At 73.4% G+C, this 57,671-nt stretch carries 29 protein-coding genes (2 of these 29 only partly in view); 5 read left to right on the top strand and 24 right to left on the bottom strand.

The window, feature by feature from the left end:
* The 8 genes from ACGFRB_RS14520 to sbnA form a co-directional block, all read right to left on the bottom strand.
* Positions 1-6,002, bottom strand: partial view of an amino acid adenylation domain-containing protein gene (locus ACGFRB_RS14520; RefSeq protein ID WP_393243032.1) — the 5' portion only. Its footprint begins 4,732 nt before the window's first position; 6,002 of the gene's 10,734 nt are visible here — the first part of the coding sequence; the start codon lies at positions 6,000-6,002; its stop codon lies off the left edge, out of view.
* Positions 5,999-11,155 (bottom strand): amino acid adenylation domain-containing protein, encoded by a 5,157-nt coding sequence (locus tag ACGFRB_RS14515; protein WP_393243030.1) that lies wholly within the window; start codon positions 11,153-11,155, stop codon positions 5,999-6,001. The genes ACGFRB_RS14520 and ACGFRB_RS14515 overlap by 4 nt, the downstream gene beginning before the upstream one ends.
* 162 nt (positions 11,156-11,317) lie before the next feature.
* Positions 11,318-11,545, bottom strand: coding sequence for an MbtH family protein (locus tag ACGFRB_RS14510; RefSeq protein ID WP_393243028.1), 228 nt, complete (start codon positions 11,543-11,545; stop codon positions 11,318-11,320).
* Positions 11,546-11,839: 294 nt separating this feature from the next.
* A complete protein-coding gene (locus tag ACGFRB_RS14505) occupies positions 11,840-12,787 on the bottom strand; it encodes a TauD/TfdA family dioxygenase (RefSeq protein ID WP_393243026.1) in 948 nt (315 codons plus the stop codon).
* A gap of 47 nt (positions 12,788-12,834) precedes the next feature.
* Complete coding sequence (locus tag ACGFRB_RS14500; RefSeq protein ID WP_393243024.1) at positions 12,835-14,139, bottom strand: MFS transporter; 1,305 nt, start codon at positions 14,137-14,139, stop codon at positions 12,835-12,837.
* Positions 14,136-15,068: an ornithine carbamoyltransferase gene (locus tag ACGFRB_RS14495; protein ID WP_393243022.1), complete on the bottom strand. Its 933-nt coding sequence runs from the start codon at positions 15,066-15,068 to the stop codon at positions 14,136-14,138. Before ACGFRB_RS14495 ends, ACGFRB_RS14500 begins: the two co-directional genes overlap by 4 nt.
* Entirely contained in the window at positions 15,032-15,868 is an 837-nt protein-coding gene (locus tag ACGFRB_RS14490; RefSeq protein ID WP_393243020.1) for a 4'-phosphopantetheinyl transferase family protein, read from the bottom strand. The genes ACGFRB_RS14495 and ACGFRB_RS14490 overlap by 37 nt, the downstream gene beginning before the upstream one ends.
* Before the next feature lie 40 nt (positions 15,869-15,908).
* Positions 15,909-16,943: a 2,3-diaminopropionate biosynthesis protein SbnA gene (gene sbnA, locus ACGFRB_RS14485; protein WP_363007454.1), complete on the bottom strand. Its 1,035-nt coding sequence runs from the start codon at positions 16,941-16,943 to the stop codon at positions 15,909-15,911.
* 133 nt (positions 16,944-17,076) lie between these two features.
* Between sbnA and sbnB the strand changes: the two genes are divergently transcribed.
* On the top strand, positions 17,077-18,075 hold the full coding sequence (sbnB, locus tag ACGFRB_RS14480; protein WP_393243018.1) for a 2,3-diaminopropionate biosynthesis protein SbnB: 999 nt from the start codon (positions 17,077-17,079) through the stop codon (positions 18,073-18,075).
* 73 nt (positions 18,076-18,148) lie between these two features.
* On the opposite strand, the gene ACGFRB_RS14475 is transcribed toward sbnB, so the two are convergent.
* Positions 18,149-19,759 (bottom strand): tryptophan halogenase family protein, encoded by a 1,611-nt coding sequence (locus ACGFRB_RS14475; RefSeq protein WP_393243016.1) that lies wholly within the window; start codon positions 19,757-19,759, stop codon positions 18,149-18,151.
* 225 nt (positions 19,760-19,984) lie between these two features.
* Here ACGFRB_RS14475 and ACGFRB_RS14470 point away from each other — a divergent pair, with 225 nt between their 5' ends.
* Positions 19,985-20,638, top strand: coding sequence for a hypothetical protein (locus ACGFRB_RS14470; RefSeq protein ID WP_363007460.1), 654 nt, complete (start codon positions 19,985-19,987; stop codon positions 20,636-20,638).
* A gap of 68 nt (positions 20,639-20,706) precedes the next feature.
* Here ACGFRB_RS14470 and ACGFRB_RS14465 read toward each other — a convergent pair whose 3' ends face one another.
* The 13 genes from ACGFRB_RS14465 to ACGFRB_RS14405 form a co-directional block, all read right to left on the bottom strand.
* Positions 20,707-27,447: an amino acid adenylation domain-containing protein gene (locus tag ACGFRB_RS14465; protein ID WP_393243014.1), complete on the bottom strand. Its 6,741-nt coding sequence runs from the start codon at positions 27,445-27,447 to the stop codon at positions 20,707-20,709.
* A 1-nt stretch (position 27,448) separates the two neighbouring features.
* A complete protein-coding gene (locus ACGFRB_RS14460) occupies positions 27,449-28,558 on the bottom strand; it encodes a GntG family PLP-dependent aldolase (protein ID WP_393243012.1) in 1,110 nt (369 codons plus the stop codon).
* 123 nt (positions 28,559-28,681) lie between these two features.
* Complete coding sequence (locus tag ACGFRB_RS14455; protein WP_393243010.1) at positions 28,682-36,082, bottom strand: amino acid adenylation domain-containing protein; 7,401 nt, start codon at positions 36,080-36,082, stop codon at positions 28,682-28,684.
* Positions 36,083-36,158: 76 nt separating this feature from the next.
* Positions 36,159-36,377: an MbtH family protein gene (locus ACGFRB_RS14450; protein ID WP_393243008.1), complete on the bottom strand. Its 219-nt coding sequence runs from the start codon at positions 36,375-36,377 to the stop codon at positions 36,159-36,161.
* A 149-nt stretch (positions 36,378-36,526) separates the two neighbouring features.
* Positions 36,527-40,027 (bottom strand): amino acid adenylation domain-containing protein, encoded by a 3,501-nt coding sequence (locus ACGFRB_RS14445; RefSeq protein ID WP_393243006.1) that lies wholly within the window; start codon positions 40,025-40,027, stop codon positions 36,527-36,529.
* A gap of 103 nt (positions 40,028-40,130) precedes the next feature.
* A complete protein-coding gene (locus tag ACGFRB_RS14440; protein ID WP_393243004.1) occupies positions 40,131-40,529 on the bottom strand; it encodes a hypothetical protein in 399 nt (132 codons plus the stop codon).
* Complete coding sequence (locus ACGFRB_RS14435) at positions 40,526-42,871, bottom strand: amino acid adenylation domain-containing protein (protein WP_393243002.1); 2,346 nt, start codon at positions 42,869-42,871, stop codon at positions 40,526-40,528. The genes ACGFRB_RS14440 and ACGFRB_RS14435 overlap by 4 nt, the downstream gene beginning before the upstream one ends.
* Positions 42,855-44,051, bottom strand: coding sequence for a beta-methylarginine biosynthesis bifunctional aminotransferase (locus ACGFRB_RS14430; RefSeq protein ID WP_393243000.1), 1,197 nt, complete (start codon positions 44,049-44,051; stop codon positions 42,855-42,857). The genes ACGFRB_RS14435 and ACGFRB_RS14430 overlap by 17 nt, the downstream gene beginning before the upstream one ends.
* Positions 44,052-44,208: 157 nt before the next feature.
* Entirely contained in the window at positions 44,209-46,473 is a 2,265-nt protein-coding gene (locus ACGFRB_RS14425) for a pyridoxal-phosphate dependent enzyme (RefSeq protein ID WP_393242998.1), read from the bottom strand.
* Positions 46,463-47,428, bottom strand: a complete 966-nt coding sequence (locus tag ACGFRB_RS14420; RefSeq protein WP_393242996.1) for a kinase — start codon at positions 47,426-47,428, stop codon at positions 46,463-46,465. Before ACGFRB_RS14420 ends, ACGFRB_RS14425 begins: the two co-directional genes overlap by 11 nt.
* A 31-nt stretch (positions 47,429-47,459) precedes the next feature.
* Positions 47,460-48,956, bottom strand: coding sequence for an argininosuccinate lyase (locus tag ACGFRB_RS14415; RefSeq protein WP_393242994.1), 1,497 nt, complete (start codon positions 48,954-48,956; stop codon positions 47,460-47,462).
* Positions 48,953-50,356: an MFS transporter gene (locus ACGFRB_RS14410; RefSeq protein ID WP_393242992.1), complete on the bottom strand. Its 1,404-nt coding sequence runs from the start codon at positions 50,354-50,356 to the stop codon at positions 48,953-48,955. The genes ACGFRB_RS14415 and ACGFRB_RS14410 overlap by 4 nt, the downstream gene beginning before the upstream one ends.
* A gap of 25 nt (positions 50,357-50,381) precedes the next feature.
* Positions 50,382-51,407 carry a 2-ketoarginine methyltransferase gene (locus ACGFRB_RS14405; RefSeq protein WP_393242990.1) on the bottom strand — a complete coding sequence of 342 codons (1,026 nt, stop codon included), beginning with the start codon at positions 51,405-51,407 and terminating at the stop codon, positions 50,382-50,384.
* Between the two features lie 424 nt (positions 51,408-51,831).
* On the opposite strand from ACGFRB_RS14405, the gene ACGFRB_RS14400 reads away from it, so the two are divergent.
* On the top strand, positions 51,832-52,281 hold the full coding sequence (locus ACGFRB_RS14400) for a VOC family protein (protein ID WP_393242988.1): 450 nt from the start codon (positions 51,832-51,834) through the stop codon (positions 52,279-52,281).
* On the opposite strand, the gene ACGFRB_RS14395 is transcribed toward ACGFRB_RS14400, so the two are convergent.
* Entirely contained in the window at positions 52,266-53,066 is an 801-nt protein-coding gene (locus ACGFRB_RS14395) for a helix-turn-helix domain-containing protein (RefSeq protein ID WP_393242986.1), read from the bottom strand. The genes ACGFRB_RS14400 and ACGFRB_RS14395 overlap by 16 nt on opposite strands.
* 139 nt (positions 53,067-53,205) lie before the next feature.
* The gene (locus ACGFRB_RS14390) at positions 53,206-54,348 is read right to left on the bottom strand and encodes a YihY/virulence factor BrkB family protein (protein WP_393242984.1); all 1,143 of its coding nucleotides are present in this window, start codon (positions 54,346-54,348) and stop codon (positions 53,206-53,208) included.
* Positions 54,349-54,365: 17 nt separating this feature from the next.
* Here ACGFRB_RS14390 and ACGFRB_RS14385 point away from each other — a divergent pair, with 17 nt between their 5' ends.
* Both ACGFRB_RS14385 and ACGFRB_RS14380 read left to right on the top strand, forming a co-directional pair.
* Positions 54,366-56,075 carry an acyl-CoA dehydrogenase family protein gene (locus ACGFRB_RS14385; protein ID WP_393242982.1) on the top strand — a complete coding sequence of 570 codons (1,710 nt, stop codon included), beginning with the start codon at positions 54,366-54,368 and terminating at the stop codon, positions 56,073-56,075.
* A gap of 522 nt (positions 56,076-56,597) precedes the next feature.
* A protein-coding gene (locus tag ACGFRB_RS14380; protein ID WP_393242980.1) for a GAF domain-containing protein crosses the window boundary here: on the top strand, positions 56,598-57,671 show its 5' portion. 237 nt of this gene lie beyond the right edge of the window; only the first 1,074 of its 1,311 coding nucleotides appear in the window; it begins with the start codon at positions 56,598-56,600; its stop codon lies off the right edge, out of view.

Genomic DNA, 57,671 nt, shown 5'->3' with positions numbered 1-57,671 from the left:
TCGCCGGGCTCGATGCGCACACCGCGGATCTTCACCTGGTTGTCGGCACGGCCGATGTACAGCAGGGTGCCGTCGGCGCGCATCCGGACGATGTCGCCGGTGCGGTACATCCGGGCGCCGGGCGCGGCCGAGAACGGGTCGGGGCCGAAGAACTCGGCGGTCCGCGCGGGCAGATTACGGTAGCCGCGGGCCAGTCCGTCGCCGCCGATGTACAGCTCGCCCGGGACACCGGCGGGCACCGGGCGCAGCCGCGCGTCCAGGACGTACACGGTGTTGTTGGCGATCGGGCGGCCGATGGAGATCCGGCTCGCGCCCTCGGGCACCTCCCAGCTCGTCGACCAGATGGTGGTCTCGGTGGGCCCGTAGACGTTGACCAGGCGGTCCACCCGGGAGCGCAGCTCGCCGGCGAGTTCGGCGGGCAGCGCCTCGCCGCCGGTGAGGGCGGTGACGGCGGACCGCTCGAAGCCCGAGCGCAGCAGCAGGTTCCAGCCCGAGGGCGTGGCCTGGACGTGGGTGATGCCGTGCCGCTCGACCAGGCGGGCGAGGGCGGAGCCGTCCTTGGTGTCCAGGCTGTCGGCGAGCACCAGGCGTCCGCCGGTGACCAGCGGCAGGAACAGCTCCAGACCCGAGATGTCGAAGGAGACGGAGGTCAGCGAGAGCCAGGTGTCGGCGCCGGTGGAGCCGAGCTGTTCGGCCATCGCGAGGAGCAGGTTGGCGAGGGCGGCGTGGGCGATGCCGACGCCCTTGGGGCGGCCGGTGGAACCCGAGGTGTAGAGGGTGTACGCCAGGTGGCCGGAATCGGCGCGGACGGGCTCCGTGGCGGGAGCGCCATCCACCGCGGCGTCGTTGGCGTTCGCCCCGGTCAGCAGGCGCGGACCGGCGTGTACGCCGTCGAGGACCGCGGCGAGCGCCGGTTCGGTGACGACCGGGCCCGCGCCCGCGTCGGACAGCACGTAGCCGATCCGGTCGGCGGGGAACGCCGGGTCGAGCGGCACGTACGAGGCGCCGGTGCGCCAGGTGCCGAGCATCGCGGCGACCAGCTCCGGGGTGCGGTCGAGCAGCAGCCCGACCACCGACTCGGGGCCGGCGCCCAGGGCGCGCAGCCGCCGCGCGTAGCGCTCGGCGTGGCCGAGCAGCCAGCCGTACGAGTACTCCCGGCCGCCCCACAGCAGGGCGACGGCGTCCGGGGCCCGCTCGGCCCGCTCGGCGAACAGGTCGTAGGCGGTGGCCGGGCCGCGGGCCACGGTGGTGTCGTTGACGCCGGTCAGCAGGTGTCCGCGCTCCTCCTCGGAGAGCAGGTCGATCGTGGCGTCGCCGTCCGGGTCGGCGGCCATCGCCTCCAGCACCTTGCGGTACATGGCCACCAGACGCTCGGCGTTCGCCTGGTTCACCGAGTGCGACTCGCAGGTGACGATGATGTGGCCGACGCGGGAGGAGACGGTCAGCGGGAACTCGGACGGGCTGTCGTCGATGCCGCCCTCATGGTCCACAAGGCCGGCGTCGACCTGCCGGAAGTCCTGGTAGTTGAAGTAGACGTCGAGCAGCCGGCGCGAGCCGCCCCACTCGCGCTGGATGGCGGCCATCGGGTAGCGGCGGTGGCCCCACAGGCCGACCTCGCGGGCGAAGACCTGCCGGACGAGCTCCTTCCAGGTGCGGGCGGAGCCGTCGTGGGCGAACGGCAGGGTGTTGAGGTACATGCCCAGCACCCGGTCGGCGCCCAGGAGTTCGGGCCGGGCGTCGCAGACGAGACCGGTGTGGAAGGCCTCCTCAGGGGTGAGCCGGCTCATCACGGCCAGGTGGGCCGCGACCATCACGCTCTTGAGGGAGGTCCCGGCGCGGGCGGCGAGCGAGCGCAGCCCCTGCTCAAGGTCGGTCCAGACGATGGCCGCCTGCACGGTCTCGCGAGGCGTCTCGGGGCTGTCGCCCCAGCCCTCGGGCAGCCGCAGCGGGGCGTGCTCGGTGACGACCGACTGCCAGTACGCGCGGTCCTCCGCCGAGTCCACGGCGCGCAGTTCACCGGCAATGAAGTCGGCGAAGCGCACGCTGGGGGCGTCGAAGGGCTCCGGCTCCACGCCGTCGCGGACCGCCTGGTAGACCTCGATCAGCTCCATGAGCAGCGAGTGGTGGCCCCAGCCCTCCAGGATCGGGTGGCATTCGGTGACCGAGATCCACCAGCCGGTGCCGTCGCCCGTGAGGTGCGCGTAGAAGCGCATCAGGCCGGGCACGGCGAGGTCGAAGACCCGGGTCCGCTCCTCGGCGGTGAAGGCGCGCAGCGCGCGGTCGACTTCGGCGGCGTCCAGCCCGCCGAGGTCCTGCCGGCCGAGCGGCATCTCGGCCTCGGCGTGCACGAGTTGCATGGGCCGGGAGTAGCCGGTCAGGGCGATCGAGGTGCGCAGCACCTCATGGCGGGCCGTCACGATCCGGCCGGCCTCGTGGAAGGCCGCCGGGTCGAAGGGCCGTTCATCGCGGATCTTGAAGGTGGAGACGTTGTGGTAGAGGTTGCGGCTGGTGTCGGCGAGCATCTCGACGACCATGCCGAGCTGCATCTGGGACAGCGGGTAGGCGTCGATGACCCCGGCGGGGACGGCCGCCCGGTCCGCCGCGTCGATCAGCGCGAACGGCTCGACGGTCTCCGGGCCGGCGGCGAGCGCGGGCTTCCCGGTGATCGACTCGCACAGCTGGGCGACCGTACGGAAGTCGAAGACGTCGCGCACCGACACGTCGTACCCGGCCTCACGCAGGGCGCCGACCAGGGCGATCGCCCGGATGGAGTCGCCGCCGAGGTCGAAGAAGGAGTCCTCGACGCCGACCCGGTCCACACCGAGCACCTCGGCCCACACCGCGGCGACCCGCTCCTCGACGGGGGTACGGGGCGCGGCATAGGCGCCCGTGCCGCGCAGCGACGTGGTGTCGGGGGCCGGCAGCGCCCGGTGGTCGAGCTTGCCGTTGACGGTGAGCGGGATACGGTCGAGGGCGACGAACGCTGCGGGCAGCATGTACTCGGGCAGCGTCCGCCGCAGCAGGGTGCGCAGGTCGCCCGGTTCCGGGAGGCTGCCGGGGGCCTGCTCGACGAGGTAGCCGACGAGTTGCTTCTCGCCCGAGTCGGCGCGGACCTGGACGACGGCCTCGCCGACGCCGGGGTGCTCCAGGAGCGCGTGGGCGATCTCGCCCAGCTCCACGCGGTAGCCTCGGATCTTGACCTGGTTGTCGATGCGGCCGATGAACTCCAGGCTCCCGTCGGGGAGTCGGCGCGCGGCGTCGCCGCTGCGGTACAGCCGGGCGCCGGGCGGGCCGAACGGGTCGGGGACGAACCGCTCGGCCGTCAGCTCCGGTCGGCCCAGATAGCCTCGGGCGACTCCGGGGCCGCCGACGTGGATCTCGCCGGGGACGCCGATCGGCGCCGGGTTGCCCGAGTCGTCCAGCAGATACACCGAAAGGTCGCTGAGCGGATGGCCCACCCGGTTGCCCGCGAGCGGTTCAAAGTCGGCCTCCCCGATCAGGTAGTAGGTGGTGTGCACGGTGGTCTCGGTGATGCCGTACATGTTGACCAGGGCGGGACCGTCGGGGCCGACCCGGTCCAGCCACGGCCGCAGCTCCGGGACTTCCAGCTTCTCGCCGGCGAACACCACGGCGCGCAGCGACAGTTCCCCGATCCTCGGGTCGCCGGAGCCGGCCGCCGCGATCAGCGAGCGGAACGCGGTCGGCGTCTGGGACAGCACCGTCACCCGCTCCGTGACCAGCAGGTCGAGGAAGTCGGAGGGTGAGCGGGTGACGTCCTGCCCGACGACGACGAGCCGGCCGCCGTGGAGCAGGGCGCCCCACATCTCGAACACGGAGACGTCGAAGGCGTAGCTGTGGAACATCGTCCACACGTCGTCGGCGGTGAAGTCGTAGTGCTCGTGGGCGGTGGTGAGCAGGCGCAGGACGTTGCCGTGCTCCAGGACGACGCCCTTGGGGCGGCCGGTGGAGCCCGAGGTGTAGATGACGTAGATGGTGGCGTCGGGTCCGGCCAGGGGCTCGGGGTTGATGGCGGGGCGGGCCGCGATGAGGTGGGCGTCGCGGTCCACGAACAGGGTCTCGACGTCCCTGGCGTCGGCGAGCGCCGGGGCGGTCCACTCCTGGCCGATGACGATCCGGGCGCCGGCGTCGGCCATGACGTAGGCGAGCCGGTCGGCCGGGTTGGCCGGGTCGAGCGGCAGATAGCCGGCGCCGGACTTGAGGATGCCGAGGAGGGCGGGCATCAGCTCGGGGCCGCGCTCCAGGCAGAGGCCGACGAGCTGTTCGGGGCCGGCGCCCATGGCGCGCAGCTGGTGGGCGATGCGGTTGGCGCGCTCGTTGAGTTCGCGGTAGGTGAGGTGGGCGGAGCCCGCCGTCACGGCGATCGCGTCGGGAGTGGCGGCGGCCCGCTCCTCGAAGACCTGGTGGACACAGCGGTCGACCGGGGCGCCGGGCCTGTGGCCGCTCAACGAGCCGGTGGCGACGGCGAGTTCGGCGTCGCCGAGCAGGCGCAGCCGGGAGACCGGAAGCGCCGGGTCGGCGGTGGCGGCGTCCAGCAGGTTCACCAGGTGTCCGGCCATCCGCTCCACGGTGGGCCGGTCGAACAGGGCGATGGCGTAGTTGAGGGCGCCGCCCAGCGATCCGTCGGCGCCCTCCTCGATCTGGAGGGTCAGCTCGTACTTGGCGACGCGGTCCTGGCGGGCGTACCGCTCGACGGTCAGGCCCGGCAGGGTGAGCGCGTCGAGACGCTGCTCGTGCATCGTGAAGGCGACCTGGTGCAGCGGGGTGCGCGACATGTCGCGCTCCGGCTGGAGTTCGTCCACGAGCCGGGCGAAGGGCACGGCCTGGTGGTCGAAGGCGTCGAGCACGGCGGTGCGGGTCCGGGCGAGCAGCTCACCGAAGCCCGGGTCGTCGGCCCAAATTCCGCGCATGACAAGGGTGTTGATGCCGTAGCCGATGAGCTGCTGGAGTTCGGGGCGGACGCGGCCGGAGACCACGGTGCCGACGGAGACGTCGGTCTGCCCGGTGTAGCGGGCCATCAGCACCTGGAAGGCGGTGAGCAGCACGGCGAAGGGGGTGGTGCCGCGGGCCGCCGCCAGCTCGCGGACCTTGCCGGCCAGACCTTCGGGGAAGGTGACGGGCACGTCCGCGCCGGTGGTGTCGCGTACGGCGGGCCGGGGCCGGTCGGTGGGCACCTCCACGGGCAGGGCGCCGGTCAGCCGCTCCCGCCAGTGCGCGAGGTGGCGCTCCAGGAGGGGACCGGACAGCTGCTCGCGCTGCCAGGCCGCGTAGTCGGCGTACTGCGCGTCGAGCGGGGCGAGCGGGGTCGCGTCCCCGGTGGTGTGCCGCGTGTAGAGGGTCCCGATCTCGCCGGCGAAGACCCGGGTCGACCAGGCGTCGCAGGCGATGTGGTGGAAGACGACCGCGAACAGGTGCTCGTCGTCGGCGATCCGGATCAGCCGGGCCCGGGCGGGCCACTGGGCGGCCAGGTCGAAGGGGGTGGTCAGCTCGCGCTCGACGAGCGCGGCGGCCAGCGTCTCGCGCTCGGCGGCCGGCTCGCCGGTCAGATCGTCGAGCGGCAGCGGGACGGGGGCCGGCGGGTCGACGAGCTGGACCGGGTCGATGCCCGCGAGGGCGTAGCGGGTGCGCAGGATCTCGTGCCGGTCGGTGACCGTCTGCCAGGCGGCGGCCAAGGCCGCGGGGTCGAGGGTGCCGCGCAGCCGCAGCACCATCGGGACCAGGTACTCGGCGCTGTCCGGCGCCAGCCGGCTGAGGAACCACATCTGCTGCTGCCCGGCGGACAGCGGGAGCGGCGCGGAGCGGTCGGCGCGCGGGATGCCGGCGGCCGGGGCGGTCCCCTCGGGGCGCGGGGCCCCGCCTCGCGGGCCGCGGCGGCCCGCGAGACGGCGGCGCAGCAGCTCGGCGCGCAGCTCGTCGGAGGACGGGGACCGGTCGGCGCGCGGGGCTCCGGCCGTTTGCGTGGGAGTCGTTTCCTGAATGCTCATGCTCGCTGCTCCTCCAACAGCTCGGCGTCCGACAGCTGCTCGATCTCGGCGCGGATACGGGACTCGACGGCGTTCGCCAGGCCGGCGACGGTCGGGTGCTCGAAGATCTCGCGGACCGGCAGCGCGATCTCGAACTCGGACTGGATGGCCGCGATCAGACGGATCGCGAGGATCGAGTTGCCGCCGGCCTGGAAGAAGTTCTCGCGTACGCCGATCCGGCGGCCGAGCAGCTCGGCCCAGATCTCCGCGATGCGCTCCTCCAGCGGGCCGGCCGGCTCGTCCTCGGCGGCCTGGGCCGCCGAGGGGACCGGGTCGGGCAGCGCCGCCCGGTCGAGCTTGCCGTTGGCGTTCAGCGGTACGGCGGCGAGCGCCGTGAACGAGGACGGGACCAGGTAGTCCGGCAGCGACCCGGCGCAGTAGGCAGCCAGTTCGCCGCCGTCCACCGGGTTGCCGGCCGGGACGAAGTAGCCGGCCAGCCGGACCGTTCCGGCGTCGTCGGTACGGGCGATCACCACGGCCTCGCGGATGCCCGGGTGGTCGGCGAGGACGGCCTGTGCCTCGCCCGGCTCGACCCGGTAGCCGCGGATCTTGACCTGGTGGTCGGTGCGGCCCAGGAACTCGACCTGTCCGCCGGGCAGCCAGCGGGCCAGGTCGCCGGTGCGGTAGAGCCGTGCCCCGGCCGCCCCGAAGGGGTCCGGCACGAACTTCTCGGCGGTGAGCGCGGGGGCCTCGGCGTAGCCTCGGGCCACGCCCGTGCCGCCGACGTACAACTCGCCGGTCGAGCCGGTCGGCACCGGCCGCATCGCCTCGTCCAGGACGTACATCGCCATCCCGGGCAGCGGTGCGCCGATCGGGACCACCGGCGGCAGGTCGCCCTCGGGCACCGGATGGACACAGGTGCCGACGGAGGCCTCGGTCGGGCCGTACTCGTTGATCAGCCGCCCCGCGCCGAGCCGCTCGGCCCACTCCCGGGCCAGCGGCCCCGGCAGCGCCTCGCCGGCGACGACGATCACTGCGGCCAGAGCGGCCGACTGCCCGGGCGTCAGCTGTCCGGTCAGGATGTCCAGATGTCCGGGGGTCAGCTTCAGGAAGCTGTACGGGCCCGAGGCCAGCAGCCGCTCCCCCAGCTCGGTGAGGTCGGTGTCCTGCGGGAGCATGACCACGCGCTGCCCGGCGAGCAGCGGCGCCCAGACGTTGGGCACGGCCAGGTCGAAGGCGGTGGAGGAGAAGACGGCGCTGCCTCCGGTGCCCCGCGCGACCAGCTCGCCCACGGCCCAGCGCAGGTGATTGGCCAGTCCCCGGTGGGGCACGGCGACGCCCTTGGGGCGGCCGGTGGAGCCCGAGGTGTAGATCAGATACGCGAGACGGTCGAGGTCGGCGGGGACCCCCGGCGCGGTGGCCGGCAGCGCGGCGAGGGCCGTCTCGGCGCCGTCCGCGTCGGTGAGGACCAGGCCGCCCGGGTATCCGGCGAACCGGTCCGCGTAGCCGGTGGTGGTCACCACGAGCGAGGCGCCCGCGCCGGACGCCATCGTGGAGACCCGCTCGGCCGGCCAGGCCGGGTCCATCGGGATGTAGGCGCCGCCGGCCTTCCAGACGGCCAGCAGGGTGGCGGTCAGCTCCGCGCCCCGGTCGAGCAGCACGCCGACCCGGGACTCCGGGCCGATGCCGAGCGCGGCCAGATGGTGGGCGAGGCGGTTGGCACGGGCGTCGAGCTGCGCGTACGTGACCTCGCGGCCGTCCTCCTCGACGGCGACCGCGCCGGGCGTCCGTGCCGCCCGCACGGCGAAGATCTCGTGGACGGCGTCGGTGACGGGCTCGGCCGGGGCCGTCGCCCACGCGGAGGTGAGCCGCACCCGCTCGGTGGCGGGCAGCAGGTCACACTCGCCGAGAACGGTCTCGGGGTCGGCGGCGACGGCGGCCAGCAGCCGCTGGAAGCGTCCGGCGAGCCGCTCGACGGTGGCCGTGTCGTACAGCGCGGTCGCGAACTCCAGGCTCGCGAACATCGTGCCGTCGTCGTGACGGCGCATGTACAGCGTCAGGTCGGTGTGGGCGATCCCCCACATCTCCTGGAGGGTACGAATGTCCTCGTCGCCCTCGACGGCGCCGTTGAACGACTCGTCGTGCAGGTCGAAGGCCACCTGGTAGAGCGGTGTACGGGACAGGTCCCGCTCCGGCGCCAGCTCCTCGACCAGCCGCTCGAACGGCAGGTCCTGGTGGGCGAAGGCGTCCCGGGTGGTCCGCTTGACGCGCTCCAGCGCCTCGCGGAAGGTCAGCTTCGCGTCCAGGCCGCAGCGCAGCACCAGGCTGTTGAGGAAGAAGCCGACGACGTTCTCGGTCTCGGCGCGCTCGCGCCCGGCGACCGGGGTGCCCACCGGCACGTCCCACTGTCCGGTGTGGGCGGCGAGCAGCGTGGCGTACGCGGTCAGCAGGGTGGTGAACGGCGTCGCGCCGTGGCCGCGGCCCAAGGCGGTCAGGCGGGTGACGACCTCCTCGGGGACCGTGAAGTGCACGACCGAGCCGTGTCCGTCGCGGACGGCGGCGCGCGGCCGGTCGGCCGGCAGCTCCACGGGGGTGGAGCCGGCCAGCACACCGCGCCAGTGGGCGAGTTCCCCGGCGATGACCTCGTCGGTCAGCCGGGCCCGCTGCCAGGCCGCGTAGTCGGCGTAGTCGATGGACCGGGCGGGCAGGTCCGGCTCGGTGCGGGCGTCCCGGTAGGCGGCGATGAGCTGGTGGAACTCGCGCTCCAGGACGTTGGAGGACCAGCCGTCGGTGGTGATGTGGTGCATCGCCACCGTGACGATGTGGTCGCCGCCGCGCAGCCGGACCAGGGCGGCGCGCAGCAGCGGGCCGCTCTCCAGGTCGAAGCCCCGGCCGAACTCCTCCTTGAGGATCGCGGTGAACTCCTCGCGGTCCGCGTGCAGATGGCGCAGCTCGACGCGGTGCGGGGCGGCGATGTACTGCACGGACTCGCCGTCGACCACCGCGTACCGGGTGCGCAGCGCCTCGTGCCGCTCCACCAGGGCGTTCAGGGCCCGCTGGACATGGGCGACATGGGTGCCGTCGGGCACCTTGAGGAACATGCCGGCCACCCACTCGGGGCTCCGCGGGTTCATCCGGTCCAGGAACCACAGCCGGCGCTGGCCGAAGGAGAGCGGCAGCGGGCGGCCGTCGCGCGGGACGGCGGGGATCGCCGGCTCGGCGGCTTCGGGGGCATGGGCGGCCTGGGTCCGCGCGGCCCGCGTGGCTTGCGCGGCTCCGGGGGTCTCGGCGGTCGCTGCGGCTCCGGTGGTCGCTGCGGTCGCTGCGGTCGCTGCGGCTTCGGTGGTCTGCGGCTCCGGGGCGATCAGGCGGGCCTGCGCCTCGACGGTGGTCGCGGCGAACAGTCCGCGCAGCTGGACCTTGCGGCCCGACAGGGCGCGCAGCCGGCCCGCCAGCCGGGCCAGCTGAAGGGAGGTGCCGCCGAGGGCGAAGAAGTCGTCGTCGAGATGGACGCGTTCGGTCTTCAGCAGCTCCCGCCACGCGGCGGCGACCTGCCGCTCGGCCTCGGTGCGGGGCTCGCGGCCCTCGGGCCGGCCCTCGGCGCCGCCCTGCTCGGGGGCGGGCAGCGCGGCGCGGTCGACCTTGCCGTTGACGGTCAGCGGGAAGGCGTCCAGACGCAGGAAGACGGCCGGGATGTGAGTGTCGGGGAGCCGCTCCTGGAGGAAGCCGCGCAGGCCGGCCAGGATCTCGTCCGAGGGCGCGAGGACGTACGCGGCGAGCCGCTTGCCCCCGTCGGATCCGGGGAAGGCGGTGACGACGGCGCCCTGGATCCGGGGGTGGGCGCTGAGCGCGCTCTCCACCTCGCCCGGCTCGATCCGGACACCGTTGATCTTGACCTGGTGGTCGATGCGGCCGAGGTACTCCAGCGCCCCGTCCTCGCGCAGGCGCACCTGGTCGCCCGTGCGGTAGAGCCGCGAGCCGTCCTCGGCGAGCGGGTCGGGCACGAAGCGCTCGGCGGTCTGCGCGGGGCTGCCGAGGTAGCCGCGGGCCACGCCCACACCGCCGGCGTACAGTTCGCCCGCCTGGCCGGTCCGGACCGGCCGGCCGTCGGCGTCCGCGATCACCACGCGCATACCGCCGATGGGACGGCCGATGGGTACGGCACCGGAGTGCTGGGCGGGCTCGAAGCGGTGGGCGGTCACGTCGATCGCGCACTCGGTGGGCCCGTAGGTGTTCCAGATCTCGAAGCTGCCGTCGGCGGCCCGGTCGCCGAGCCGGCGCAGCACCCGCTGCGCGAGTTCGGCCTGCAGGGGCTCGCCCGCCGAGAACAGCAGCCGCAGCGCGTCGCAGCGCTCCCAGCCCTGCTCCTCGGCGAGGAGCCTGAGGACGGAGGGCACCACCTGGAGCACGGTGACCCGGTGCTCGGCGACGGCCGCCAGCAGGGCCGCGGGGTCGCGCTCGGCGCCCGCCGGAGCGAGGACCAGGGTGCCGCCGCTGACCAGGGGCGCGAAGACCTCCCAGACATGGGCGTCGAAGGTGACGGCGGTCTTGTGCAGGACGCGGTCGGCCGGCGCGAGGCCGTGGGTGCCGGTCGCCCAGGCGATGCGGTTGGCGATGCCCTCGTGGCTGACCACGACACCCTTGGGGGTGCCGGTGGAGCCGGAGGTGAAGATGACGTACGCGATGTCGAGCGGGCCCGCCTCGGCGACGACCGCACCGGCCGCCGGCGCCTCGGGCTCCTCGGCCGGCAACGCGCCGGGGGCGGACAGGAGCAGCGGCTCGGCGCCCGAACCGGCCGCGACGTGCGCCCAGTCGGACTCGGTGACGACGAACCCGGCCCCGGCCGCCTTCAGCATCCACGAGGAGCGCGCGGCGGGCTGCTCGGGGTCGAGCGGCAGATAGCCGGCTCCGGCCCGCCACACGGCAAGGAGTGTGGACACCAGTTCGATGGAACGGGGCAGGCAGACGCCGACCACCGCACCCGGGCCCACACCCAGGCCACGCAGCCGGCGGGCCAGCAGCCCGGCCCGGGCGTCGAGTTCGGCGTAGCTGATCTCCCGCGCGCCCTCGACCACGGCGATGGCATCCGGAGTCGCCGCTGCGCGGCCCGCTACGAGTTCGTGAGCCGGCAGCGGCTCGCTGGGGGAGGCGCCCGTACGCGACTCGGGATTCATGTCTCTGAAGCTCCTCGTTGGTGATCGGCGTGATCGGCGTGGTCGGGGTGATCGAGGGGGTGAGGGGGGGAGCGAGGGGGACCGGGTGGGGCCGGGTGCCGGGAGGGGGGCTGGGTGCTGAGGGCGGGGGGCTGAGGGTCGGAGCCCGGGGGTGGCGCGAGGTCAGCCGGCCATCGCGTCCATGCGGCGGCGCAGGCTCAGCGGACGCATGTCCGTCCAGACCTCGCCGATGTGGGCCAGGCACTCCTCGCGGGTGCCCTCGGTGCCCTCGGCGCTCCAGCCGGCGGGCAGCGGTCGGTCGGTCCACCAGATCGAGTACTGCTCCTCGATGTTCAGGACCACGCGGTGGGTGGCGGCTTCGGTCTGGGCGGGGGTGTTCTCAGCGGACACGGTCGTCTCCTGGGTGTCGTGGGTGTGTGACGGCGGAATGCCGGAATGCGGAAATGCGGGAATGACGAGATGCCTCAGTGGCGGGTTGTCGCGGTGCCGATTGGGCGGGATGCCGAAGTCGCGAGGGTGACGGGGGTGGCGCATCGCCGGAAGAGCGGGAAGGAAGGCGGGTGGCGGAGCCTGCGCCCGGGGGCGGCCCGACCGCCGGAGTGCCTGGCCGCCGGTCGGTCGGCCGGCCGAGTCGGTCGCCCTGCGGGCCCGCAGGCCCGTAGACCCCGGCCGGTCCGTCGCGCGTCAGTCGGTCATCGCGACGAGGATCCGGCGCGGCCCGGTGAACGCCCGGCGGCCGTGGCCGACCAGCACGTTGTCGATCAGCAGCAGGTCGCCTCGGTACCAGTCGACGTCCACCGCGTTGTCGAGGCCCCGGTCGCGGATCTGGATCACGTACGCGTCGGGGATGGGCGAGCCGTCGGCGAAGGCGACGGACTGCGGCAGCTCCTCGGGCGGCATGATCGCGGCCAGCGCCTTGGCGGTGTCGTCGCCGAGCGCGGCGGGGTGCCACTGGTCGGCCTGGTTGAACCAGACCTCGTCCCCGGTGACCGGGTGGGTGATGATCGCGGGTCGCAGCTGGCTGACGCGCAGCGAGCCGTCCGGCTGCCACTTCCAGTCCGCGCCCGTGCCGGCGAGGAACTCCTCGACCCGGGCCTGGTCCTCGGTCTCGAAGGTCGCCTGCCAGCTCTTGCCGAGGCCCATGCCGCCGTGCAGGTTCTGGCTGTAGCGGACCCCGCCCGCGAACGCCGCGCGCACCTCCGGGTCAAGGCAGGCGAGCCAGCGGGTTCCGTCGATGACCGGGGTGGCGCCGCCGGTGGCCGGCTGCGTCTCGCAGTAGAACAGCAGCCGGGCGGGCCACTGGTGGGCGTAGCTCATCTCGTTGTGCATCGAGATGCTGAACTCGGCCGGGTACTCCGTCGAGGTGTAGATGTTCGAACCGACCTTGGTACGGGGCGAGTTGCCGTGCACATACGCCAGCCGGTTCGGCAGCAGCAGGTCCATCACCCCGTCCAGCTCGCCCGGTTCGACGCCGAACCCGCGGAAGACCAGGGCCTTCTCCCGGGCCAGCAGACCGCCGAGGTCCTCCAGCGAGCCGAGGTACTCGGCCAGGCCCCGGGCACTGGCCTCGGTCCCGGTCTTCGCCGGTGTGACGACGGCGGGGGCCCACAGCGTGTTCGCCTTGCTGTCCATGCGTTCGCTCCTTCCTTGCTCAACCGGTCCCACCTTCGGAGGCGGGCCTATATTTCTTCGCTATGGGCGGTATCGGTGTTCTCCGGCAGATCTGCTTCCGCTTCCGCTTCCCCCGGGACGGCCCGCAGCGCCGGTGACACCAGCGCCACCAGGGCGAGCAGGCCCATGCCCCCGGCGATGCCGAGCGCGGTGGCGTACGTGCCGAACAGGGCCAGCAGGAAGCCGCCGACGAGCGCGCCCGCCGAGGCCGTACCGGAGCCCACCAGCGCGAACACACTGGTCACCCGCCCCTGGAGACGCTCCGGGGTGATCTTGATCTGATGGACTCCGGCGACCACGTTCATCAGCGCCCCGGCGAAGCTCATCCCGCCGAGCAGCGCCCCGAGGGCGACCGGGTCCGAGACGAAGGCGACCGGTGCCATCAGCACCGCCCAGAGCGTGAGCGACCCGGCCAGCACCGCGCGCGGTGCCGCCCGGCCCGCCGCCTTGGAGCCCGTGAGCGCGCCGGCGACCCCGCCGAGCCCCGCGACCAGGCCGATCAGGCCGATGGACAGGGGTGAGCCGTCGTCCTGTTTGACCACGAGCGCGAATGTCAGCATCAGGATCTGGAACAGCAGATTGCTGCCGGCCAGCAGCACCACGGCCGTCCGCATGAAGCGCTGCCGGACGACCCAGCGCAGCCCCTCGGCCACGTCCGAACGCAGCGAGGTGGCGCTCGGGCTCCGCTCCCCCTGCAACGGCCGCCGGATCATCAACAGCGTGACGAGCGCCATCAGATGGGTGAGCGCGGTGAAGGCGAACGGCAGCCAGCGGCCGAACTGGAACAGTCCGCTGGCCGCGGGCTGGCCGAGGAGCCCGGCCGCCTGGCCGCGCGCCTCGTTCTGGCCGAGCGCCGCCGTCAGATGGGCGGGATGGACGACATGGCTGATCGCCGCCCGCTCGGCCAGCCGGTAGAAGAGCCCGGCGGCGCCGTCGACGAAGGCCGCCGCCGCCACCAGCGGGAGCCACAGCCGGCCCGCGAGCAGCATCGCGGTGACCGCCGCCATGGCCAGCAGCCCGGCCACGTCGCACAGGATCAGCAGCCGCCGGCGGTCCCACCGGTCGATGAGCGCTCCGGCCGGCAACTGGACGACCAGCTGGGGCAGAAGAGCCGCGAAGCCGACGACGCCGGCTCCGGCGGGAGAGTTCCCGAAGAAGATCATCAGCAGCGGGTACGCGGCCACGCTGGCCCGCAGTCCCAGGGCCGACAGTCCGGCGCCCGTCCACAACAGCCGGAAGTCCCGGTTGCGGCGCAGCGGTTCGGGCGCCTGCTCCGGCTCCGGCTCCGAGCGCGGTTTGTCCAGGAGAGTCATCGCGGGGCACCGCCCCGGCACCACTCCAGGACGGCCATGGCACTGTGCATCTTGTTCTCCGCCTGGTCGAAGGCGATGCTCCGGTCACCGTCGAGAACCTCGGCGGTCACCTCCTCGCCGCGGTGCGCGGGCAGGTCGTGCATGAACACGGCCTTCGGGCTGGTCCGCCACAGTCCGGCGGTCACCTGGAACGGCGCGAACCGCTCCCGCCAGTCGGCGTCGGGCTTGCTGGTGCCGGTGGTCTGCCAGCGGGTCGTGTAGATCACGTCGGCGTCCTCGGGCAGGTCCGCCATGTCGTGCCGCTCGACGACCGTCGAGCCGTGGGCCGCCGCGCTCGCCCGCGCCCGGGCGGCGACGTCCGCGCCGAGCCCGTACCCCTCGGGGGTCCGCAGCTCCAGCGCGGTGCCCTCGAATCGCGAGAGGCCGAGCGCGAGCGCCGCCGCCGTGTTGTTGCCCTCGCCGACGTACAGCACCCGCAGTCCCTCGATCCGGCCGAACCGCCGCAGCAGCGTGGTCAGATCGGTGAGCCCCTGGGTGGGATGCTCGTCGGCGGTCATGGCGTTGACCACCGACATCCTCGACTGGGCCGCCCAGGCCCGCAGTTCGGCCGGTTCGTCGGCGGTCCGCGCGACCAGCACGTCCAGCATCCGGGAGAAGACCCGGCCGGTGTCCTCGCTGGTCTCCCCGGTGTTGGTCTGCAGATCGCCGCCGGCGAAGGAGACGATGCGCGCGCCGAGCCGCAGCGCGCCCGCGGAGAACGCGGTGCGGGTGCGGGTCGACGTACGGCGGAAGTAGATCCCCGCGATCCGTCCGTCGAGCACGCCTTCGGGCGAGGACTGCCCAGAGGAGAACTCCGCTCCCCGCGCCACGATCGCGCGCAGGTCGTCGTCGGTCAGATCGTCGAGAGAGACAAGGTGGCGGACGGCCACGGCGTACTCCTTTTCACATCGGATTCCGTTCCGGCAGGCCCGGCGGGCCGCCGGCCGGCCGGAGGTGGTCTTTCGATCAGCCGCAGCGGTCCGGCCGCGGCCGCCTCACGCGCGATGGCGGCGTACCGGCCGGGACCGACCGCGAGGTCCTCGACCACCCAGGTGTCCTCTCCGGCGGCCGTCGTGTGCGAGACCACCAGGGGCCCGCCGTCGTCCGGACCATGGACGTCCACCTCGCGGGCGTCGGCGATCAGGCCGATGCCGCTCGCCTTGAGGACCGCCTCCTTACGGGTCCAGTAGCGGAGGAAGACCGCGAGCCGGGCCGTGGGATGCGTCTCCCGGCGCAGCTCGGCGAGTTCACGGTCCGACAGCACCAGCGGTGCCACCGGCTGTGTGTCGAAGCCCAGCACCTGCTCCAGGTCGACGCCGATCCGGCGGTCGCCGCCGGTGACCCCGAGCAGCCAGTGCGGTCCCGAGCGGGACAGGCTGTGGCTCAGGTCCGTCACCGGCCAGGTGACGCGCGGGGCGCCGTGCCCGGCGTCCCCGCACTCCGGGCAGCGCCGCCGGCCGAATTGGAGTCCGGCCGGCGGCGTGCCGAGGTAGGCCCCCAGGATGCGGCGTACCGCCACGTGCGCTCCGGTGTAGTTCCGGCCCGCCTCCTCGGTCATCGCCCGTGCCGAGGCACGTTCGGCCGCGGAGAGTTCGGCGAGGGCGTCGGGTCCGGGCTGCCGCTCGACCGTTCCCCACCACACGTGCGTCACATCGGCGTCGAAGACATCGGAGAAGTCCTCGGCACTCATGGGTGTCACCCCTGTTCTCATCGCCCTGATCCCCCACGGATCAGGCGCTGGTGGCGGCCGCGGGCAGTCGGGCGTCCCCGGGATCGGCGTAGTCGCCCTTCCACAAATGGGAGACCTCGCCGAAACGCTCGCCGACCCATTGGTCCGAATAAATGGTGCCGAGGTAACGGTCGCCGCCGTCCGGGAAGACCAGGACGACATTCGAACCGTCGGGAATCCACTCGCGGAACTTCTCCAGAGCGGCCACCGCGGCCCCGGAGGAACCGCCGATCAGAATTCCCTCGTGATGCACCATCCGCCGGCAGGAGACCACGCAGTCGAGATCGGTGACGTGCACCACCTCGTTCGCCGCCGCGGGATCGAACAGCGCCGGCGTCACCGCCGCCCCGTGCCCGGGGATGATCCGCGGGCTGTACGGCTGGCCGAAGATGGCGCTGCCCACCGCGTCGACCGCGACGACCGTGGTCGTCAGCGCGTGGTCCCTGATGTAGTCCGCGCAGCCGCGCAGCGTGCCGAAGGTGGACACCGGCGAGAACAGGTAGTCGACCCGTCCCTCCAGCGCCTCCGCGATCTCCCGCATGGTGTCGTGGTGCGCCCGCGGGTTGAGCGGATTCGCGTACTGGTTCGGCCAGTACGCCCCCGGCAGCGTGGCGACCAGCTCCCGGACGCGGGCGAGCCGGGCGGCGAGGTACTCGCCGGTCACCGGATCGGGCGTCCGTACGACCTCCACCCGCGCGCCGTACGCGGCCAGCAGCGCGAGGTTCTGCTCGGTCGTCTTCGCGTCGACGACACAGATGAAGTCGATGCCGAAGTACTTGCAGATCTGCGCGATGCCGATCGCCAGGTTCCCGGAACTCGACTCGACCACCACCGAGTGCCCCGGAATCAGCCGGCCCTCCCTGATCCCGCCGCGCAGCATGCCCAGCGCGGACCGGTCCTTGACGCTCCCTCCCGGATTGAACCTCTCCATCTTCGCGAACACCCGGGAGTTGAAACCCGGGAACATATTCGCCAGTTCGACCAGCGGGGTATTCCCGATGGTGTCCAAAATCCCCTGGAAAACGGGACGGCTCATTCTGCCCTTCCCTCTGTCGTGGCTTTCGGGATACGCCAGGGTGGGCCGCCGTCCTATGCGAGTTCTATTAGAGATCCGCTATAGAGGGCACCGCCAGGGTCGCCGCACGATTCACCCATCGAAAGGAACCGTGATGCTGATTCTTCGGCGCTCCGACGTCCAGGAGACCCTGGCGGGCCGCGAGACGGAGATCATCGAGCTCGTCGCCGACGCCTACCGGCTGCACGACGAGGGAGCCACGGCGCTGCCCCACTCGACCTTCCTGCGCTTCCCCGAGGAACAGCACGCGCGCGACCGGATCATCGGCCTGCCGGCCTACCGGGGCGGGTCGGCCCCGGTGGCGGGCATGAAGTGGATCGCGTCCTTCCCCGGCAACGTCGCGGCCGGCCTGGAGCGCGCCAGCGCCAGCATCACCCTCAACTCCCTGGAGAACGGCCGCCCCACGGCCTTCCTGGAGGGCTCGGTCATCTCGGCCAAGCGCACCGCCGCGAGCGCCGCGCTCGCCGCCCGGGTGCTGACCGAGGGCAACCCGCCGACCGGTGTGGTCCTCGTCGGCTGCGGGGTCATCAGCCTGGAGATCCTGCGCTTCCTGGCCGCCGCGCTGCCCGGGCTGACCGAGGCCGTCTGCTACGACATGGACCCGGCCCGCGCCGAGGCGTTCACCGGCATCTGCGCGGCCGAGGTCCCCGCTGTCAAGGTCTCCGCCGTCGCCGGCCTCGCCGAGGCCCTCGGCTCGCACCCGCTCGTCTCCTTCGCCACCACCGCCGGCGAGCCCCACACGGATCTGTCCGCCTGCCTCCCCGGCACCACCGTCCTGCACATCTCGCTGCGCGACCTCACCGTCGAGACGATCCTCGGCGCCGTCAACATCGTCGACGACGCCGACCACGCCATCCGCGAACGGACCTCCCTGCACCTGGCCGAACTGGCCACCGGAAACCGCGACTTCGTCAACGCCTCCATCGGCGCCCTGCTGCGCGGCACCGCCTCCGTCGAACGCGCGGGGACCCGTCCCGTCGTGTACTCCCCCTTCGGCCTGGGCGTCCTCGACATCGCGCTCGCCGAGTACGTCCGCGAGGAGGCCGGGCGTGCGGGCCGGGGCGTCACGGTGGACGACTTCCTCGCCGGCTGACACCCCGGACCGAGAGTCCCGTGGATCGCCCGAGGGGGGACGGCGGCCCGGCTGCCGTCCCCCTCTGCCGTCGTCAGGCACCGTGCAACTGCCGCAGGTACTCGTACGCCGTCGGCAGCGTCTCCAGGAGGATCCGCTGCTGCCGCTTGACCGAGGTGAACACCTCGTCCGCCGCCGCGGCCTGCCGCATCTGGTGGGCGAGCGCGGGCAGTGGACGCTCCGGCTCGGCGCCGAGGCCGGTGAGCACGCTGTAGTACTGCCCGTCGGTCCAGACGCCGCGCAGTTCCGCCTCCGGCCGGCCGGAGGCTCCGTAGTACGCGGCCTCGTCCGCCGCGGCCGGGTTGACCGGCAGTCCCGCCCGGTAGGCGGCGGCCTTGTGCCGTAGCCCCTCGGGCAGCTCCCGCCCCTTGGCCGCCCGCCAGAACGGGGTGTCCGCGCGGGGCGCGAACGCCAGGTGGGCCTGGACGAAGTCCCGGGACTGCGCGAAGAGTTCGGCGGCCTCCCGGTTGTAGTGCTCGGCGAGCACCGGGTCGGGGTCCCGGCCGGGGAAGTGGGTCACGAGCCGGTGCAGCGCGGCGAGCAGGAAGTGGCTGTCGGTGGGCTGGAGCGGCCCGAGGGATCCGGCCGCCCGGCCGACGGCGACGGTGTTGCCGACCCAGGCGCGGCGCAGCCGCCCCACCCGCAGGCCGACCGTCTCGAAGCGGGCACGGGCGGCGTCGATGCCCCAGAGGCCGGCCAGCTCGGCGGCGGCCTCCTCCTCGCTCGTCAGCGCGCTGTGGTGCGCGTGCCCGGCGGTGAAACCGGGGCGCAGCGGGGTCTTCCAGGCCCAGCCCGAGGGCAGGGCGGCGACGGAGGTGTACGGGTCGACGACGCCCGCCGTCTCGTCGTGGGGCAGCCGGGCGACCACGGCCCGGTCGCAGAGCAGTTCGTCCGACAGGCCCTCGAAGGGTTCGCCCAGGGCTCCGCCGAGGAGCGCGGCGGCCGGGCCGGAGCAGTCGAGGAAGAGGTCCCCTTCCAGGACGTCCCCCTCGGCGGTCCGCAGGGCCGTCACCAGGCCCTCGCCGCCCCGGTCGGCGCCGGCGAAGGTGCCCTGGACGACGCGGACGCCCGAGGTCCGCAGTGTCAGCGTGCGCAGATAGCGGGTGAGCAGGGCGCCGTCGACATGCCACGCGTACCGGGTGGCCACCCGCCCGTCGAGCCAGCGCGGCGCCAACCGTGCGTCCATCAAAGGCGGTTCGCGAAAGCAGGCGTAGTCGAACGGCTCGGTGGTCCGCCCCTCCCGGGTGCGCAGCAGCCAGTACTGGGACAGCGGCAGGCCCTCGCAGTCCGGGAGCAGTCCGGTGGAGTGGTAGAAGTGGTCCTCGCCACCGCCCGGCAGCGCACGCGGATCGGACGAACCCGGGCCCTCGGTACGCCAGTTGACGAAGCGGGTCGCGGTGCGGAAGGTCGCGCCGCAGGCCCGCATCCACTCCTCCTCCCGGACGCCGAGGAGGTCGAAGAAGCAGCGGTGGAAGTGGGGCAGGGTCGCGAACCCCTCGGTCCCGGGGGCTGGTCGGTCGCCTGGGCTCTCCAGGACGGTGATGTCGACCGTCCCGCCCAGGGCCTGTCCGAGATGGGCGGCGGTCATCCACCCCTCGGCTCCGCCGCCGAGGATCACCACCTTCTCCACGCGTCGGCTGTTCATCTCGTGGCACTCCTTGCGGACGGGCGCGGCGCGGGCGCGAGCGCGGGGGCACGGTCTCGGTCTCGGTCGGTCGGTCTCGAAGAGCGGCAGCTTCGCGGTCGTCCCTACAGGCGTTCTGTAGCGGCCCGTTCGCCGGGATATAGGTTTTCCGTAGAGCGGGCGGAGGGGCCCTTCGCACCGTGGGGGTGCGACTCGCCCCCCCCCCACAGCCCCAGGGAGATCCTGATGAAGCGTCCGCTCCGCACCCCACCGGTCGTGTACGCGCTGACCGCCGTGCTGGCCGGGGGTCTCCTCTCCGGCTGCGGTGCCGCGACCACCGAATCGGCCGGCTACACCGTCGACGCGGCCGTGACCTCGCTGAAGGTGACCTCGTCCGGCGGCTCCATCGAGGTCGTCGTCGGCGGCGGCGACTCGGTGAAGGTCACCGAGAACCTCAAGTACGACGGCGACAAGCCGCGGACCTCGCACACCCAGGAGGGCGGACAGCTCGTCCTGACCGCCCCCAAGGACTGCGGAGGCGGCTTCCTCGGCGGCTCGACGTGCGAGATCAGTTACCGCGTCGAGGTGCCGAAGGCACTCTCCGCGACGCTGGAGAGCGACGGCGGCGACATCACGGTGGACCAGGCGGTCGCGGGCCGGCTGACCGCGCGCTCCGACGGCGGCAAGGTGACGGCGGGCTTCGCCCAGGCCCCCGACTCCGTGGACATCGGCAGCGCCGGCGGCAATGTCGTCGTCCGGGTGCCGGGCGGCCCGTACGCGGTCGACTCCGCTACGGACGGCGGCAGTCAGGGCGTACGGGTGGCCACCGCCCCGGACGCCGCCCGCACGATCCGGGTCCGCACCGACGGCGGCTCGGCCCAGGTGCTCCCCCAGTCGTAGACCCCTTGCGTGGACGAGGGGGAGCCCGGGCCGCCGGACTCCCCTACGGCCCCGTGGGGCCCGTACCGTCAGAGCGTCGTGCGCGTGCGGGTCCGTCGGAGCACCCGGACCTCGGGCTCGTCCGGCTCCCCCGGCCCGTCCTTCTCCCGGCCCTCGACCGCGCGCGCGAGCGCGGCGACGGTCGGGTGGGCGAAGAACTCCCGCATGGTGAGCCGGACACCCAGGACCGCTCGGATCTTCGACACCGCCCGCGTCGCCAGCAGTGAATGGCCGCCCAGCGCGAAGAAGTCGTCGTGCACACCGACCTGTTGGACGCCGAGCAGTTCCTCCCACACGGCGGCCACGGCGTGCTCCGCCGCGGTCGCGGCGGCCGTGTACGTCTCCCCCGCGGCCAGCTCCTCGCCCAGCACTGCCAGGGCCCTCGTGTCGATCTTGCCGTTCGGCGAGGAGGGGAAGCCGGCCACGGTCAGGAAGCGCGCCGGGATCATGGCGGCGGGCAGGGTACGGGCGGCGTGCTCGCGCAGCTCCCGGGCTGTCGGCGGCGCACTCCCCTCCACAGGCACGCCGAGCACGTCGGACACACCTGGCACGCCAGGCACGCCTGGCACGACCGGCACCAGGAAGGCGGCCAGCTGCCGGCCCCGGGTCGGATGGTCCTCGACGAGCACCTTCACCCGGTCCACGCCCGCGTGCGCGGCCAGGGTCGCCTCCACCTCTCCCAGCTCGATCCGGAAGCCGCGCACCTTGACCTGGTCGTCGGCGCGCCCCCGGAACTCCAGCTGCCCGTCCGCGCTCCACACCGCCATGTCGCCGGTGCGGTACATCCGTTCACCCCACGGGCCGAACGGGCAGGCGACGAAGCGTTCGGCGGTCGGAGCCGGCCGGTGCGCGTATCCGAGGGCGAGCGCCGCGCCCGCGAGGTACAGCTCGCCCGGCACGCCCGGCGGCACCGGACGCAGCCGGGCATCGAGGACGTAGACCCGGGTGTTGTCCACAGGGCGGCCGATGGGCACGGTGTACGGCCAGGACGCGGGGTCCGCCGGCAGGGCGAAGCCGGTGGTCACATGGGTCTCGGCCGGGCCGTAGTGGTTCTCCAGACGGCACCGCGGCCGGTCGGCGAAGAACCGCCGCAGCCGCTCGGTGATCACCAGGGCCTCTCCCGCCTGGACGACGCGGCGCAGCGCGGCGAGGGGAAGCTTCTCCGTCTCGGCGATCCGGGCGAGTGTCTCCAGGACGACGTGCGGCGTGTAGAGGCGGGTGATCCGTTCCCGGTCGAGCCAGTGCGCGAACGCGGTGAAGTCTTCGCGGACGTCCATGTCGGGGACGACCAGTTCGCCGCCGTCGAGCAGGGTGGCGAGGATCTCCTGGACGCTGACGTCGAAGCTGGGCGTGGTGAACTGGGCCGTGCGCCCGCCGGCCGGTCCCGGGTGGGTCCTGCCCTCCCAGGTCAGCAGGTTGACCAGGGTTCTCGTGGGCATCAGCACGCCCTTGGGGCGGCCGGTGGACCCCGAGGTGTAGACGAGGTAGGCCGCGTCCAGCGGGTGGGCGGGGCGGGACCGGTCGGGGTCGTCCAGGGCTGCGGCGGAGCGCGCGGCGACGGCGGCGGCCACCTCAGGGTCGTCGAGACGGAGCACCGGGGCCGGGGCCTGGGCCGGGAGGCCGGCGGCGAGCCGGGTGGTGGTGAGGATGAGCGCCGGCCCGGCGTCCTCGATCATGTACGCGAGGCGTTCGGCGGGCTGCTGCGGATCGAGCGGCAGAAAGGCGGCGCCCGCCTTGAGGACGGCGAGGAGGGCGACGACCAGGTCCGGGGTGCGCGGCAGCAGCAGCCCGACCACGTCGCCCCGGCCCACCCCGCCGGCCCTCAGCTGCCGGACGAGGCGGTCGGCGCGGGCGTCGAGTTCCTCGTACGTCAGAGTCCGCCCGCCCTGGCTGACGGCCGGGGCCTTCGCATGGCGGGCCGCGCTGCGGGCGAGGAGCCCGGTGAGGCTCGCGGCGGGCAGCGGTCGGTCCGTGGCGTTGCGGTCCACCAGGAGGGTGCGGAGCTGCTCGGGGGCGAGGAGTTCGACGTCGGCGGGCCGCCGGCCGGGGTCGGCCGCGAGGGCGGTGAGCATCCGGACGAGGCCCGCGGTGAGCCATTCCGCCGTGCTCCGGTCGAACAGGTCGTGCCGGTAGGCGACATAGCCGCCGAGTCCGGCGGGGGCGGCCCGTTCGTCGCGATGCTCGGTGATGTTGAAGAGCAGGTCGAACATCGAGTGCCGCAGCTCGAAGTCGTAGTCCTCGACCGTGACGTCCGGCAGTTCGAGTTCGCCGCCCGCGTTGTTCTGGAAGGCCAGCATCACCTGGAACAGCGGGTGCCGGCTCGCCGAGCGGGCCGGGTTGAGCGACTCCACGAGCAGGTCGTACGGCAGGTCCTGGTGGGCGTACGCGGCCAGGCTGCCCACCCGGACGCGGGCCAGGAGTTCGGCGAACGTGGGGTCGCCGGAGGTGTCCGTGCGCAGCACGAGCGTGTTGACGAAGAAGCCGACGAGCTCGTCCAGGGCCTCGTCGGTGCGGCCCGCCAGCGGGGTGCCCAGGACGATGTCCGTGCCGCCGCCCGCCCGGGTCAGCAGGGCGGCGAGCGCGGTCCGGACGACCATGTACGTGCTCGCGCCGGTGCGTTCGGCGAGACCGGCGAGGCGCCGGTGCAGCGCGGCGGGCACCGCGAAGGGGACCGTACCGCCCCGGTGGTCGGTCTCCGGGCGGCGCGGCCGGTCGACGGGCAGGTTCTGCTCGTCGGGCAGACCGGCGAGGACGTCCTTCCAGTGCGCGGTCTGCCGGGCCAGCACACTGCGCGGGTCGTCGGCCGCGCCGAGCATCCGCCGCTGCCACAGGGTGTAGTCGGCGTACTGGACGGGCAGCGGGGTCTGCCGGGGGGCGTGGCCCGCGCGGCGGGCGGTGTAGGCGGCGCCGAGATCGCGCCACAGCGGGCCGATCGACCATCCGTCGCAGGCGATGTGGTGCACCACGACGAGCAGGACGCGGACGTCGGGACCCTCGGTGAACAGATGTGCGCGCAGGGGCAGATCGCGGGTGAGGTCGAACCCCTCGGCGGCGGCCCGGGCGACGGCTTCGGCGAGCCCGCCAGGCACGTGGGCCACCTCGGCCGGGTCGTGCCGCAGCAGGCGCGGCCGGGCCTCGCCGGGCGTCAGGACGTGCTGGGACGGCTCACCCGCCGTCTCCGGGAAGACGGTGCGAAGGCTCTCGTGGCGTTCCAGGAGGTCGGCCAGGGCCGCTTCGAGGGCGGCGGTGTCCACGGGGCCGGTCAGGCGCAGCGCCCACGGCATGTTGTAGACCGCGCGCTGGTCCTCGAAGCGGTTGAGGAACCACAGGCGGCGCTGGGCGTACGACAGCGGCAGTACGTCCGGGCGGGGGCCCGGCAGCAGCGGCGGGCGGGCGGCGCCCCGGTCGCCGAGGCGGGGCGCGAGTCCGGCGACGGTCGGGCTCTCGAACACGGCCCGGAGCGGCAGTTCCACCCCGCACTCGGTACGGATCCGGGTGACCAGGCGGGTCGCGAGCAGGGAGTGGCCGCCGAACGCGAAGAAGCTGTCCTCGACGTTCCCCCACGGGCGGCGCAGGACCTCGCCGAAGAGGCCGCACAGCAGCCGCTCGGCCTCGGTGCGGGGGCCTCGGCCGGTGTGCGCGCCCCGGTCGGGGGCGGGCAGCGCCTTGCGGTCGAGCTTGCCGTTCGGGCTGAGCGGCAGGGCGTCGAGCCGGACGAAGACGGCCGGGACCATGAAGGAGGGCAGCAGGCCGGCCAGATGGGTGCGCAGGGCGCCGAGGTCGAGGGGGACGGGGGTAGCGGCGGTGCCGGGGGTGGGGGGTGCGTCGGCGTCCGGTCCGGAGTCGGTCGGGGCCGGGCCATCCGGGCCTGAGCCGTCCGCCGGGGTCACATAGGCCGCCAGGTACGCGTCCCCCGGCCGGTCCCGGCGTACGGTCACCGCCGCTTGCGCGACGGCGGGGTGGGCCGCGAGGACCGCCTCGACCTCGCCGGGCTCCACGCGAAATCCCCGGATCTTCACCTGCTCGTCGGAGCGGCCGAAGAGTCGCAGCGTACCGCCCTCCTGCCACTGGGCGAGGTCGCCGGTGCGGTACATCCGCTCGCCGGGCGCGCCGAAGGGGCAGGCCGTGAAGCGCTCCGCGGTCGGCCCGGGCCGGCGGGCGTAGCCCCGGGCGAGGCAGGGACCGGCCAGGTACAGCTCGCCGGTCACGCCGACGGGCACGGGGCGCAGCCGGTCGTCGAGGACGTAGGCGCGGGTGTTGCCGATGGGGCGGCCCAGCGGCGCCGCCGCGGGCCAGGCCGAGCTGTCCCCGGGGAGTGTGTACATGGTCACGCCATGGGTCTCGGCGGGGCCGTACACATTGTGCAGCCGCCGCCCGGATCTCTCGGTGTGGAAGCCGCGCAGCCGGGAGCCCAGGGTGAGACCCTCGCCGCCCTGGATGACGTCGGTGAGCGAGTCGAGCGGAATCCCCTGCTCACGGGCGGCCTCGTACAGCGCGTCGATGACCGCCGTCGGTGCGAACAGCTCGTTGACACGGTGGCGTTCGATCCAGCGGGCGAGCCGCTCCGCGCTGCGGCGCACCTCGTCCGGCGGGACGACCAGCGTCTTGCCGTGCAGCAGGGTCGCCCAGACCTCCTCCACGGAGAAGTCGAAGCCGATGGAGCAGAACTGCGCGACCCGGGTGCCGGGGCCGCCGGCCGGGAAGGCCTCCCGGTGGGCGGCGAGCATGTTGCGCAGGCCCGCGTGCGGCATCACGACGCCCTTGGGCCGTCCGGTGGAGCCCGAGGTGTAGATCAGATACGCGGGGTGGTCGTCCCTCGTGGGGCCGCCGCGTTCGTCGTCGCTCAGCTTGCCCGCCGGGCGGGCCGCGAGGTCCGCCGCCGTCCCGGCCGCGTCCAGGACGACCTCCGCGACGCCGGTCGGGAGCCCGCCCCGGCGTGCCTGGTGGGTGAGGGCGAGCGCCGGCCGCGTGTGGTCGAGCATGTAGGCGACACGCTCGTCGGGGTACTCGGGGTCGACGGGCAGATAGGCGGCACCCGCCTTGAGGGCGGCGACCATGGCGACGAAGGTGTCCAGGCAGCGCGGCATGGCGAGGGCCACGACCCGCTCGGGCCCGGCGCCGTGTTCGACGAGCAGTCGCGCCAACCGGTTGGCGCGTGCGTCCAGTTCGGCGTACGAGAGGGACTCGTCTTCGAGGATCAGCGCGGTGGCCCGGGGCGTCCTGGCGGCCTGGGCCTCGAAAAGCTCGACCACTGTCCTCCCGGATACGGGCCGGGAGGTGGCGTTCCAGGTGTCCAGGACCAGGGTCCGCTCGGCCGCCGGGAGCAGGTCGCTCTCGCCGATCCGCTGCCCGGGGGTACGGATCGCGGCGGTGAGCAGGGTGAGGTAGTGGTCGGCCAGCCGCCGCACCCGGGTCTCGTCGAAGAGGTCGGTGGCGAAGACGAAGCGGCACAGGTAGCCCGTCTCCCGTTTCTCCGCGTGCAGTTCGAGGTCGAAGCGGGTGGACTGGTCGGCGATGTCGACGATCCGCGCGGTCACGTCCCCGGCCCGCCATTCCTCCTGGAAGTCCAGGTAGGTGCAGAGGACTTGGACGAGCGGGTCGGTCCCCGGGTCGCGGCCGGGTGCGACCTCTTCGACGACCCGGGCGTAGGGCGCCTCCTGGTGCGCCTGCGCCTGGAGGGTCACGTCCCGGGTGCGGCGCAGGAGTTCGGCGAAGGTCGGGGCGCCCGAGAGATCCGTGCGCAGGGCGACCGTATTGACGAAGAACCCGATGGTTCCTTCGAGTTCGGGACGGGTCCGGTTGGCCACCGGGGTGCCGACGACGATGTCGTGTTCGCGGGTGTAGCGATGGAGCAAGGCGTTGAGCGCGGTCAGCAGGATCATGAAGGGCGAGACGCCCTCGTCCCGGCCGAGCATGTCCAGCTCCGCCGAGAGTTCCGCGGGCACCTCCAGGGCGAAGGAAGCACCCCGGAAGCTGGGGACGACGGGCCGGGGGCGGTCGCCGGGGAGGTCCATGACGGGCAGCGTGCCGCTCAACTGGCGCTTCCAGTAGCGGACCTGGCGTTCTGCCTCGGCGGTCGCGCCCGCGCTCTGTTCCCACACCGCGTAGTCCGCGTACCGCACCGGTACGGCGGGCAGCCGCGCCTCGCGTCCGGCGGCGCCCGCCTCGTACAGGGTCCACAGCTCCCGGAAGAAGATCCCCTCGGACCAGCCGTCGGTGACGCTGTGGTGGAAGTTGACGAACAGGTGGTGGCGGGTGACGGTGACGCGGTACACCCGGGCGCGCAGCAGCGGCTCCCCGGTGCCCGCCGTCAGCGTGAAGGGCACCCGGCTCTCGGCGGCGAGCCGCTCGCGCACCTCTGCCTCGGCGGCCGGCTCGCCCAGACCCGTCAGGTCGGCGCACGGTACGTCGAGCGTCAGCTCCGGCGCGATGTCCTGGAAGAGGTCGTCGCCCTCGCGGATGTAGCGGGTACGCAGGGCCTCATGGCGGGCGACGAGCCGGTTCAGGCTGTCCCGCAGGACGTCGAGGCGCAGCGGACCGTCGACCCGGAGGGCGAACGCCACGTTGTAGGCGGCGTTCTCGCCGTGCAGCTGGTCCAGGAACCACAGGCGTTTCTGCGCGCTCGACGCCGGGACCGGGCCGGTGCGCGGCGCGCGCGGGATGGCCTCGGGGGCGAAGGTGTCGCGGGTGTCGCGGGTGCCGTCGCGGAGTCTTCGCAGCAGGGCGGTGCGCAGCGCGGACGCGTCGGGTGCCGTCTCGTGCTCCGTCATCTCAGCCCTCCAAGCCTTCGGAACCTTCGAAGCCTTTGGAGGCTTTGGAGGCTTTGGAGGCTTCGATGCCTTGAGGGCCTTCGGACAGGACCCGTCCGATGATCGCCACGGCCGCGTCGATGTCGGCGGCGGTCACCCCCGCGTGAGTGACGGCGCGCAGCCGGCCGTGGCCCAGCTCGGCGATCGCGAGCCCGCGACGGCCCGCGGCGGCGGCGAAGGTCTGCCAGGTGAAGCCGGGGGCCGTCACCCGGAACATCACGATGTTGGTCTGTACGGCGCCCGGGTCGACGGCGATGCCGTCGAGCCCTGCCAGGCCCTTGGCCAGCCGCTGGGCGTTGTCGTGGTCCTCGGCGAGCCGGCCGGCCCCGTCGAGCGCGACGAGCCCGGCGGCCGCGAACAGTCCGGCCTGCCGCATGCCGCCGCCGAGCATCTTGCGCGCCCGGCGCACCCCTCGGATGAACTCCGCGCTGCCCGCGACCATCGAACCGATGGGCGCCGCAAGGCCCTTGGACAGACAGAACTGGACGGAGTCCGCGTACCGCGCCAGCTCGGCGACGGGCAGTCCGAGGGCGATGGCCGCGTTGAAGACCCGCGCGCCGTCCAGGTGGACGGCGACCCCGCGCGCGTCGGCGAAGGCGCGCACCTCGCGCTGGTACTCCATCGACAGCACCACGCCGCCGCAGCGGTTCTGGGTGTTCTCCAGACAGATCAGCGACGGCAGCGCGAACTGCGGGTCCTCCGGGTCGTCGGGGAAGCCCGCCGCGAGGTCGCCGAGGGCGAGCCGGCCGTCGGGCCGGTTGACGACCGGCTCGTACGTCACCCCGCCGAGGACGGCGGCGCCGCCCGCCTCGTAGACGTAGATGTCGCTCTCGGCACCGACGAGGATCTTCGAACCCCGGGGCGCGTGCGTCATGATCGAGGCGAGGTTGCCCATGGTGCCGCTGGGCATGAGGCAGGCGGCTTCCTTGCCGAGCAGCCCGGCGGCACGGTCCTCCAGTTCGTTGACGGTCGGATCCTCGCCGTACACGTCGTCGCCGAGCCGCGCCCGGCCCATCGCCTGGAGCATGTCGGGGGACGGCAGGGTGAAGGTGTCGCTGCGGAGCTCGATCACGGGTCTCCATACCTTTCGGCGCGGGCTGATTCGGGTCGGGCGGTCGGGTGTCGGGGAGGCGGGCCGCGGTCATCGGCGGCGGTCGTCGCCGGGGTCAGGGGAGAACGGCGTGAGTGCGGCGGGTCACGAGTCGTCTCCGTCCACGAGGGCGGCGCCGAGATCGGCGGCCAGGGCCTCGACGTGCGGGGGGCGCGTCAGGGCGTAGTGGTCGGCGTCGAGTGCGTACCGGACGGTGGGCCCGCGCAGCCAGGGTGCCCAGCGGTCGGCGGCCAGGGCGCGGGCCCCGTCCGTTCCCTGGTAGAACCTGGCCGGCCCGGTGAAGGGCCGAGGCCGGTGGGCCGCCGCCATCCGTAGGTTGGCCCGGAACACGGCGTAGTGGCGGGCCAGTTCGGCCGTCTGCTCCGCGGCACCGTCCGCGTGGCCCGCGCCGTCCGACCGCCGGGCGAGCACATCGAGAACCGCGCCTGTGTCCCCCGCCGCGAGGAGCGCCTCCAGTCCGGCCGGTGCGACAAGGCCGCTGTCCCGCCCGGCGGAGCGCAGCACGTCCTCGGTGAACTCCCGCAGGAGCGCGGACTCGGCGGGCTCCGCGCCTTCCTCGGGGAAGCCGCTGTCGATCATCGCGAGCAGGGTGACGTTCTCGCCCTGGTCGGCGAGCCGGCAGGCGACCTCTTGCGCGACCAGCCCGCCGAACGACCAACCACCCACGGCATAGGGCCCCTTGGGACGTACGGCGCGCAGAGCCCGCACGCAGTGTCCGGCCAGCTCCGCGACCGAGGCGGGTGTCTCGCGTCCGCCGGTGAGGCCGGGCGCGGGCAGCGCGTACACCAGCCGTTCGTCGCCGAGCGCGGCTGACAGATCGCGATAGCAGGTCACGCCACCGCCGACGGGATGGACGAGGAACAACGGCGTGTCCCGTCCCGTCGCGCGCAGCGTCACGACGTCCGCCGGACCGCCCGCCGTTCCACCCATCGCCCCCGGCTCCCGCAGCAGCGCCGCCTGGCCCGCGATCGTGGGGTGTTCGAGCACCGCCGCCACACCGAGCGAGCAGCCGAACGCCGCGTTGACGAGCGCGACGAGCCGCACGGCCAGGAGGGAATGCCCGCCGAGCGCGAAGAAGTCGTCATGGACGCCGATCCGTTCGACGCCGAGCAGCCGCCGCCAGAGGCCAAGCAGCCGTTCCTCGCAGGCATCCAAGGGTGGGGCCGGGGCGCCGCCGTCGCGTGCGGCGCCAGGCGTCGGGGGTGCGGGAAGCGCCTTGCGGTCGAGCTTGCCGCTGCCGGTGAGCGGCATGGCGTCGAGCCGCGTCCAGGCCGTGGGGACCATGGGGGTGGGCAGCCGCTCGCGCAGATACGCGAGGGCGTCCGCCGGGTCGAAGGCGTGACCGGCCGCCGGGACGACATGGCCGACCAGGCGATCGTCGCGCAGTACGACCGCGCACTCGGCGACGGCCGGATGTCCGGCCAACACCGCCTCGATCTCCTGGAGTTCGATCCGCAAGCCGCGCAGTTTGACCTGGGAGTCGGCGCGGCCCCGGTATTCGAGGGTGCCGTCGGGCAGCCGGCGCGCGAGGTCGCCGGTGCGGTAGAGGCGCCGCTCGACGCCGTTCCGGTCGGTGTGCCGGTGGAAGCTCCGTTCCGTGAGGTCGGGCCGGCCGTGGTAGCCGTCGGCGAGTCCGACGCCGCCGAGGTGCAGTTCCCCGGTGACGCCGAGGGGGACGGCGTGCCCGCGCCGGTCCAGCACATGCGCTTCCATGTTGGCGATGGGGCGGCCGATCGGCACGATCCCGCGCCCGTCGTCCCGGCACCGCCACGCGGTCGCGTCGACGGCCGCCTCGGTGGGGCCGTACAGATTGTGCAGCTCGGCGCCGAGCACCGCGAAGAACCGGCTCTGGAGGTCGTACGACAGCGCCTCGCCGCTGCATACGACCCGGGTCAGACCGGTGCACGCGCGGGCCAGCGGCTCCTCCACGAAGGCCTGGAGCATGGACGGGACGAAGTGGACGGTGGTGATCCCCTCGGCCGCGATCAGCCGCGCGAGGTAGGCGGGGTCACGGTGTCCGCCGGGGCGGGCGTGCACCAGCGTCGCACCCGCGAGCAGCGGCCAGAACAGCTCCCACACCGAGACATCGAAGGTGTACGGGGTCTTGTGCAGGACCCGCTCGCCGGGGCGCAGCCCGTACTCCTCCTGCATCCACAGCAGCCGGTTGCGGATCGCCCGGTGCGAGACCACCACGCCCTTCGGCGTCCCGGTCGATCCCGAGGTGAAGATCATGTAGGCGGGGTCCCCCGGCTCGCCGGGCCGCGCGGGTTCTGCGGGCTCGCCGGGCGCCGCTTCCTCGCCGGCGGGTACGGCCCCGGCCCCCGGACACACCGCGGTGACCCCCGGGAGGTCGGCGAACCGGGCCGCGCCCGGCCCCTCGGCGAAGACCACCGCGATCCCGGCGTCCGCCACGATCCGCCGCACGCGAAGGTCGGGGTGATCCGAGTCCAGCGGCACGTAGGCGGCTCCGGCCTTGAGGACCGCGAGGAGCGCCACCGACAGATCGAGCGAGCGCTCCATATGGAGGCCGACGAAGCTCCCCCGGGTCACGCCATGGGCGCGCAGCACACCGGCGAGCCGGTCCGCCCGCTCGTCCAGGGCCCCGTAGCTCAGCTCCTCGTCCCCGTACCGGACGGCCGGGGCGTCGGGCCGCCGCCGCGCCTGCTCCGCGATCAGGGTGTGCAGGAGGTGCGGCCGGTCGTACGTCCGCGCGGTGGCGTTCCAGGCGGCGATCCGCTCGTGCTCGGCGGCCGGCAGCAGGTCCGCGTCCTCGTGGCGCGCCCCGGGGCCGGCGGCCATGGCCGCGAGCACGGCGGCGTAGTGACCGTGGAACGCGGCGATCTGCTCCTCGTCGAACCGCGCGGCGTCGTAGCGCAGCCCGAGGGTGAGGTCCTCCTCGCTGCCGCCGGTGGCGAACTCGGCGCCGAAGGGGAAGTGGGTGGGCGCGCAGCCCTCGGCCTCCAGGACGACGACGTCGGACTGGCCGGCGAGGGTGTCCTCCACGGGGAAGCGGGTGTAGTTGAAGAAGGTCTCGAAGAGTTCCGTTCCGCCGGTGCGCCGCATGATCTCCGGCAGCGGGAAGCGGCGGTACGGCTGGACGCGGATGTCCTGGGCGGCCGTCCGCTCGATCAGCTCCGCCCAGGTGCCGTCGGTCAGACGGGCCCGGAACGGCAGGGTGTTGAGGAAGAGACCGAGCGTCCGGTCGGCGTCGCGTTCCTCGCCACGGCCGTTGTAGACGACACCCGTCACGATGTCGTCGGACCCGCCGAGCAGGCTCATCACCCTGAGGTGGGCGGCGAGCAGGACACAGCGCAGCGGCACCCGGAGCCGGGCGGCGAGGCCGGGCAGGGCGGCGGTCGTCTCGGGGGCGAGCGGGGCGATGTGGAAGCGCGTGTCCGGGCGGGCGGTGCGGAAGGTACGGCCGCCGGGCCGGGTCGGCCGGACCGGGCGCGGAAGGATGGTGAGCGAGGCGTCCGCCAGCTCCGCCGTCCAGAACGCCGCGGTCTCCTCGTCCGCGACCGCCGAGGTCTCCAGGGCCACGAAGTCACCGAAGCGCGCGGCGAGCGGCGTGGTGTCGGGAGCGGGGGCGCCGGTGAGCGCGGCGGAGTGGCGCAGCAGCAGTTCGGCGAAGAGGGAGCGTTCGCTCCATCCGTCGAGGACGGCGTGGTGTTCGGTGACGAACAGCTGGAGCGTGTCCTCGGTGAGGCGCTGGACGTGGAAGCGGATCAGCGGGGCGCGCCGCCAGTCGAAGGGCAGGTCCCGTTCGCGGACGGTCCGCGCCGCGACCGCCGCCTCCCGCTCCCCGGGCGGGAGATCGACCAACTCCTCGAAGGTCACGGGCGGTTCGATATCGCTGTGCACCAACTGGGCGGGGACGGAGAGGGAATGCAGATCGAACGAGGTCCGCAGCACCTCGTGCCGGGCGACGACCTCGGCCACCGCCGTCTTCCATGCCTCGGGGTCCCAGCGGGCTCGGATCCGGTAGGTCGAGGTGTTGTGGTAGACGGCCGCGCCGTCGGCGGACAGGCCGCTGTGGAACAGCATGCCGAGCTGGGTCCGTGTCACCGGGTAGGCGTCGTCGAGGCCGGCGGGCAGCAAGGCCCGGTCCGCGGCGGCGAGCTGTGTGAACGGCTCCCGCCGCGGAGCCGGTTCGGCGCCGAGGGAGGTACGGACGGTCACGACGTCGGCGAGGCGGCGGATCGTCTGGTGCGTCATCAGGTCGGTGAGCCGGAAGTCCAGGCCCTGCTCCCGGGCCAGGGCGAGCAGTCGGATGCTCCGGATCGAGTCGCCGCCCAGGGCGAAGTAGCCGTCGTCGATCCCGGCGCGGCGGCCGAGGACCCGGCCCCACACCTCGGCGAGGGCGCGCTCGACGGCGGTACGGGGCGCGGCGTAGGCCTCGGTCGGGACCCCGGCGGTGTGCGGGGCGGGCAGCCGCGTGTGGTCGACCTTGCCGTTGGCGGTCAGCGGGAAGGCGGGCAGCACGGTGTAGGAGGCGGGCACCATGTGCTCGGGCAGCAGCTCGGCGAGATGGGTACGCAGCGCGTACGCGTCCGGGGTCGCGCCGGGCGCGGCCGCGTAGGCGGCCAGAATCGGGTGGCCCGCCGCGTCGGTGTGCGGCAGGACGACGGAGTCGACGACGTCGGGGTGGGTGCTCAACGCGGCTTCGATGTCCCCGAGTTCGATCCGGAAGCCGCGCAGCTTGACCTGCCGGTCGTGGCGTCCGCAGTACTCCAGGTCGCCGTCGTAGAGGATGCGGACGAGGTCGCCGGTGCGGTACAGAAGCCCGCCCGTGCTCGCGCCCTCTCCCCCACCCGGGTCCGGGTCCGGGTCCGCGAACGGCGGTCGGACGAAGCGCTCCGCCGTGAGCTCCGGGCGGTTCAGATAGCCGTCGGCGAGCCCGGCACCGCCGACGTACAGCTCGCCCGGCACGCCGGTCGGCACCGGCCGCCCCCGGCCGTCCAGGACGTACAGCCGCAGGTCGGGGAGGGGGCGGCCGATGACGCTGCCGCGCCCCTCGTCCAGGTCGCGCAGCGCGATCGGCCGGTAGGTGACGTGCACGGTCGTCTCGGTGATGCCGTACATGTTGACCAGCCGGGGCGTGGTGTCGCCGTGCCGGTCGATCCAGTCCCGCAGCGCGGGCGGGTCCAGGGCCTCGCCGCCGAACACGACCAGCCGCAGGGCGAGCGAGCCGGGCGGCGCGTCCCGGTCGGCCCGCGTGAGCGGATGGAAGGCCGAGGGCGTCTGGTTGAGTACGGTCACCCGTTCGGCGCGCAGCAGCCGGTGGAACGCCTCGGGGTCCCGGCTGGTCTCGTACGGCACCACGACGAGCCGGCCGCCGTGGGCCAGCGCGCCCCAGAGCTCCCACACGGAGAAGTCGAAGGCGTAGGAGTGGAACAGGGTCCACACATCGTCCGGCCCGAAGCCGAACCAGGGGTCGGTGGTGGTGAAGAGACGGGCGATGTTGCGGTGCGGGACGCGGGTGCCCTTGGGGCGGCCCGTCGAGCCCGAGGTGTAGATGACGTACGCGAGGTCGTCGCCGCTCACCGGGACGGCCGGGGCGGTCCCCGGCCGGGCGGCGATCGCGGCGGCGTCGGCGGCCAGGTCGACGACCCGGAGCCCGGCGCCCTCCGTCCACCAGCGGCCCACGCCCGCACCGGTCAGGAGGGTGGTCACCCCGGAGTCCCCGGCCATGAAGCGGAGCCGGTCGGCGGGGTAGGCGGGGTCGAAGGGGACGTAGCATCCTCCGGCCTTGAGGATGCCCAGGACGGCCACGATCAGATCGGCGGTGCGGTGCGTGCTCAGACCCACCAGGTGACCGGGGCCGACGCCGATGTCCGCGAGGTGGTGCGCCAACCGGTTGGCCCGCGCGTCGAGTTCGGCGTACGTGAGGTGGGTCTCGCCGTAGGTCACCGCGATGGCGTCCGGGGTGCGCGCGGCCCAGCGGGCGAACCGCTCGTGGCACGGCTCCGGTTCCGGCGCCTCGCCGGCGTCCGGCGGCGGATCGGCCGGAGCCTGCCGGGCGAGTTCGGCATCGGTGAGCAACCTCAGCGTCGAGACGGGCCGGTCGGGGTCGGCCGCGATGCTCTCCAGGAGGACGCCGTAGTGCTCGGCCAGCAGCCGGACGGTCTCCGCCCCGAACACGTCGGCGCGGTACTCGAAGGAGCACTCCACCCCGTCCGGGGTCTCCGTCGCGTCGAGCAGCAGGGCGAACTTGGCCTGCGACAGGGCAACGGGCAGCCACTCCACGCCGATGCCCGGCAGGCTCCAGGTCAGGTCGTCCGCGCGGTTCATGCCGAACATCACCTGGAAGAGCGGCGGGGCCGGCGCGGCGCGTCCGGGGTCGGGGTCGGGGTCGGGGCCGGCCAGCTCCACGAGCCGCTCGAACGGCAGGTCCTGGTGGTCCTGGGCCTCCAGGACCCGGTCGCGGACCTGCGCCAGACAGGCGCGGAAGGTCGGGTCTCCCGAGAGGTCCGTGCGGAAGACCGTGGTGTTGACGAACAGGCCGGCGGTCTTCTCGAACTCGGCGCGGTTGCGGCCGGCGAGCGGGGTGCCGACGAGGAGGTCGTCGAGCCCGGTGTAGCGGTTGAGGAGCACCTTGAAGGCGGCGAGGAGCCCCATGAAGAGGGTGCCGCCGGAGGCCGCGCACAAGGCGCGCAGCGCCTCCACGGCCCGCGGGGGCGGCCGGAACACATGGCTGCCCGCGGTGCCGGGCGCGGGCGCGTCCCGGCGCGGCGGCCGGGGGGTGGGCAGTTCCAGGAGCGGCGGCCCGCCGGCGAGCCGCTCCCGCCAGTACCGCTCCTGGCGGTGCGCCGCCGCGCTGTCCAGCCACTCGTCCTGCCAGCCGGAGTAGTCCGCGTACTGCATCTCCGGCGGCTCCTGGAGATCCGGCTCGCCCGCGACGCGGCTCGCGTACCCCCGGGACAGCTCGCCGAGGAGGATGCCGGTGGACCAGCCGTCGGTGACGATGTGGTGCGCGTTGACCATCAGCACCGCCGAGGTGGGCGATCTGCGCAGCAGCGCCACCCGGAAGAGCGGCCCGGCGCGCAGGTCGAACGGCCGGTCGCACTCGCGGCGCAGCCACCGCTCGACGGCCTCGTCGTCCCCGGCCGGGCCGCCTGCCGGGGCTGCCGGGCCGGCCAGGTCCGCCACGCCGGCCAGGTCTGCCAGGTCGTCGGACCGCCACTCCAACCGGCCCTCCGGGCTGATCAGTTGGAGCAGCCGGCCGTCGCGTACGGCGAACCGGGTGCGCAGGGTCTCGTGCCGGTCCACCAGCCCTTGGGCGGCCTCCCGCAGCGCCCGCTCGTCGACCGAACCGGTCAGCGTAAAGAAGAGGGGAACGTGATAGGTGGACGCGTCACCCGCCAGCTCGTGGAGGAAGTACATGCGCTGCTGGGCCCGCGAGGCGGGGAAGACGTACAGCTCCTCGCCCGCCGCGGGGTCGCCCTGCGGGCTCGTGGTCGCGGCTTCCGACTGGCTTGCGCTCAACGGGAGTTCCTCTTCTTCTCTCGATCACGACGGCCGGTGCGGCCCCGGCCGCGCTCGGTCGCGGCGGGGCCCGGATTCACCGCGCGGCGCCGTCCGTCGCCTCGACGAGCGAGCGCGGCCGCATGTCGGTCCAGGACTCCTCGACGTACCGCAGGCACGCCGCCCGGTCCGCTTCGCCGAAGACCGATTCCCAGCCGTCGGGGATCGCGGCGAAGGCCGGCCACAGGGAGTGCTGCCCTTCGGAGTTCACGAGGACGTGGAACGTGCCGTCGGCGTCGTCGAGCGGGTGGGACATGGCGGGGATTCCTCTCTGTTGCGCATCGGGTCCGGTGGCGGAGCCGATGCCGGGTTCGGGAAGGCCGGCGCCGGGGCGGGCGCGGGTACGCGCACGGGGCATGGGGCACGGGGGCACGGGCGTGAGCACGGGCCCGCGAACAGACGGCCTCAGCCGCCGAGTCGCTCCAGCAGCTCCCGGACCTCCTCCTCGGTCATGCTGTCGACGCGTTCGGCCAGAAGCCGTTCCACCTCCTCCCCCAGGGCGGTGATCGTGGGCTTGCCGAAGACGTCCTGGAGCCGCAGCTCGACCCCGAAGGCGTGCCGGACCCGGGAGACGAGACGGGTGGCGACCAGGGAGTGGCCGCCGAGGGTGAAGAAGTTGTCGAGCACGCCGACCTTCTCGATGCCGAGGAGGTCGGCCCAGATCCCGGCGAGGCTCTCCTGGACGGGCCCCTCGGGCGCGACGTAGTCCAGTTCGGCGTAGTCCCGCATCCGGTCCGGCTCCGGCAGCGCCCGCCGGTCCACCTTGCCGTTCGGGGTGAGCGGGAAGGCGTCGAGGAGCAGGACGAACGACGGCACCATGTAGCCCGGCAGATAAGCGGCGACATGTCTGCGGGCCGCTTCGGCGGTCAGGCCGGACCCGGCGCCGTCGGGCACCGCGTACGCCACGAGCCGTTTGAGCCCCGAGGCCGTCTCCTGGACGACGGTAAGAGCCTCCTTGACCCCGGGATGGCGGGCGAGCACGGCCTCGATCTCGCCGAGTTCGACACGCATGCCGCGGATCTTGACCTGGTGGTCGAAGCGCCCGACGAACATCAGGGTGCCGTCCGGGCGGCGGTAACCCCGGTCGCCCGTGCGGTACATGCGCGCGCCGGGCACATGCGGGCTCGGCACGAACGCCGTCGCCGTCCTCGCCGGGTCGCCGAGGTAGCCCCGGGCGAGCCCGACCCCGCTGATGTGGAGGTCGCCGACGACGCCCACCGGCACATCCTGGTGGAGCGCGTCGAGCACATGGATCCGGTTGTTGTCGAAGGGCAGGCCCACGCTGACCGCGCCGGCCGTGTCGACGTCGGCGGCCGTACAGGTGTGCGTGGTGGAGTCGATGGACACCTCCGTGGCGCCCCAGGTGTTGTGCAGGGCGCCCGGCAGGACCTCGTGGTGGCGGCGCACCAGCTCGCCCGGGAGCGCCTCGCCGCTCGACACGGTGGTTCGCAGCGCACTCAGCAACTCCCGTACACCAGAGTCGACATGATCGACGATCATCGCCAGCATGCTGGGGACGACCTGGAGATGGACGGTTCGGCTGCGGACGGCGGCGTCGAGGATCTCCCGGGGATCGCGGTGCAGCCCGGGGTCGATCAGGGCGATCCGGCCGCCCGTCGTCAGCGGCCAGAAGAGTTCGAGCGCCGAGTCGTCGAAGCTCAGGGTGGTCTTGTGCAGCACGGTCTCGCCGGGGCGCAGTCCGTGCAGCCGTTGCATGGACGCCATCCGGTTGACCCAGCCGCGGTGGGTGTTGGCCACCCCCTTGGGGCGGCCGGTCGAACCCGAGGTGTAGTAGACGGACACCAGGTCGTCGGGGTGGACGGGGGCTTCTGGAGGAGTCGTGTCGTACGCCGCGATCGTCTCCCGGTCCGTGTCCAGGAAGACGGTGTACGGGACCCGGGGCGCGCGCTCGCGGTGCCGTTCGAGGGTCAGGCACCAGCGGGAGCGGGCGTCCTCGGCGAGGGTGTCGAGCCGGCCCTGCGGCGCCTCGGGGTCGAGGGGAAGGTAGGCGGCGCCCGCCTTGAGGATGCCGAGGAGCCCGGCGATCATCTCGGCCGAGCGGTCCATGCAGATGCCCACGACCCGGTCGGCGCCCGCCCCGGCGGCCCGCAGACGGCGGGCCACCTGGTTCGCCCAGGCGTCGAGCGCGCGGTAGGTCAGATGCTCGTGGCCGTGGACGACGGCCACGGCGTCCGGGCAGGAGGCCGCGCGCTCCTCGATGAGCTCGTGCAGGCAGCGGCCGTCGGGAAAGGGCCGGTCGGTGGCGTTCCAGCCGTCCAGCCGGAGCCGCTCGTCCGGTCCCACCATGCCGTACGCGGCGAGCGCGCGCCGCGGGTCGTCGAGCACGCCGTCCAGGAGGGTGCGGTAGACGGTGAAGAACCGCTGCGCCGTGTCCGCCGTGAACAGGTCGGTGTTGTACTCGAGTTCGCATTCGAGGACGCCGCCGGGCGCCTGGGCCATGAACAAGGTCGCCTCGAACCGCGCGGACCCGTTGGGCACGGGGAAGAAGGCGATGTCCAGGCCCTCCAAAGCGAGCCTGCGGTCGAAGTGGTTCTGGAACGCGAACACCACCTGTGCCAGCGGCTGGTGCCCCGTCCGGCCGCCGCCGGCCAGTGCGTTCACGATGCGGTCGAAGGGCACCTGCTCGTGCTCGACGGCTCGGCGCACGGTCGCCTCGACGCGCGCCGCGTAGGAGGCGAACGTCTCCCGCCCGTCGTAAGTGGAGCGGATCGGGAGGGTGTTGACGAAGAAGCCGATCACGTGTTCCACGTCCGGGTGGCGGCGGTTGGCCACGGGGGTGCCCACCACGAGGTCGGTCTCGCCCGTCCAGCGGTGCATCAGCAGGGTGAAGACGGCCAGCGTGAGGGAGTACGTGGAGACCCCGCACGCGCGCGCCACTTCGGCGATCCGGGCGGTGGCGGTGGCGTCGATCTCGCCGAGGAGGGCGTCGCCGAGCGTGCGGGCGCCGCTGCCGCGCGGGGTGTCGGTGCGCAGCGCGGGCGCGAGCGGCACGCCGCGCAGCTCCTCCTCCCAGAATCGCAGCCCGCTCGCCGGCTCCTCGGCGGCGGTGCGCCGCTCCCACTGGGCGTAGTCGGCGAACCTGACCTTCGGGGGGACGGCGATCGGCGCACCGGTGGCGCCGATCGCCCGCCGGTAGCCGTCGCTCACCTCGCCGAGGAAAAGACTGTGGGACCAGCCGTCGGTGGCGATGTGGTGCAGGGTGAAAAGCAGGGCCCAGGAGTCGTCGCCGATGCGAAAGGCGTGGGCGCGCACCAGGGGGTCGGCGGTGAGGTCGAAGGGGATCCGGATCTCGGCGCGCAGGAAGTCGCGCAGCCACGCGTCGCCGCCCCGCTCACAGTCCGCGCTGATGTCCCGTACGTCCAGGGGGATTTCGAGGTGGTCGCGGACGACGAGCACGGGGTCCTCGCCGTCCAGGACGAACGCCGTGCGCAGCGCGTCGTGGCGGTCGGCGACCGCCTGTACGGCCGTCCGCAGCGCCTCGGTGTCGAGCGGTCCCCGGACGCGGTAGACGAGCGGCTCGTTGTACGCGGGGTCGTCCGGGTCGAGCTGGTGCAGGAACCAGAGGCGTTCTTGGGCATGGGAGAGCCGGACGGGGCGCCCCGGCTCGGCCGGCGGGATGGGCCGGGGTCCGGCCGCCCGCGCCGGCTCGTCGCCGGCTTCGGTGACACGCGCGGCGAGCGCGGTCGCGGTCCGACCCTCGTACAGCCAGGGCAGCGGGACATGCCGGCCGAACTCGACGCGTACCCGCATGATGAGACGCGCGGCGAGCAGGGAGTCGCCGTGCTCGAAGAAGTCGGCGCCGGCGTCCAGTTCCGGCCTGCCGAGGACCTCTCGGAAGAGGGTCGTCATCCGCGCCCGTACGGCGCCGGCGGTCGTGCTGCTCACATCATCTCCTGTCGGTCCTGGAGCTTGTCGATGTGCTCGCTGTGCCAGTGGCCTGCGCCATGCGCCCTGCGCCGGACGTACGCGGACGCCGCCGGCCGGGGTGTCACACCGCCCGGAGGCGCCCGGTCCCCGTCCGCGTGGCCAGGTCGACGTCCGCCACGCAGCGCGCGGGGACGCGATCGAGCGTCAGGGTGCCCTCGATGTGCAGCCGGCCCGTGCCCGCCGCGAAGTCGGCGGTGTCCAGGACGGTGCGGTCCGCGTCGACGGCGATGTCGAGCACGGTGCCGCCCCGGGTGCCGGTGAAGGCCAGCGGCACCGAGCGCAGCCGGGTCAGGCGCGTGTGCAGCTCGGCGGGGCCGAGGCCGGCGTCGAGCACGACCGGGCTCTCCCTCTCGCTCAGCCGGTTCATCAGTTCACTCACGTGGATCCACTCCATCGAAGGCTCGCAGGACTCGGAGGACTCGGAGGACTCGGAGGACGGGTCGGGTACCGGGGCGCTCACTCACCGACTGCCGGTGAGCCGTCTCCCAGCTCGGCGAGCCGCTTGCGGTCGACCTTCCCGTTGCGTGTCAGCGGCAGGGCGTCCATCGGCACCAGCCGTTTGGGCACCATGTACGAGGGCAGCCGGGTGGCGAGTTCCTTCCGGGCGCTCTCCGCGTCGAAGTCCGCCGCGCACTCGACGAAGCCGACGAGCCGGTCCGCGCCCACCGTGCGGACCGGGAGCACGGCGGAGCGCCGTACCCCGGACACCGCGTCCAAAGCAGCCTCGATCTCGGCGGGTTCGATCCGGTAGCCGCTGATCTTCAGCTGGTCGTCCACCCGGCCGAGGAAGACCAGGCGGCCGTCCGGCGCGATCCGGCCGAGGTCGCCCGTGCGGTACATCCGCGCCCCGGGCACCCCGGCGAACGGGTCGGGCAGGAAGGCCCGGGCCGTGTGCGCGGGATCGCCGGCGTAGCCGCGTCCGACACCCGGACCGCCCAGATATATCTCCCCCGTCAGACCGGGCGCCAGCAGCCGCCGGTCCGGCGAGAGGACGTACACCGTGCCGGACCCGGCGGGACGGCCCAGGCACACCCGCTCGTCCCGGTGGACGTCCGCCTCGACCGAGCCGATGGAGCACTCGGTGGCGCCGTAGACACTCAGGGTGCTCACCCCGGAGGCGCGCAGGGCCCGCCACAGCTCCTGGCCGGGTTTCTCCCCGCCGAAGACCACGAGCTTCACCGGCGTGTGGAGCAGGCCGAATTCGACGAGGAGGGACAGCTGGGACGGCGCGCAGTCCACGACGTCGAGTTCGGTGCCGGGGGTCCGGAACAGGAAGCTGCCCGGGTCGCGGCGCTGCGTCTCGTCGAAGAGCACCAGCCGGTGGCCGAGGGCGATCGTGGGCAGGAACTGGTCGATGAACGAGTCGAAGGTGACCGGCGCGGCACCGCCCACCCGCAGCCCCGTGCCGTCGGGGCTCACCCGCCGGTAGACGGGCGCCAGTTGGGTGCGGATGTGCTCGGCCAGGCCTCGGTGGTCGATGAGGACGCCCTTGGGGTTGCCCGTGGAGCCCGAGGTGAAGACCGCGTAGGCCAGTTGTCCGGGCAGCGGGCGCGGGTACGGTACGGGCTCCGCCGGCGCGGGCTCGCCGGACGTGTCTCCGGTCACCGGGAGGACGGGCGGGCCGAGACGCTCGGCGATGCCGGTGTGCGGGGCGTCGGCGACGACCAGGCGCACCCCGGCCAGGGCGAACTTCTCGGCCGTCCGCGGCGCGGGCTCGTCCGGGTCGATCAGGAGGAAGGCGGCACCCGCCGCCCAGATCCCGAGCACGGCCGTCATCAGATCGCCGGTCCGCCCGCACACGACGGCCACGGTGGTCTCGGCGCCCGCGCCGTGCGCGCGCAGCCGGGCCGCGAGGGAGCGGGCCCGCGCGTCCAGGGCGGCGAAGGTCAGCTCGCCGTCCGGGGCCTCGACGGCGACGGCGTCGGGCCACCGGCGGACCACCGACGCGAACATCTCCTGGACGGAGACGAACTCCTCGGCCTCGGTCTCGCCCCCTCGGCACAGGCCGGCCAGCAGGGCGTCGCGGGTGCCCGCGGACATCAGCGCGTCCGATGGCTTCCCGGGATGCGTGCCGAGGGTCGCCGCGAGGGGGACCAGGCCGCTCGCGGCGGCGATCAGATCACCGACCAGCGGCTCCTGTTCGACCGCGAGCCGGGCCAACGCCCGGTCCAGGCAGGCGAGTACGGTCTCGGCCTCGTCCGGGGACAGAGCTTCCGGTGCCGCGCGCAGGGCGAGGCGCAGTGCGGCACCGGCCTCAGCCCCGACGTGCAGCACCACACCATCGGGCCCGGCACTCAAATCGTCATCGGTACCGAAGTCGACGGTGCTGTCGAACAGTTCGTCTCCGTTGTCGCCGACGATCCAGCGCCGGATGTCATCCGGTTCGACGCCACGGTGCGCCGACGCGTCCCGCCGCTGGTCCGCGATTGCGCGCAGCCAGCCGGAGACCGCGCGCCCGCCGTCGATCCGTACCCGCATCGGCACGGCTCCGGCGCCTGCGGCGGCATGGCCGTAGATCACGTCCGCGCGCCCCGACCACAAAGCGAGCACCGCGCTCCAGGCGCCGCCGACCAGGGCGTCCAGGCCGATACCCCAGCGCCGCGCGGCGGCCGTGAGCAGCGCGGTCCGGTCGGCGCCGACGGTCAGCCCGTACGAGGTACGCGGGCCCGGCGCGCCGACGGGCCCGGACGGCGGCCGGGTCGGGAACACCCGCTCCAGGGTGTCGACACCCGCGAAGACACCTCGCCAGTACCGCTCCGCACCGCCGCCGGGGCCGTCCCGACCGTCAACGGCTGACGTCATGGCCGCCCACTCCTTCCCTTTCACGTGTGTCCCAGTCCTTCAGCGCCTCGTGGAGCGCCGTCAGGCCGCGCCGCATCCGCTCGGCGGGTATGCCCGTGGGGAAGCGGATGTGGCCGGGGGACACCGGGGCGTAGTTGGAGGAGGTGGTCAGGACCAGGTGGTGTCGGTCCAGGGCGAAGTCGGCGAAGAGTTCGATGTCGGGGACCTTCAGGTCGAGCCAGAGCTGGGTGCCGCCGGGCGGCAGGGCCTGCGGGGCCCTCAGCCTGTCGGCGTGGGCGAGATACGCGGCCCGGCCCGCCCGGACCCCGTCGACCAACTCGGTGTTGCCGCGCTCGATCGCGGCCACGGCGTCGAGCTGGGCGCGTCCGTTGACGGCCACCGCCTCCCATTCCAGGCGGGGCACGAGCCGGTCGATGGTCTCGGTGGCCGCGACGACCCAGCCGATCCGGTCGCCGGGGCGCCCGTAGTTCTTCGACACCGAGTTGACGATCGTGCAGCCGGGTTCCCGGACGGCCAGGTCCACCGGGGTGGGACAGCGGTCGGGGCGGAAGTCGAAGGAGTCGTACACGGCGTCGTACAGAACATGGACACCCGGCCGCGCGGCGAGTTCGCGCAGCACATCCAGGAAGGCGGGCCGCAGCACCTCGCCGGTCGGGTTGTGCGGCAGGTTCACATAGACGACGACCGGCTCGTCGCACTCGGCGAGCAGCGGTGCGAGGCCGCCCGAAGTACCGCTCAGCGAAAGGGCCTTGGAGCGGATTCCGGCGGCCCGCATGCTGTCGCGGACGCCACAGAAAATGGGGGTGGTGTGCACGGCCTTGCGGTAGCCGCGGGCGGCGAGGTCACGCAGCACCAGGCCGATCGCGTGCATGCCGCCCGCGGTGACCAGGATGTTCGACGCGTCGGCGAGGCGGCTCGCGGAGACCTCGTACTCCCGCTTGACCAGCGCTTCCGTCAGTCGCGGGTGACCCTGCGAGGGAGCGTAGGAGAACGGGGCGCCGGCGTGGGCGGCGTGCGGCGCCCCGGCGACCGGGAGGGCGGCCCGCTCGGGCCCCCCGGACCCCCCAGACCTCTCGGGCCACTCGGGGACGTTCTCGACGAGGATCAGCCAGTCCTCGCCCGGGCGGGACTGGGCGATGTTCAGGCGGCGTTGCAACGCCGACAGTTCCGGAGCCGTCACCTGGATGTCCTTTCCGTCCCCAAGGGCGTGCGCGGGTCGGACGCGGTCGGCTGGCCGGCGGTGGCGGCGATCCCGGCGGTGTCGGCGGTGTCGGCGGTCCCGGAGAGCCATGGCCCCGGACCGGTGCCGTGCCCCCTCCGGGGCGCCATGCGCGCCGTCACCGCTCGTGGTCCTCGTACACGAAGCGGATCTCCCGCTCGGCGGCGTCGAGGATCCGTTCGACCTCGTCGGGCCGCTCGGCCGTGGCGATGATGTAGCCGAGCCGGCCGTAGGCGTCCTCGGCGGGGCGTACGTCGGCGCCCGGCCGTACGGTGACCGTCACGCGGTCCACTCCGGCGAGCTCGGCGGCCCGGTCGGCGCCCTCCACGGCGGCGAGCCGGCCGGCCCGTTCGGCGATCAGGAAGCGGATACCGCCCTGCCGGGTGAACTCCCCAGCCAAGTCGGGTGGTTCACCTGTCGCGGCCCGGACTTGCTGTTCCAGCAGCGCCGTTCCGGTGGCCAGACGGATCACCTCCGGGATCATGCCGCCGGCGAGCCGGGGATTGATCTCGATGATCACGGGGCCGTCCTCGACCAGCCGGACCTCCGTGTGCGTGGGGCCGAAGAGCACACCGGCGGCCGACAGCGCCGCCCGTACGATGCGCGTCAGCTCCTCGGCCACGGGCCCGGGCAGCGGCGCGGGGAAGAGATGCTGGCGCTCGACGAAGTACGGGGTGCCCGTGACCGTCTTGGCGGTGATGCCGACCAGGTGGTGGTGGCCCTCCACGCCGAACATCTCGACGCTGTACTCGGGCCCGTCGGCGAACTCCTCGACCAGGGCCGTGCCGGCCGTCGGCAGTCCGCGGCCGTTGACGGTACGGGAGAGGATCCGGGCGACGTGCGCGCCGACCTGGTCCGGGCCGGTGCAGCGCAGCACGTCGGTGGAGCCGGAGTCGTCGGAGGGCTTCACGACGCACGGCAGACCGATCTTGGCCGCGGCGGTCACCCCGGCCTCGGCGTCGCGCACCACCGCGAACCGGGGCTGGCGCACCCCGGCCCGGGCCAGGGTCTCGCGCAGCCTCGCCTTGTCCCGGCAGGTGCGCATGGCCTCGGCCGGGTTGCCGGGAAGGCCCAGCCAGGTGGAGAGTTCGGCCACCGCGGGCACGTAGAAGTCGCTGGTCGTGGTGACACCGGCGAGGTCCGGCGCCCGGAAGCGCTGCCGCACCGCGGCCCGCAGCGCGGGCAGGGAGGCGGTGTCGCAGACGACCACTTCGGCGCCCGTGTCGTCGAGGCCGGGGTAGCGGGTGGCGTCGTCGGTGAGGAGGACCGGCTCGAAGCCCAGTCCGCGGGCGAGGCGCAGGGCCTGCATGCCCGTGCCGGTCGTGTTGGACTCGACGAAGAGCAGCTTCCGGCGCACCGGTCGGACCTCCCGGAGGGACGCGTAGGCCCAGGAGCGCACCTCGGTACCGTAGACGACCTCGCGCGGCCGCTCGGCGCGCTCCAGCTCCATGAGCCGGTGCCGCTCCCAGTGGGCGGGGCTGTAGACGGTGTCAAAGTAGCGGTCGCCCCGGTCCGGGAAAATGCCCACGACGCGCCGGCCGGGCTCGACGGTGCGGGCCAGGTGGCGCAGCACCTGATACACGGAGCCCGAGGTGTTGCCCGCGAAGATCTGCTGCTCGCGGGCGAGTTCGCGGGTGGCCGCGAAGGCCTCGTGGTCGTTGAGCCAGTGCACCTCGTCCAGGACCGAGAGATCGAGATTGTCCGGCTGGAGGCTGTTGCCGAGGCCGCTCTGCAACCGCTCCGGCCGGTCGGGCTGGCCGAACAGGGCGCTGCCGACGCAGTCCACGCCGACGACGTACAGGTCCGGGCTGAGGCGGCGCAGGGCCCGGGTCGTGCCGCACAGCGATCCACCGCTGCCCACGGAGCCGACGAGGACGTCGACGCTGCCGAGGTCGGCGACGAGTTCGCGGGCGAGCGCCCGGTAGGCCCCGGGGTTGTCCGGGTTGCTGTACTGCCTCGGCCAGTAGGCGCCGGGCAGCTCGGCGCGCAGCCGCTCCAGGCGTTCGAGGCGGGCGCTCTGCCAGCCGTGGCTGGACATCCGCGCGACGACATGGACCTCACAGCCGAGGGCGCGCAGTTTGGCAAGGGTGAGAGGGTCGATCCGCGGGTCGGTGACGATGTGCACCGGGTGTCCGAGGGAGCGGCCGACCAGGGCGATGCCGAGGGCCATCGTGCCCGAGGAGCTCTCGATCACCGGGGCCCCGGGCTTCAGTAAGCCGAGGCGCCTGGCCTCCAGGAGCATGTGCCGGGCCACCCGGTCCTTCATCGCGAAGGGGTTGTACATCTCCAGCTTGGCGCACACCTCGACGCCTTCGGCCGCGTCGAGCCGGAGCCGGACCAGGGGCGTCGCTCCGATGGAGTCGTGCAGGGAGTCAAAGAACATCGCCGTTCCCCTCGTTGGCGTCGCGCGGCGCGGCCGGGCCGGGCGCGTGGTGGTAGAGGGACGAGGGCCCGCCGAGCGTGGCGTACCGGGCTTGCAAGCAGGCGGTCTTGCGGTCGAGTTCGGGGTCGTCGGCGGCGAGGAGGACGCCGAGGACGGTTCCGCTGTGCGCGGCGACGACGCCGAGCGCGCCGGTCTCCGCGCGGGCCGCGAGGAGCGGCGCGAGCGCGGCGCGGGGGCGCCGCCGGGCGTGCAGCACGGCGCTTCGGGTGGCGACGGCACCTGCCTCCCGGAGGTCACCGGCGGCGACGGCGGTGGTCAACCGGTCGAGCAGGAGGGCGTATTCGGCGCGGGCCCGGGCGTCGACCGGGGCGGGTCGGCGGTTGTAGGCGACGGTGTCGACCTGGCCGCCCTCGTCGTAGCCGACGATCACGAGCGGGGGCAGCCGGCCGAGGCGGCTGTGCAGGCGTACCTCGCGGTGCAGGAAGGCGACGATCTCCTCGTACATGACCCCGTCGGAGGGTTCCACCTCGCGTAACAGGGATTCGACGGCGGTGGCCGGCAGGGTGATTCCGAAGGCGTCGGCGACGGCTCGGACCGTGGCGACCAGGTCGGCGGAGGAACTGGCCAGGCCCTTGCCCTCGGGCAGTTCGCCGGCGAGTGTCAGCTCGCCGCCGCCCGGCCGTCCGAGCGCTTCGAGGGCCAGTGCGGCGACCTGTGCCGACTTGCTCTTGCGCGGGGCGTGCACCGTGATGCCGGTGGCGTCGTCCGCGTAGCGGAAGGTCGCGGTGGAGCCCATGGTGATGGGCAGCGTCACCAGGAAGTGCCGCCCGTCCGGGAGGACGCCCTGGAGGAGTTCGCCGAAGGTCCCCGGGGCCGCGCCGCTGCCGACCGCCCAGGCGCCCGGTCGGCCGGCGGTCGCCGCCGGCCGGGCCCTGGGTACAGGGACGCGTACCATCCTCTGATCCACTGTGCTCCCCCGCGTGCGTTCATTTCGTGTCGGCTCCCGCACCGAGTGCGTGGTCCGTGTCGTCCAGCGCCTGCCGTACGACCGCCGCGCGCCGCTCCCAGGCGGCGGCCAGCTCCTTCCCCTCCCGCTTCTGTACGGCCAGCGCGACCCGCACCTCGTCGGGGGCAGCGGATCCGGCGGACCGCATCCGGGGCAGCGCGCGCCGTACGTCGAACGCGTCGGCGAGCAGTCCTGCGGCGTCCTCGACGGTGTGCCCGTGCTCGGCGGCCAGGGCCACGAGGACGTCCGGCGCCGCGTCCTTGGGCGCCCGTCCGGCGCGTACTCCCGCGAGGACGTAGCCGCCGGCGACGACCTGTGCCGTGCGCCAGGGGACGCCGTGGCGTAGGGTCAGCCGGTTGGCCAGGGTGAACCCGCCGAAGTACTCCTGTTCGCAGGCTTCGAGAAGCCGGTCCTCGCGCAGGACGAGGCCCTCCAGGACCACGGTGAGCAGGCGCAGTACGTCCCGGCAGGTGTCGAAGGCGGCGGCGACATGGGTGCCGGCCTCCTTCGAGACCTCCACGAGATTGCTGTACGGCGTATTGCGCTGACCGAGCGTCACATCGACATGGAAGGCGGCCAGATGGGCGGTCTTGCCGCGGATGCGTTCCAGGATCGGGAAGTTCTTCTTCTGCGGCATGGCCGCGGAGATCCCGGAGAGCGCGTCCGGCAGATCGAGAAATCCGTGCTCGCTGCCGGCCCACATCAGCAGGTCGGTACAGAACCGGCTCAAGGTGCCGCCGAGCAGCCCGAGTTCGGCCGTGGCCTCGGCGGCCCACTCCCGGGAGGCGACCGCGTTGAGCGCCAGCGGTTCGGCGCGGTCGAAGCCGAGGAGTCCGGCCAGCCGGTCGCGGTCCCAGGGCAGTTCCTGTCCCGACATGGCTCCGGCGCCGAGCGGACAGGCGTCGATCAGGTCGTACGTCTGGAGCATGCGCCGGGAGCGGCGCAGCAGCCGGTCGCCGAGGGCGGCGAAGTAGTGGCCCGCGCTGATGATCTGGGCAGACTGGAAGTGCGTGTAGCCCGGCATCAGTACGTCGGCGGTCCGGCCGGCGAGCCGCCGGGCCGCGTCCGCGAGACGGTGCATTTCCCCCGCCGTCTCCTGGAGTCGCCGCTTGGCGGACATCAGCTGGGCGCAGGCCTGGAGGTCGTTGCGGCTGCGGTCGGCGTGCCACACGGGGACGGGCTCGGTGAGGCGTTCGGTGACGCTGCGCTCGATCGCCAGGGCGATGTCGGAGAGGCTTTGCGACCGCTTCTCCTCGACGCCCTCGGGTGTCACCCCGTCCAGGAGGCGGCCGAGAGTGTGTGCCTCCCGCTCCCCGATCAGCTCCATGCGCAGGTACTCGGCCACGAGGGCCTTCTCGATCGCGAGGTACCAGGGCAGCAGGTGCTCGGCCTCGTAGCGGAACTGCGGATCGAGGACCAGCTCCCTGACCAGGGCACTCGGGTCCTCGGTGACCCGGCCGCTCAGCCGCTCGCTCATGACGTGGGCTCCGTTTCGGTTGTCGCCCCGGCCGCTGCCCCGGTCTCCGTCTCGCTGCCCGTCCCGCCGTCCGCCCCGCTGTTCGTCCTCCTGTCCGTCCCACTGTCCGCCCCGATCTGCTCCGGGACGCGCTCGACGCTGCGGACGTGGGTGCACAGGAGGATCAGGGGCGCGATCAGCGTGCCCAGGGAGGCGAGGATCAGCGCGGGCAGGGTGCCGACCGCGGTGCCGAGCAGTCCGCCGAGGATGGCGCCGACGGGCATGACGCCCATGACGACCATGCGGTTGGTCGCGTTCATCCGGCCCTGCATCGCGTCCGGCGTGATGGCCGCGCGGCAGCTGCGCTGGTTGATGTTGTAGACGACGATCATCGCCGCGTCGAGCGTGTACATCGCGACCATCAGCACCACCGCCGGGACTGCGGGGACCAGGGTGGCCAGCGGTGTCAGCAGGGAGGCGACGCCGGTCAGGGCGGCCGTGACGACGAGCAGCCGGCCGAGCGGCAGCACCCGGCTCATCGGCGCCGCGATCACCGCGCCGACGAGCGCTCCGGCCCCCGACGCGGCCAGGATGAGGCCCACGCTGAACGGCGGGATGTCGAGGGTACGGGTGACGAAGACGAGTGCGACGGGCTCGGCGATCGCCATGAAGAAGTTGATGACGAGCGTGGTCAGGACCAGGGTCCGCACCGTGGCGTGGCCGGTGACGAACGCGACGCCGTCGGCCATGTCGCGCCATAGGGTCTGCCCCGGCTCCCCGGCCGCCTCCCCCTCCTCGTCGCCCTCACCGTCCGCATCGGCCTCGCCGCCCGCGCCGGCTTTCCGCTCGTCGCGGATCAGTGCTGTGAAGAACGCCGACAGGGCGAAGAGCACGGTATTGATCATCATCGAGACCGGCCCGGCGAGCAGCTGGAAGACGCCGCCGCCGAGCGCGCTGCCGGCGATGCTCGCCGAGGAAGCGCTCAGCTCCAGCTTGCTGTTGCCCTCGATCAGATCGTCCCGCTCGACGAGCGCGGGCAGGATCGACGCGCTGCCCACGTCGGCGACGACGCTGAAAGACCCGACGAGCAGCGCCACGACCAGCAGGGTCGGCACGCTCAGGATGTCGAGCCCCCAGGCCACCGGGATGGCGAGGAGGAGCAGTGCGCGGGCCAGGTCGCAGAACACGATGATGGAGCGCTTCGGTTTCCGGTCGAGCCATACGCCGGCGAAGAGACTGACCCCGAGGTAGGGAACGTAGCCCGCCGCCGAAAGCAGGCCCATCTCGAATAAGGAGGCATCGAGGGAAACGGAGGCGAGCAAGGGGAAGAGAACCGCCACCATATGCGCCGCGAACATGGAGGCCGTCTGCCCGAGCCAGAGATTCCGGAAATCCCGGTGGCGCCACAACCCAGCTGGCATTCGTTTCGCCTTTTCCTCTCCGGAACTACCGGGCACGTACCAGGAATCCCAGCTCAAGGCCGGTCGAGTCGACTTCGGGCGCGGTCGTCATACAGGCGATGACGTCCCCGCCGGCTTCTTCGACGAGCTGCTCCCAGAAGGCCCGCGTCTCCAGACGCTGTTCGGTGATCTGGTGCAGGAAGTAGTAGGGGTTGTAATAGGCGTTGCCCAGTCCGTGCCGGGTGACGGCCGGATCGAGCGGCCGGTGGTCGACCTCGACGATCGCCAGGTGCGCGCCCGGCGCGTGGGCGAGGGCGGTGCGCACGACCTCGACGGTGGCGTCGCGCCCCCGCTGCTCCAGGATCTCCTGGAGGGAGAAGGCGGTGACGAAGCACGGGGCGCCGGCCCGCGCGGGTTCGGCCTTGGCCATGTAGTCCTCGGCGGTCGCGTTCACGAAGGCGACCTGTTCCGCCATGCCGCGCTCGGCCGCCGCGCGGCGGGCGTTGTCGATGCTGCCGGGGGTGGGGTCCACGCCGACGCCCGGGCTGCCGCCCTCGCACAAGTCGAGCAGGAAGGTCCCGTCGCCGCAGCCCAGGTCGACCAGGGCGCCGGGCGGTTCGGGCAGGCACGCGATCATCCGCTTGACCAGCGGGACGGCGTCGTGGCGGCTCATCCCGCAGCTGCCGAGGCCGACCATCGTGCCGTCGCGCGAAGCGAAACGCCCGCGGTCGGCCATCACCTCGGGCAGTTCCCGCAGGGTGGCCCCATAGCCGCCGATGAGGAGTTCGTACCAGGGGCGGAAGGCGAGGAACTCCCGGCCCTTCGCCGTGATGGCGGGCATGCCCTCGGAGTCGGTGACGATGCCCTCGCCCTCCAGGTAGCGCAGCAGGCCGGTGAGTCGCTCGGGGTGGAGACCGAGTTCCTCGGCCAGTTCGCCGGTGGCGGCCGGCGAGGACCGGCTCAGCCGGTCGAGCAGTCCGCTGGTCATCGCGAACTCGACGCACTGGGCGAGAAAGAAACCCCTGATGGGCTGGATCGCGGAGATCAGGCGCTGCTCGAAATCCAATTGCATGGCCTCTTCGCTCTCGTCGTCGCTGTCGGCTGCTGCAACCCGTGTCCTGGCTGGTGCGGTCCGCGCCGACGGAACGGCTACGACGGAGGGCCCCACTCGAATCCCCGGTACCTGGACTGTAACGGGAGTCTCGGCGAGGAATCCAGGCTTGACTTGATCTGCCCGTTTCTGTATTGGCGCGCGATCTCCCCATGCGACAGCGGGAGCCGAGTGGGTCGCGCACACAAATTCGTTTACCGGACAATGAAGAGAAGAAGGATGATGAGATGGCTTTTCAAATCATCGCACCGGAGATTTCGTCGAATTCATATTCGTGCCCCGCGCGGATCCTCGGGGGCGGACCCGCAGGGCCGTTCGAGTGCCACCGGGCCCAGTGTCCGATCCGTACAAGACGGCGAGGCCCTGGGGCTTCTAGCGTGCGGCCATGGACACGAACGACAGCCCCGCGAACCCCGCCCCGGGCACCACCGCGCGCACGGACCGACCCGCTCCGTGCCTTGACGCCATCGGCCTGGTCACCGCCGACATGGCCGCCTCCCTCGCCTTCTACCGGCTGCTCGGCCTGGACGTCCCGCCCGGCGCCGAGGCCGACCCGCATGTGGAAGTCACCCTGCCCGGCGGCGCGCGGGTGCTGTGGGACACCGAGGACACGGTCCGCTCCTACGACCCGGGCTGGACCCGGCCCGCGGGCGGCGACCGGGTCGCGCTCGCCTTCCGCTGCGCCGACCCGGCCCAGGTGGACACGGTCTACGAGACGCTGACGGCGGCCGGGCACCAGGGGCGGCTGAAGCCCTGGGACGCGGTGTGGGGCCAGCGGTACGCGGTGGTGCTCGACCCGGACGGCGCGGCGGTGTCGCTCTACGCGGACCGCTGACCGGTGGTGTAACCCGTCAGGGTCATCCCCGTCAGGGCCCGCATCTCACGGGCCAGATGGGCCTGGTCCACACAGCCCGCGCGGTGCGCCGCCACCGCGTACGGCGTGCCCGCCGCCACCAGGTCGAGCGCGCGGCGCAGCCGCAGGATCCGGGCCAGGGTCTTCGGGCCGTAGCCGAACGCGGCCAGTGAGCGCCGGTGGAGCCGCCGTACGCCGAGACCGGTCTCGGCTGCGGCGGCCCCGACCGTCCCGCCCGCCCGGAGCCGGGCGACCACGGCCCGCAGCAGCGGGTCCGGCGGCGGGGCGGCGGCGGCCCGGCCGAGGACCAGCCGTTCGAGCGCGGCGGCGCGGTCGGCCGCGCCGGTGATGTCGTCTGCGAGCCGGCGGGCCGTCCGGGCGCCCCACAGATCGGCCAGATCCACCCGGCGGTCGCGCAGCGCGCTCGCCTCGGTGCCGAGCACCCCCGGCGCCTCCCCGGGCGCGAAGCGCACGCCCGCGTACGCGGCGGCGGGGTCCTTGACGGCGTACGCCTGGGTATCGGGACCGGCGACGAGCAGCCGCCCGTCGGCCCAGATCAGGTCCATGCACCCGTCGGGCAGTACGGGGCGTATCTCCGGACCAGGAGTGGCGGGGCCCCCGGAAGGATCGGAGGGATCGGAGGGATCGGGGGGAACGGGGGGAACGGGGGGAACGGGGGGAACGGGGGTGACGGCGTCACCGGCCGGGCCGAGGACACGGGTCCAGACGACCGCGCCGTCGAGCAGCGAGGGACGCTCCTCGTACACCTGACCGCCCCCTGCCGTCCGTACCCGAGTCCTCGTCGTGCGCCGGGCGCCCCGTGCCCGCCCGACCGCCGGCATCCGCCCGGCGTCCACGCCCCACGCCCGCGCGCACCACCCGCGCGCACCGCCTCCGCGCGCCGTGTCAGTCCTTGTCGCGCCCCGCGTGCAGCCGCGACCGCACATCGTCCGGCGGCAGGAACTTCGACCACCGCTCCGGGAACTCCGAGGGCATGTCGGGATCGTCCTCGTCCACGTCGTCCTCCTCCGCACGGAGCCGGGCGACCAGATCGGCGGCCTGGGCGGCGCGCACCCGGTCGTTGGCCTCGCGGGCGGCGGCCGTGGCGACGGACGGCCACACCCGGTCGATGGCCGCGTTGACGGCGGCGCCGACGAGGACGGCGAAGGCGGACACGCCGATCCACAGCAGCACGGCGATGGGCGCCGCGAGAGAACCGTAGATGGTGGGGCCCTCGACCTGGCTGGTGAGGTAGATCCGCAGCAGGAAGCTGCCGAGCACCCACATGGCGAGGGCGACGAGAGAGCCGGGGATGTCCTCGATCCACGGCGAGCGCACCGGCACCGACACGTGGTAGAGCGTCGTCAGGAAGACGACGGACAGGAGTATGACGGCCGGCCAGTACAGGACGGAGACGACCTCGGTGCTCCAGGGCACGATCGCGACGACCCGGTCCGGGCCGACCACCGCGAGCGGCAGCACCACCGCCCCGATGAGCAGCGCGACGATATAGAGGAGGAAGGACAGCAGCCGGGTCTTGACGATGCCGCGGTGCCCGTCGAGCCCGTACATGACCGTGATCGTGTCGATGAAGACATTGACCGCGCGGGAGCCGGACCACAGGGCGATGGCGAAGCCGAGGGAGATCAGATCGGGCCGTTTCGCCTCGGTGACGTCCTCGACGAGGGGGCGCGCGATCTCGTTCACGCCCCGCTCGGACAGGACGGTGCGGGCCGCGTGGAGGATGTTCTCCTCGATGCTGGCGACCGTGTTGGTGTTGGTCCACTCGTCGGCGTAGCCGAGGAGGGCGATCAGGCCGAGCAGCAGGGGTGGCAGGGACAGCAGTGTGAAGAAGGCGGCCTCGGCGGCGAGACCGAGGATGCGGTACTCCATGCACGAATTGACCGTGTCTTTCAGAAGCAGCCAGGCCATCTGCCGCTTCGAGACGTTCCGGTAGAGAACGCGGGCGCGATGGAGTCTGCTCCAGGGACGCCGGTCGGCCTCTTCGGCCCGCGCGCCCCGCTCGGGTGTTTCGTTTGCTGCCTGCACCTCATTACCGTATCGGCATGGCTCCGAGGACCCACACCGTGACCAATCAGGCTCCGCCGCTGGTCGGGTACGACCTGTTCGGTACCGACCGGGCACTGACCGAGGCCGTGGAACGACATCTTCCGCCGGAGATGTACGAGGAGGCCCGGGCGGAGCTGTCGGGGCTGGGGCGCTCGGCCGGCTCGGCGCAGGTGCTGGAGTGGGGGACGCTGGCGAACGAGTTCCCGCCGCGGCTCGTGACGCACGACCGCTTCGGCAACCGGATCGACGAGGTGGAGTTCCATCCGGCCTGGCACCGGCTGGTCGGCCACTCGGTCGGCGCGGGGCTCGCGGGCGGGGCGTGGGGCCGCCCGGGTGGTCATGTGCGGCGGGCGGCGGGCTTCCTGCTGGCGTCGCAGACGGAGTCGGGGCACTGCTGTCCGCTGTCGATGACGCACGCGGCGGTGCCGGCGCTGCGGGCCGAGCCCGCGCTCGCGGCGGCGTGGGAGCCGCTGCTGACCTCGCGCGTGTACGAGCGGGAGCTGCGGCCGCCGCTGGAGAAGGCGGGCGTCCTGCTCGGTATGGCCATGACCGAGAAGCAGGGCGGCAGCGACGTCCGGGCGAACACCACCCGCGCCGAGCCGCTGGCGGAGGCTGGGACGTACGCCCTGACCGGGCACAAGTGGTTCTGCTCGGCACCGATGTCGGACGGGTTCCTGGTGCTGGCCCAGGCACCGGAAGGCCTGTCGTGCTTCCTGGTGCCGCGGGTGCTGCCGGACGGGGCGCGCAACGCGTTCGCGCTCCAGCGGCTGAAGGACAAGCTGGGCAACCGGTCGAACGCCTCGGCGGAGGTCGAGTTCGACGGGACGACCTGGGCGCGGCGGATCGGGGCGGAGGGCGAGGGGCTGCACGCGATCATGGGGATGGTGGCGGCGACCCGGCTGGACTGCGTGCTGGGCTCGGCGGCGCAGATGCGGCAGGCGGTCGCGCGGGCCGTGCACCACGCCTCGTACCGGAGCGCCTTCGGCCGGCCGCTCGTCGACCAGCCGCTGATGCGCAACGTGCTCGCCGATCTGGCGCTGGAGTCGGAGGCGGCGACCGTGCTCGGGATGCGGCTCGCGGCGGCGTACGACGTGGCGGAGGGCGCTGTGACGGAGGCCGAGTCCGTGCAGGCGGAGAGCGTCCGCGCCCGGGAGCGGGAGCGGGAACACGAGCGGCAGCTGCTGCGGATCGCGGTGCCGGTGGCGAAGTACTGGGTGACCAAGCGGTGTACGCCGGTGGTGGCCGAGGCCCTGGAGTGCCTGGGCGGGAACGGGTACGTGGAGGAGTCGGGGCTGCCCCGGCTGCTGCGCGAGTCGCCGCTGAACTCGATCTGGGAGGGCGCCGGGAACATTCAGGCGCTGGACGTCCTGCGGGTGCTGCGCCGGGAGCCGGCCGCGCTGAACGCGTTCCTCACCGAGGTGGGCCGGGCGCGCGGGGCGGATCACCGGCTGGACCGGGCGATCCGGGACATGCTCGCCGAGCTGGCGGATCTGGAGGGGATCGAGGCGCGGGCGCGGCGGCTCGTGGAACGGATGGCGCGGGTGCTCCAGGGGGCACTGCTCGTGCGGTGGGCACCGGCGGAGGTGGCGGACGCGTTCTGCGCGTCGCGGCTGGGCGGGGACTGGGGTGCGTCGTTCGGGACGCTGCCGCACACGGTGGCCCTGGGCGCGGTGGTGGAGCGGGCGCGACCGGTGGAGGCGGGGTGAGGGCGCGCTCCGTATCCCGCACTCCGATCTGAACTGAAGTTCGAAGTATCCGCCCTTCGGGTGAGGAGGCCGGGGGGGGCGGGCGGCACCGGCGACCGGCCCCGCGAGGGACCGACTGGAGCAAAAGCCGAGGGTGGTGCCGCGCCGACACGGCACCACCCTCCGCTTCCGCCCACCCTCGCGCACCGGGGGCGGCGTTCGCCAGGGTTGCAGGGGGTTGCAGGATGGCTCCGAGCGTCCGGTACCGGCTGCCACCGGGCGGTACGACGGGCGCCCGCGCCCGCGCGCGTCGGCGTCACACGTACGCCGGCGTTCCCGCGTACGCCGGAGCGTCCGGAGCGCGGGGAGCGAACGTGGGGAGCGAGCGCGCGCCGGTCCGCCGGAGCGTCCGGGAGCACAGGGAGCGCCTTACGGAATGACGGCACGGCACCGCACGCGAGCGCCCGGTGCGGAGCCGGTGCCGAGCCGGTGCCGATCCGGTACGGCGGCGAGCGCGGGCCACGGGCGGCCGGGAGGGGACCGATGAACGACAGTCAGCTCGACCTGAAGCGGCTGGCGACGATGGACGCCGCGCGGGCGACCCGGCTGCTGCGCCGGGTGCGCGAGGCGACCCTGGCCGGCCGGACCCCGCCGGTGGCGCCGCGCCCGGTCATCGACGCCTCCTGGCAGCGGATGACCCGTCTCGGCGTCCTGCCCGACCAGGCCACCAGCAGTGTGCTGTTGCGCCGCGACGAGTTGGAGGAACGCCGCCGGACGACGGCGCTCGGCGCGGTGATGCGCACGCTGGCCGGCGGGCTCGCGGGCATCGCCGACGCCTCGACGCAGATCATGGTGGTGACGGACGAGCACGGCCGGGTGCTGTGGCGGCAGGGGCACACCGGGGTGATGCGCCGGGCGAACGGGATCTGCTTGGAGGAGGGCGCGGCCTGGAGCGAGCACTCGACCGGGACCAACGCGGTGGGCACGGCGCTCGCGATGGGCCGCGCGGTGCAGGTCCACTCCGCCGAGCACTACGTCGAGTCCCTGCACGACTGGACGTGCGCGGCGGCCCCCGTGCACGACCCGCGCGACCGACGGCTGCTCGGGATCGTGGACGTGAGCGGTCCGGCGGCCGCCTTCCACCCGGCGACCCTGGCCCTGGTCGACACGGTGGCGCGGCTGGCCGAGGCGGAGTTGCGGGAGCGGCATCTGCGGTCGGTCGAACGGCTCCGGTCGGTGGCCGCACCGATCCTGTGCCGGGTGGGCGGACGGGCCGTCGCGGTGGACGAGCACGGCTGGACGGCGGCGGTGACCGGGATGGCGCCGGTGGACCGGCTCGCCCTGCCGAAGCCGCTGCGGGCGGGCCGGGTCCGGCTGCCGGCGCTCGGGATGTGCGCGGTGGAGCCGCTGCCGGGCGGCTGGCTGCTGCGGGTCGAGTCCGGGGAACCGGAGGCCGGTGGTCCGGTGCCGGGCGCGGGGGCGGCGAGCCGGGTGGTACTGGACGTGAGCCGGCCGCACCGCTGGACGGTCGCCGTGTCGGGCGAGGCCGGCTCCTGGTCGCAGGAACTGAGCCCGCGCCACGCCGAGCTGTTGTACGTGCTCGCGCGGCACCCGGAG

The organism is Streptomyces sp. NPDC048718, assembly GCF_043198875.1.
Taxonomy (GTDB): Bacteria; Actinomycetota; Actinomycetes; order Streptomycetales; family Streptomycetaceae; genus Streptomyces.
This window is presented reverse-complemented; position numbering and strand designations above follow the sequence as displayed.

Coding starts and splice junctions, on each gene's coding strand:
- ACGFRB_RS14515 (WP_393243030.1), bottom strand. CDS start 11,155: ATGAATCCCGAGTCGCGTACGGGCGCCTCCCCCAGCGAGCCGCTGCCG.
- ACGFRB_RS14505 (WP_393243026.1), bottom strand. CDS start 12,787: ATGGACAGCAAGGCGAACACGCTGTGGGCCCCCGCCGTCGTCACACCG.
- ACGFRB_RS14500 (WP_393243024.1), bottom strand. CDS start 14,139: ATGACTCTCCTGGACAAACCGCGCTCGGAGCCGGAGCCGGAGCAGGCG.
- ACGFRB_RS14490 (WP_393243020.1), bottom strand. CDS start 15,868: ATGAGTGCCGAGGACTTCTCCGATGTCTTCGACGCCGATGTGACGCAC.
- sbnA (WP_363007454.1), bottom strand. CDS start 16,943: ATGAGCCGTCCCGTTTTCCAGGGGATTTTGGACACCATCGGGAATACC.
- sbnB (WP_393243018.1), top strand. CDS start 17,077: ATGCTGATTCTTCGGCGCTCCGACGTCCAGGAGACCCTGGCGGGCCGC.
- ACGFRB_RS14475 (WP_393243016.1), bottom strand. CDS start 19,759: ATGAACAGCCGACGCGTGGAGAAGGTGGTGATCCTCGGCGGCGGAGCC.
- ACGFRB_RS14470 (WP_363007460.1), top strand. CDS start 19,985: ATGAAGCGTCCGCTCCGCACCCCACCGGTCGTGTACGCGCTGACCGCC.
- ACGFRB_RS14465 (WP_393243014.1), bottom strand. CDS start 27,447: ATGACGGAGCACGAGACGGCACCCGACGCGTCCGCGCTGCGCACCGCC.
- ACGFRB_RS14450 (WP_393243008.1), bottom strand. CDS start 36,377: ATGTCCCACCCGCTCGACGACGCCGACGGCACGTTCCACGTCCTCGTG.
- ACGFRB_RS14435 (WP_393243002.1), bottom strand. CDS start 42,871: ATGACGTCAGCCGTTGACGGTCGGGACGGCCCCGGCGGCGGTGCGGAG.
- ACGFRB_RS14425 (WP_393242998.1), bottom strand. CDS start 46,473: ATGTTCTTTGACTCCCTGCACGACTCCATCGGAGCGACGCCCCTGGTC.
- ACGFRB_RS14420 (WP_393242996.1), bottom strand. CDS start 47,428: ATGGTACGCGTCCCTGTACCCAGGGCCCGGCCGGCGGCGACCGCCGGC.
- ACGFRB_RS14415 (WP_393242994.1), bottom strand. CDS start 48,956: ATGAGCGAGCGGCTGAGCGGCCGGGTCACCGAGGACCCGAGTGCCCTG.
- ACGFRB_RS14410 (WP_393242992.1), bottom strand. CDS start 50,356: ATGCCAGCTGGGTTGTGGCGCCACCGGGATTTCCGGAATCTCTGGCTC.
- ACGFRB_RS14405 (WP_393242990.1), bottom strand. CDS start 51,407: ATGCAATTGGATTTCGAGCAGCGCCTGATCTCCGCGATCCAGCCCATC.
- ACGFRB_RS14400 (WP_393242988.1), top strand. CDS start 51,832: ATGGACACGAACGACAGCCCCGCGAACCCCGCCCCGGGCACCACCGCG.
- ACGFRB_RS14385 (WP_393242982.1), top strand. CDS start 54,366: ATGGCTCCGAGGACCCACACCGTGACCAATCAGGCTCCGCCGCTGGTC.